We start from the raw sequence: 56413 nt of genomic DNA, 5'->3' as shown, positions 1-56413 counted from the left end.
ATGGCTTCAAGTTGTGCACGGGCCCTTTTCACGTCTATGGCGCGCGTTGCCCTGGCGGCATTCAAGCGAACCTGCACGTTGGGGTGCTCGTACAGCGCCATCAAATGATGACGCTGATCGCCTGGCCGGTCACGTAGCTCGATCTCGATAGCGATCTTTTCTCGATAGGGCTTGTTGAACTTTGCTGTCTCGTTGTCGAGCAGCGCTTCGTCTTGCGCTATGCCGATTGCCGCAAAACGATCGATGAGTTCTTTCACAGTCAAGGACGTCAATGATTGAGATCGGGTCATGGCTTCAGCACCCGGTGTTTTTCCAAGGCCCGTAACCTGTGCTTCTCACCACTCACCCATCAAGATAGGCGTAGGCCCCGGTCGCCGTGAAGGCGAGGCGGGGGTCGCCTTCGGCGCGCATTTCCACCCGCACATAGGCCATGCGCCGGCCGTTCGACAGGACGTCGACGCGGATCGCCACGGGGCCGGGCTTGAGCGGACGGATGAAATGCGTCGTCATGTCGACCGTCGTGCAGACGCGGAAGCGGCCATTGGCGGCGGCCAGCGCGGCGACCGCGCAGGTGTCGGCGGCGGACGCCGTCGCCTGGCCGCAGATGACGCCGCCCACATGGACCAGATCGCCATTGTCCGGCAGGCGGAAGTCGCCTCCGGCGGCATCGGCCGAAAGCACTTCAAGTCCGAGCGCCCTGATCCACGGCGCAAACACCGTCGCCAGCGTGTCGCGCGCCGCCTGGAGCGCTGATTCCTGCGAGATCGGTTCGGGCATTTCCTCTCCAGTCGACGATAAAAGCGTTACGAAATATTGTGTACTTGAAGGATTTTTGTTACATATTGCCATGGAGTGTCGAGCTCCACCGCGCCGGCACGCGAGCATGGAGGAAAAGCGATGTACAGCCAAGGGCTTATCGGCGCCAAGACCGATACGACGGAGGATGAGGCCTTCCTCGCCGCTATCCAGGCGCGCATCGACGCCGAGGAGAAGATCGAGCCCAACGATCCGATGCCGGAAGGCTATCGCCGCACGCTGATCCGCCAGATCGGCCAGCACGCCCATTCGGAAGTGGTCGGCATGCTGCCGGAAGGCAACTGGATCACGCGCGCGCCTTCGCTGCGCCGCAAGGCGGCCCTTCTTGCCAAGGTGCAGGACGAGGGCGGCCACGGGCTCTATCTTTATTCCGCCGCCGAGACGCTGGGCGTATCCCGCGAGGAGATGACGGAGGAGCTTCTTTCCGGGAAAGCGAAATACTCGTCCATCTTCAACTACCCGACGCTCAGCTGGGCCGATATCGGCGCCATCGGCTGGCTGGTGGACGGGGCGGCGATCATGAACCAGATCCCGCTCTGCCGCTGCTCCTACGGCCCCTATGCGCGGGCCATGATCCGCGTGTGCAAGGAGGAAAGCTTCCATCAGCGCCAGGGCTACGAGATCATGATGACGCTGGCGCGCGGCACGCCGGAGCAGAAGGAGATGGCGCAGGATGCGCTGAACCGCTGGTGGTGGCCGTCGCTGATGATGTTCGGCCCGCACGATGCCGACAGCCAGCATGGCGACCAGTCGATGAAATGGAAGATCAAGCGCTTCACCAATGACGAGCTGAGGCAGAAATTCGTCGACGCGACGGTGCCGCAGGGCGAATTCATCGGCCTGACCTTCCCTGATCCCGACCTGAAATGGAACGAGGAAAAGGGCGGTTACGATTTCGGCGCCATCGACTGGGACGAGTTCTGGCGCGTGGTCAAGGGACACGGGCCCATGAACCGCGAGCGGCTCGAAGCGCGGCAGAAGGCATGGGACGAGGGCGCCTGGGTGCGCGAGGCGGCGCTGGCGCATGCGCAAAAACGGACGGCGCGCCGCGAGGCGGCGAAACAGGCGGCGGAGTGAGAGACATGAGCAAGAACCAGATCCCCCTTTGGGAAGTTTTCATCCGCCCGCGCAACGGGCTGGCGCACAAGCATTGCGGTTCCGTGCACGCGGCGGACGAGGTGATGGCGCTGCAGGCCGCGCGCGACGTCTATACGCGCCGCGGCGAAGGCACCTCCATCTGGGTGGTGCCGTCGGCGGCGATCACCGCCTCGGATCCGGAGAACAAGGACGAGAATTTCGAGCCGGCTCTGTCAAAGGTCTACCGCCATCCGACATTTTACGAGATTCCGGACGAAGTGGGGCATATGTGATGGCCGATCGCGCGACGGTTTCCCGCGAGGCGCTGACCGCCTTCCTGCTGCGGCTCGCCGACGACCATCTGGTGCTCGGCCACAGGCTTTCGGAATGGTGCGGCTATGCGCCGATGCTCGAAGAAGACCTCGCCATGCCGAACATGGCGCTCGATCTCATCGGCCAGGCGCGGGCGCTCTACCAGTATGCCGGCGAAGTGGAGGGCAAGGGCCGCGACGAGGACCAGCTTGCATATCTGCGCCGCGAGCGCGACTACGTGAACTGCCTGATGGCCGAGCGGGCGAATGGCGACTTCGCGCACACCATGCTGCGCCAGCTCTATTTCGCAGCCTTCATGGAGCCGATGTGGCGCGGCATGCGCTCGTCCAGCGATGCGCAGCTTGCCGGCATCGCCGCCAAGGCGGAAAAGGAGGTGGCCTACCACATCCGCCATGCCGGCGAGTGGGTGGTGCGGCTCGGCGACGGCACGGAGGAGAGCGCGCGCCGCATGGTGGCGGCTGTCGAGGCGTTGGCGCCCCATGTGGACGAGCTGTTCGAGAGCGATGCGGTGACGACAGCGGTGGCGCAGGCCGGCATCGCGCCCGATCCGGCGACGCTGCGCGCCGCCTTCGATGCGGTCGTCGGCCCGGTTTTCGCGGAAGCCGGCCTTCAATGGGTGGAGACGCCGTTCGGCCGGACCGGCGGGCGCCAGGGCCGCCACAGCGAGGCGATGGGCTATCTCCTGGCCGAGCTGCAATACATGCAGCGCACCTATCCGGGGATGACGTGGTGATGGGCGAGACGGTGGTAATGGCCTCTTTCTCCCCGCCTGCGGGGAAAAGGCGCCGGCAGGGACAGATGGCCGCCCCGTTCGACGAGCCCGGGAGGCCAGAGGAGGGTATGAGCGCAGAGACCCGCCGGCAGCGCGCCTATCGCGCGGCAGCTTCCGTCGTCGACCCGGAAATTCCCGCCGTCACCATCGAGGATCTGGGCATCCTGCGTTCGGTCGAGATGGAGGGCGATACGGCAATCGCCAGGGTCACGCCCACCTATACGGGCTGCCCGGCGGTGCTCGCCATCGAACTGGCGGTGGAGGCGGCATTGCGCGAGGCGGGTTTTGAGGCACGCGTCGAGCGCGTGATCTCGCCGGCCTGGACGACCGACTGGATCACCGCTGAAGGCCGCGAGAAGCTGCGCGCCTACGGCATCGCGCCTCCGGCCAAGGCATCGAACTCGATCCGCGCGCTGTTCGGCGAGACCGACGTCGCGTGCCCGCGCTGCGGCTCGCGGCAAACCGCACGCATCTCCGAATTCGGCTCGACGGCCTGCAAGGCGCTCTATCGTTGCGCGGCCTGCCACGAGCCTTTCGACTATTTCAAATGCATCTGAGGTGACCATGGCTTCGCGTTTCCACGATCTGAAAGTGGCGTCGATCGAGCGGCAGACGCCGGATGCGGTGGCGATCGCCTTCGAGGTGCCGGCCGATCGCGCGGAGGAATTCGCCTTCACGCCGGGACAGTATCTGACGCTTGCCACGGAGATCGACGGCCAGGAGGCGCGGCGTTCCTATTCGATCTGCTCGGCACCCGGCGAGCCGCTTTTGCGGGTCGGGGTGAAGAAGGTTGCGGACGGGCGTTTCTCCACCTTCGTCAACGACGTTCTGTCGGTCGGCGACACCATTCGCGTCATGCCGCCGCAGGGCCGCTTCACGGCGCTGAAGGGCGAGCGGCATGACTATCTCCTGTTCGCTGCCGGCTCCGGCATCACGCCGATGCTGTCCATCGCCCGCACCGTGCTGGCGCATGAGAAGGACAGCACCATAACGCTGGTCTATGGCAACCGCTCGACCGAGACGATCATGTTCCTGGAGGAACTGAACGACCTCAAGGACCGCCATATGGGGCGTTTCACCCTGATCCACCTGCTTTCGCGTGAGGCGCAGGACGTGGATCTGTTCAACGGTCGCATCGATGCCGCGCGGGTGACGGCGCTTGCCGATGGCGGGCTCGTCGAGCCGACGGCGGCCGACGGTGTGTTCCTGTGCGGGCCGGGCGAGATGATCGACGAGGTCTCGCAGGCGCTGGAGCGCATGGGCGTGGCGCGTGACCGCATCCGTTTCGAGCGCTTCACGCCGTCCGGCGATGCGCCGGCGCCGCGCAAGGCTTCACCGGCCGCACGCGAGGCGGTCGAGAAGGGCGTGGCGATCGAGGTGGTGCTCGACGGCGTGCGGCGCAGCTTCGCCATGGGCGATGCCGACGGCACCGTGCTCGACGCCGCTCACAAGGCCGGCATCGAGCTGCCTTATTCCTGCGCCGGCGGCATGTGCTGCACGTGCCGCTGCCGTGTCGTCGAAGGGTCTTCTGAAATGGCCGTGAACTTCTCGCTCGAGCCCTGGGAAGTGGAAGCCGGCTTCACGCTCGCCTGCCAGACGCGGCCGACGGCGAACAAGCTGGTGCTGGACTTCGACGCGGCCTGACGGCGATGCATTGAAGGTAAGCCACCGGATCGGGCGGTTTGCCGCCGTGGTTCGACATGCTCACCATGATGCTTCGGTCTGCTGTGTGGATGATCTCATCGTGAAGCGCTGAGTTGCGCGCATTTCAAGCCGATGACGCAAGCCGGATGCCCACCGCCGGCCTTGTCGTGTCGGCCGCCGCGCTTACCTATTGGCGATGGACAAGCAATTCTCCTCCATGGCCCTGTGGATTGCGGTCGGCATCGGCGTCGGAGCCGCTCTCGGAACGGCTTTCGACAATCTGTCGGTCGGCATCGGCATCGGCATTGCGGTTGGTGCCGGAGTCGGCGCGACCGTTGGTGCGGGTCGGCGGTAGGCCTCCTCAGCGCTTCTCGCGTATTTCGGTCAGTGTCCGCGTGGGGGTGATCGCCTCGGGGTCGAGCCTGATCTCGATGATCGCCGGCTTGCCGCTGGCACGGGCGCGTTCGAAGGCGGGGGCGAAATCCGCCGTCGTTTCCACCGTTTCGCCGTGGCCGCCATAGGCGCGGGCGAGGGCGGCGAAGTCCGGGTTCCGGATGTCGGTGCCGGAGACGCGGCCGGGATACTCGCGCTCCTGGTGCATGCGGATCGTGCCGAAGATGCCGTTGTTGACCACGATGACGATGATCGGCAGGTTTTCCTGCACGGCGGTGGCGAATTCCTGGCCGTTCATCATGAAACAGCCGTCGCCGGCGAAAGCGATCACCTGGCGCTCGGGAAACAGCGCCTTGGCGGCGACGGCGGCCGGCGTGCCGTAGCCCATCGAGCCCGAGGTCGGCGCGCCCTGGGTGGCGAAGCGGCGGAAACGGTGAAAGCGGTGGATCCAGGTGGCGTAGTTGCCGGCACCGTTAGTGAGAATGGCATCGTCGGGAAGGACGGTTTCCAGATAGGCCATGATCGGCCCCATCTGGACGGCGCCGGGACCCGTCTCGGGAGGCGTCGACCAATCGAGATAGGCCTTGTGCAGCCGCTCGGTCTCGCCCGCCCAGGAGGCCGGGCCGGCGGGCAGCGCCGCGAAGGCTTCGGCGAAGGCGGAGGCCGAGGCGTTGATGGCGAGGTTCGGACGATAGACGCGGCCGAGCTCGCCGGCATCCGCGTGAACATGCACCAGCTTCTGGTCCGGATAGGGGCTCTTGATCAGCGTGTAGTCGGAAGAGGGCATCTCGCCGAAGCGGCCGCCGACGAGCAGGATGAGATCGGCCTTCTTGACGGCTTCGGCAAGCTTGGGGCTGGGGCCGATGCCGACGTCCCCCGCATAGCACGGGTGCAGATGGTCGAACAGCATCTGGCGGCGGAAGGAGCAGCCGACGGGCAGCGACCAGGCCTCGGCTGCCCTGGTGATGTTCGCCACCGCCGCCTCGTCCCAGCGTGTTCCGCCGAGGATGACGAAGGGGCGTTGCGCGGATCCGAGGAGGGCTGCCAGTTCTGCCATCTCGGCTGCGCCCGGCCGCGTCTCGACCGGGGTGTAAGGCTGCGGCGCCGGGGCCTCGACGACGCTGGTCAGCATGTCCTCGGGCAGGGCGATCACCACCGGGCCGGGCCGGCCGGAGGTGGCGACGGCGAAGGCGCGGGTGAGGATCTCGGGAATGCGGCTCGCATCCTCGATTTCCGTCGCCCATTTGGCGATGGGACCGTAGAAGGCGCGGTAGTCGATCTCCTGGAAAGCCTCGCGCTCACGGGCGTGGCTGGCGATCTGGCCGATGAACAGGATCATCGGAACCGAATCCTGCATGGCGATGTGGATGCCGGGGGAGGCGTTGGTTGCGCCCGGACCGCGGGTGACGAAGCAGACGCCGGGCCGCCCGGTGAGCCGGCCGTGGCAGTCGGCCATCATCGCAGCGCCGCCTTCCTGGCGGCAGACGAAGTTGCGGATCTTCGAATCGTGCAGCGCGTCGAGCACGGCGAGATAGCTTTCGCCGGGGACGCTGAAGATGCGATCGACGCCATTGGCCTCGAGACAGTCGACAATGAGCTGGCCGCCGGTTTTCATCACTCGTCTTCTCCGATTTCGCGCAGGATTTCCGCCGTGTGTTCGCCGAGCCGCGGGCTCGGCCGCTCATAGATAGGTGGCGTCGCCGACATCAGCATCGGCGCCCGCACCGAGGGCAGGGCATTGCCGTGCCCATCGTCGAGCGTCATCTGCATGCCGCGGGCGACGGTCTGCGGATCGGCGAACATCTCGCCGATGGTGTTGATGGGGCTCGCCGGCACCGCATTGGCGTCGCAGGCGGCAAGGAGCGGCGCCTTCTCCCAGCCGGCAAGGCAGTCGATCAGGATGCGGCGAAGGGTTGCGCGGTTTTCGACGCGCGCCGGGTTGGTGGAAAAGCGCTCGTCGCCCGGCAGTGCATCGAGCCCGACGATGGCGCAGAAGCGCTGGAACTGCCCGTCATTGCCGACGGCGAGGATGATGTGACCGTCCTTCACCGGCAGCACCTCATAGGGCGCGATGTTCATATGGGCGTTGCCCATCTGCACCGGAGATTTGCCCGAGACGAGATAGTTGAGGTTCTGGTTGCCGAGCACGGAGATCTGCGTGTCGAACAATGCCATGTCGATGTGCTGGCCCTCGCCGGTCGCTTCCGCATGGCGAAGCGCGGCCTGGATGGCGATGACGGCGTAAAGGCCGGTGAAGATGTCGCTGACGGCGACGCCGACCTTCTGCGGCTCGCTGTCCGGCGCGCCGGTGATCGACATCAGGCCAGCCATGCCCTGGATGATGAAATCGTAGCCGGCGCGTGGAGCGTAGGGCCCGGTCTGGCCGAAGCCGGTGATCGAGCAATAGACGAGGCGCGGATTGATCGCCTTCAGACTGTCATAGTCGAGGCCGTATTTCTTCAGCCCGCCAAGCTTGAAATTCTCGATCACCACGTCGGCGGTGGCGATCAGCTTGCGCAGCGTGTCGGCATCGGCGGGCTGGGAAAAGTCGAGCGCGATGGAGCGCTTGCCGCGGTTGCAAGAGTGATAGTAGGCGGCGGAAAGGTTTTCGCCGTCCGCGCCGGTGACGAAGGGCGGCCCCCATTTGCGGGTGTCGTCGCCGCCATTCGGATTCTCCACCTTGATGACGTCGGCGCCGAGATCGGCAAGCAATTGGCCCGCCCAGGGCCCGGCCAGGATGCGCGCCAATTCGATGACGCGAACGCCCTTCAGCGGTGGATTAGCCATGATCGACGCGGCCCTCCAAGAGAAACTCGGGCCATTGAGTAGCAAACGGGTCCTGCGCGGGCCAGATGCGCAGCGCGCATTATTTTGGCATCAATCGATGATTTTTTCGGCCCAGGCGGCAAAATCCCGCATCACCTCGCCGCGATTGATCTCGTTGAGGGATTCGTGCCGGTTTTCCTCGTAGATCCTTGTTTCCAGATTCGAAAAGCCGTTTCGGCGCAGCCGCTTCTCGAGGTCGAGGACGATGCTGCCGCGGCGCGTCGAGGGATCGCAGCCGCCGCCCACGAGATGGAAGGGAAGGTCCTTGCGCGCGGCGCGGTGAGCGGCGGCATCGGCGGCCATCAGGCTGAGATCGAAGAGGGCGGTCCACACGCCGACCGAGGCGTCGAAGCCGCACAACGGGTCGGCGACATATTTGTCCACCTCGGCGGGATCGCGCGACAGCCAGTCGAATGCCGTGCGGTGGCCGGCAACGGCGCGCGCCCAGGCCCCGAAGGTCAGCTTCGGCAGAAGGCGCGAGGGGACGTCCGAGCCGAGCCGGAAACGTTCCCAGGCGAGCACGGCTTTTCCGGCGAGCCCTTCGAGCCGGGTCGCCAGGGGTGCGTTCCAGACGGTCGCCCCGGCGATGCGGCCGGAATGCCTCAGCGCGAAGTTGAGGGCAATCATGCCGCCCATGGAATGGCCGAACACGATGACCGGCAGACCGGGATGCCGGACGGCGATGTGATCGTGAACGGCCGAGACGTCCGACAGGAGCGTGTCGGCACCCGCCTGGTGCCCGAAATGGCCGAGCGGCGCGCCGGGCGCCTTCGTGCGGCCGTGGCCGCGGTGATCGTGGGCGTAGGCATGAAAGCCACGCCCGGCAAGGAAATCGGCGAAACGCGCGTAGCGACCCGCATGCTCGGCAAGGCCGTGGTTGATCTGCACCACGGCGCGGGCGCCGCCGCCCGGCGCCCGGTGCAGCAGATGAAGATCGGCGCCCGTGGACGTCGAAAGCATCGAAGTGTCGTCGAATTCCACGCGGCCCTCCGTCGCGGCGAGATACCCGGACAGCTATTTCAGCCCGAACAGCTATTTCAGAATGACGCGCGCCGGGAAAGAAAATTTCCCGCATCGAACATATCGACACATGATGATGCTTGAATGGTTTGCCGGGTTTCGTGCTAGCTTTCCTGCCGGTGCCGGTCGGTACCTCATTTTCTGCACACGGATTCCGGGAGGGACGAGACATGTTCAAGCGCTTCGCACTGGCCTGCGCGGCAGCACTTTTTGCCGTTCTGTCGATCGCTCAAGCCGAAGAGAGCGACCGATACGGCGCCCAGAAGGTGGTTTATCACATCAACCAGGACGGCGGTCAGGAGAGCAAGTACTACAAGGGCGCGCTGCGCAACATCCAGAACCAGATCAACGCCGTGGGGCGCGACAAGATCGAGGTGAAGGTGGTGATGCACGGCAACGGCATCAACTTCCTGAAGGCTGCCAAGACCGACCAGACGCTGCAATCCGAGGTGACCAGCCTGAAGACGCAGAACGTGACGTTCCTCGTCTGCAACAACACGCTGCAGAGCCGGAAGATCGATTACGAGGCGGATCTGTTCGAGGTTTTCGAGGACGAGATCGTTCCCTCGGGCGTCGCCGAGGTCAGTTATCTGCAGCAGCAGGGCTACACCTACATGAAGCCCTGACGGCCGGCTGGCCGGGATCACGGACCGGCTTTCGAAAAGGCCGGTCCGGCGCATTGCCGCCCGCGCGCGTTTCGCCTACATAGCCCGCAACAACCGACACGACAGCGCGAGGTTTTTCGTGGCACGCCAATTTATTTATCACATGGCCGGCCTCAGCAAGGCGTATGGGGCCAAGAAGGTTCTGGAGAACGTTCACCTGTCCTTCTACCCCGATGCGAAGATCGGCATCCTGGGGCCGAACGGCGCCGGCAAGTCGACCGTGCTCAGGATCATGGCGGGCCTCGACAGGGAGTTCACCGGCGAGGCATGGCTCGCCGAGGGGGCAACCTGCGGGTACCTGCCGCAGGAACCGGAACTCGACCCGGCGCTCAACGTGATGGGCAACGTGATGGAGGGGGTGGCTGCCAAGAAGGCGATCCTCGACCGCTACAACGAGCTGATGATGAACTACTCCGACGAGACGGCGGAGGAGGCGTCCCAGCTTCAAGACCAGATCGACAGTCAGAACCTCTGGGACCTCGAAAGCCAGGTGGAAATGGCGATGGAAGCGCTGCGCTGCCCGCCGGGCGAGGCGACCATCGACAACCTGTCGGGCGGCGAGAAGCGTCGCGTGGCGCTGTGCCAGCTCCTGCTGCGTCAGCCGGATCTGCTGCTCCTCGACGAGCCGACCAACCATCTCGACGCCGAGACGACGGCATGGCTGGAAAAGCACCTGCGCGAATATCCGGGTGCGGTGCTGATCATCACCCACGACCGCTACTTCCTCGACAATGTGACGGGCTGGATCCTCGAGCTCGACCGCGGCCGCGGCATTCCCTATGAGGGCAATTACACCGCGTATCTGGAGGCCAAGGCCAAGCGCATGGCGCAGGAAGGCCGCGAGGAGGCCGCCCGCCAGAAGGCGCTGGCGCGCGAGCGCGAGTGGATCGCGGCGAGCCCGAAGGCGCGCCAGGCGAAATCGAAGGCGCGTATCCGCGCCTATGACGAACTGGTGCAGTCGGCCGACGAGCGGCGCCCGGGCGATGCGCAGATCATCATCCCCTCGGGCGAGCGGCTCGGCAATGTGGTGATCGAGGCGGACGGGCTCGAAAAGGGCTATGGCGACCGGCTCTTGATCGATGGTCTGGAGTTCAAGCTGCCGCCCGGCGGCATCGTCGGGGTGATCGGCCCGAACGGCGCCGGCAAGACGACGCTGTTCCGCATGATCACCGGCCAGGAAAAGCCCGACGGCGGCGAGATCCGCATCGGCGACACGGTGAAGCTGGCCTATGTCGACCAGAGCCGCGACGCGCTCAATCCCAACAAGACGGTGTGGGAGGAGATCTCCGGCGGCAACGACGTGATCAGGCTCGGCAAGCACGAGGTGAACAGCCGCGCCTACTGCTCGTCCTTCAACTTCAAGGGCGGCGACCAGCAGCAGAAGGTCGGCACGCTGTCGGGCGGCCAGCGCAACCGCGTGCACATGGCCAAGCTCCTGAAGGAGGGCGGCAACGTGCTGCTGCTCGACGAGCCGACCAACGATCTCGACACCGAGACGCTGGCGGCGCTCGAGGATGCGCTGGAAAATTTCGCCGGCTGCGCCGTCATCATCTCGCATGATCGTATGTTCCTCGACCGCCTTGCGACGCATATCCTGGCCTTCGAGGGCGACAGCCATGTGGAGTGGTTCGAGGGCAATTTCGAGGATTACGAGCAGGACAAGATCCGCCGCCTCGGGCCCGACAGCGTCAATCCGAAGCGTGTGACCTACAAGCGGCTGACGCGGTAGCGCGACGGCTGCGGCCCTGTTGGTAAACTCTTAGGGTGTTACGCTTAGTATCATCCCGTGAACGGCGGAGGCAGGCTGTCGGCTTGACTCTGCCTGCGCGCAGCGTAAACCCGCTGAAGAGCAAACACGGGCACGGCCATGTTACGGCGCACAGACGAGCGCGAGGCTTCTGATTTCGCAATGCACCATTCCAATGGAATGACGCGTGTCTGCGTCGGTGGCATCGGCGTGGAGATACCGGAAGCCTCGATTTCCAACGAGGAACTGGTCGAAAGTTTCAACAGCTGGGTTGATGTCGAGAACCCTAGGCGGGCGGCCAAAGGCCTGCCGCCCTTGGCGAAATCCGATGCGGCCTTCATCGAGAACGCCTCCGGCATCAAGCGCCGCCATGTCTATGAGCGGGAAGGGATACTCGATCCGAAGCGCATGGCGCCGAACATTCCCGCGCGTGCCGACGACGATCTCTCGGTCATGGCCGAGTTCGGCGTTGCTGCAGCGCGAAAGGCGCTCGACCATGCCGGCGTGGCGGCCAGGGACGTCGATCTGGTGATCTGTGCCTCGGCCCACCACCAGCGGCCTTATCCGGCAATCGCCATCGAGATCCAGAAGGCGCTCGGCACCAGCGGGGCGGGTTTCGACATGGGGCTCGGCTGCTCTTCGGCGCTGGCCGGCCTGCACGTGGCGACCAATCTGGTGCGGGCCGGCGCGCATCGCCGCGTTCTGGTGGTGACACCGGAACTGATCACCGCGCATCTCAACTTCCGCGACCGGCAGACGCATTTCATCTTCGGCGACGCGTCGGTGGGCGTCCTGATCGAGGCGCTGGGCGCCACGGAGGAGCGGCCGGGCCGGTTCGAGATCGTCGACACGCGGAGCTGGACGCAGTTCTCCAACAACATCCGCACCAATTTCGGCTTCGTCAGCCGGCTGGCACAGGACGATCCTTCCTACCTCGCCATGGAAGGCAATCTGATCAAGCAGAACGGCAACAAGGTCTTCAAGGACGTGACCGTTGCCGGGCACAAGTTCATCGTCGATTTCCTGGCAGAGCACGGCTATACGCCGCACACGGTGCGCCGCTTCTGGCTGCACCAGGCGAATGCCCGCATGAACGCCATGATCCTCAAGCTCGCCTTCGGCGGCGAGGTGGGGCACGACCGGGCGCCGACCGTGCTCGATCGGCTCGGCAACACGGCGGCAGCCGGCGCGATCATCGCGCTCAAGGAAAACCACGAGGACATGAAGGCCGGCGAGCACGGCCTGCTGTGCGCCTTCGGCGCCGGCTACTCCATCGGCGGCGCGCTGATGCGCATGATGTGAGCTTCGCTCACGGATAGCGGACAGGCGTCGTCCAGTCCGCATCCTCGTGCTTCTTCCAGTAGAGATCCTTCAGCCGCCTCGTCACCGCGCCGGGGCGGCCGTCGGCGATGGCCCGGCCATCGACCCTCGTCACCGGCATGATGCCGCCGGCGGTCGAGGTGATGAACACCTCGTCGGCCGCCTGCAGCGCTTGCCGCGTCAGCGGCGCCGCGTCGGCTGGCAGATCGAGCGCGGCGGCCAGATCGAACACCGTGCGCCGCGTGATGCCGGGCAGCACGCCGCTTGCCGGCGTGACGAGCCTGCCGGCCGTGACGGCGAAGACATTGAAGCCCGGCCCCTCGGCCACGTTGCCATCGGTGTCGAGCAGCAGGGCCGTCTCGGCGCCCCGGTCGTACGCCTGGTAGAGGCCCCGCACCAGATCGAGCCAATGGTAGTTCTTGATCGCAGGGTCGATGGAGGAGGGTGGAATGCGCACCGCGTCGCTGATCGCTACGTGCAGGCCGCGCTCCATCTGCTCGGTGTTGGCAACGGAGCCGTAAGGGACCGCGAAGGCCATGAACCGGTTCACCGCATCGCGCGGGTCGCGGCTGAAGGTGGGAGAGGCCCCGCGCGTGCACAGCATCTCCACATAAGCCGCACGGTGGCCGGAAAGCGCCACGCAATTGTGCAGGATCTCCGCCACCGCGGCGCGGTCGTGCGGGATCGACATGCGCAGCCTTTCCAGACCGCCGAAGAAGCGCTCCAGATGCAGGTCGAGACGGAAGAAGCGGCCGTTCCACACATGCACCGTGTCGTAGGTGGCATCGGAATGGAGGAAGCCCCAGTCGAGCACCGAGATCTTCGCCTCGGCCATCGGCACATACTGGCCGTCGAGAAAGGCGATGCCCTGCGGATAGCGGTGCGGGTCGCGATGGCGTTCCGATACTTCCGGAAGCGCCGGGTGCTGGATTTCCTGGTCCATGCTCTCCTCCTGCGACGTTACGCACCCTTTCCCACGGAAGTGTAGCAGCGGCGTGCCCGGGCGATAGAACCAGAAACGCCGCGCACGCTGCTACACCTCGCCGCCGATGTCGCCCTCCTCGGGATCGAGCAGGCGCGTGGCGCGCCAGCGGGTGAGCACGGCATTGATGTCGTCCACCACAAAATGGCGGGCCGCGTCGCGCTCGTAGCCCTCGCCGAGCAGCGCATCGTAGCCCGTGTGCTCGTGACGGATGTGCGTGACGGCGGCGAGCCAGACGGCGATGGCGGGCGGCAGCGTGCGCAGCTTGCGGTCGTCGGCGAGCCTGCGGATCGCTTCGGCGTCGGCAAAGGGCGCCCACGGCAGGAGCAGGGTCAATGCCTTGTCGACCGCGCGGCGCCGGGCGGTGGGAGCGCTCTTCATGCGGCCAACCCTCGCGTTCCCATCATGCAGTTTCCCGGCCACACTGGACCGCCTCCGCTTGCCAAGCAAGCCCAAACGATATAAACATATCTTTATATGTATCAGGAGGAGCGCATGCTGACGCGCCCGGCAATCCATCTCGACCAGATGGTCGACACATTGAAGGCGGCGGCCGAGACAAGCCGACTGCGCATCCTCATGCTCCTGTCTCAGGGCGATCTGACGGTGACCGACCTGACCGAGATCCTCAGCCAATCGCAGCCGCGCGTCTCGCGGCACCTGAAGCTGCTCCTGGAGGCGCAACTGATCGTCCGCTACCAGGAGGGATCCTGGGCCTATTTCCGGCTGTCGGACCAGGATGCGGCGCGCGAATTCGTCGACGGCGTGGTGGCGCGTCTCGATCGCGGCGACCCGGTGATCGACCGCGACCTGGAACGCCTTGCCGCGATCAAGCGGCGGCGCGAGGAGCGGGCGGCGGAGTATTTTTCGCGCAATGCGGCGAGCTGGGACGAGATCCGCTCGCTGCATGTGCCGGACAAGGCCGTCGAGGAGGGGTTGAGGAAGCTCGTCGGCGAGCGGCCCTTCCAGTCTATGGTGGACCTGGGGACCGGCACGGGCCGGCTTCTGGAGCTTTTCGCTCCGCTCTATCAGCGGGGCGTCGGGGTGGACCTGTCACGCGAGATGCTGGCCGTCGCACGCGCCAATCTCGACCGAGCGGGCATCGCCAACGCCCAGGTGCGGCTCGGCGACATCGGCGCGCCACCGGTCGAGCGCGACGCGCATGACCTGGTGACCATTCACCAGGTGCTGCACTATCTGGACAGGCCGGGCGTGGCGATCAACGAGGCGGCGAGACTCTTGCGGCCGGGCGGCAGGCTGGTGATCGTCGATTTCGCTCCGCACGCGCTCGAGTTCCTGCGCGACGAGCATGCGCATATGCGGCTCGGCATCGCCGACGGCCAGATCGCCGAATGGCTCGACGAGGCAGGGCTCGACCTCGTCGAAACCGTCGAATTCGCGCCGCGGGGAGATGCCGGGAAAGGCCTGACGGTCAAGCTCTGGCTCGCACAGGACCGGCGCATGCTGATTGCCGACGGCAAGGTGCCGGCGGATGCTCAAAAGGAGACGGCTTGATGCCGCAAACGCGTTTTTCCCGCCGGCCGGACACGGCCGGCAAGCTCCGTGTGTCGTTCGAGTTCTTTCCGCCCAAGACGGATGCGATGGAGGCGCGGCTCTGGGAAACGGTGACGAGGCTCGCACCGCTGGCGCCGTCCTTCGTGTCGGTGACCTACGGCGCCGGTGGCTCGACGCGTGAGCGCACCGCGCGCACGGTCAAGCGCATTCTCGCGGAAACCGCCCTCACGCCGGCGGCGCATATGACGTGCGTCGACGCGACGCGCGAGGACGTCGACCAGGTGATCGGCGAGTTCGTCGCCATGGGCGTGAAGCGTTTCGTGGCGCTGCGTGGCGATCCGAGCTCCGGCGTGGGCGATGCCTATCAGCCGTTTCCCGGCGGCTATGCCAACGGCGCGGAACTGGTCGGAGCGATGAGACGGCAGGGGGATTACGACATCTCCGTCTCGGCCTATCCGGAAAAGCATCCCGAGAGCCCCGATTTCGCGACCGACATCGACATGCTGAAGCGCAAGGTCGACAACGGGGCGACGCGCGCCATCACGCAGTTCTTCTTCGACAACGATCTCTACGAGCGTTACGTCGAGCGTGCCCGGCGGGCCGGCATCTACATCCCCATCGTGCCGGGCATCCTGCCGGTGCACAATTTCTCGCAGGTCGCCAATTTCGCCGGTCGCTGCGGTGCGCATGTACCGAGCTGGCTGGCCGAGCGGTTCGAGGGGCTGGAGAATGAGCCGCAGATCCATGCGCTGGTGGCGTCCGCCGTTGCCGCCGAGCAGGTGCTCGACCTGATCGAGCGCGGCGTCGACGATTTTCACTTCTACACGATGAACCGTGCGGACCTTGTCTTCGCCATCTGCCACATGATCGGCATCCGGGCCGGCGGCGAGGGCGGTGATCGAAGGCAGCCGGCTGCGGCGTGACGCAACGGGCCGCAGGTTTGCAGGACAACAAAAGGGCCGGATCTTCCGGCCCTTTTTCTTTTTCTAAGCAACAAATGGCGCGTAGCCGCCCGCCTCCCGGCGGCGCCTTACCGGCCTATGGCAGGACGCCCATGATGAGGGCGCCGATGAAAACGAATGCCGCACAAATCATCAGTGCATTGACAGGCCGTGTCAGTCCCATGGCAAAGCCTCCTCTGCTTATCAACGGGCGGATTCTAGAGAGACTGGCCGGCCGGCAGCAAGCGGATTTTATGCTGCGCTGCGGCACAAATGCGGAAAATCCGTCCGCTCCCCGGCTGTGGCTTTTGAATTTGCTGGGCAATCGCCCCGATTCACTTTGTGTTAACAAATTGGACGAAAGTCGTAGACCCTCCCCAAGACGCCGGAGAGCGGTCATCGCCTTGGGCGAAACAGCCGACCGTCGATGGTGATGAGGCCGACCGCGATCAGCGCCATGCCGGCGAATTCGAAGCTTTCCAGCCGTTCCTGAAGAAAAACCGCGCCGAGCAGAATGGCGCTGACAGGGACGACGAAGGTGACGAGGGAGGCGTTCGTCGCCCCGGCCGTCGCCAGCACGTGGAAGTAGATGAGATAGGCGAAGGTGGTGGAAAGGACGGCGAGCGAAACCGTCGCCGCCCAGACCTGGTCGCTGAAGGTAAAGAGCTCTCCCGTGCCGTAGAGGGCGAGCACCAGAGGGATCATGATGACGCTGGAGGCGGTGAGCTGCCCGGTGGCGACGACCGGTGACGGCAGGGTTCGGAAGCGCCGTGCATAGATGAAGGCGAGACCGTAGGAGAATGCCGCGCCGACCAGGGCGAATTTCGCCCAGATCGGCCCGCCAAGGCCGGCCAGGAGCCCGGGGCCGATCATCACCGCCGTGCCGGCGATGCCGAACAGGATGCCGACGATCTTCGGCAGGGTGAGCCTTTCGTCCGTCGTGAACAAATGGGCGAGGATCGCCGTCCAGAAGGGCGTCGTGGCGTTGAGCACGGAGGCGAGGCCTGCTCCGAGCTCCGTCTGGCCGAGAAAGATCAGCGAGAAGGGAATGACGTTGTTGAGGGTGGCAAGGGCGAGAAAGCCGCCCGCATGGGGCAGGGCCAGGCGGAAGGACGTGCCGTTGAACAGCAGCCACAATTGCAGAAAGGCCGCTGCGATCACCACCCGGTACATCACCAGCATGAGCGGCGGCATCTCGGCGACGGCGATGCGGGCGAAGAAGAAGGATCCGCCCCAGACGAGGCCGAGCAGCAGGACGAGTCCCCAGTTCTGCAAGGACATTTGCCGGACGGCTGGTCGCCTCTCGGTTTCGACAGTCATCTCATTCTCCGGATCATCGCGATCGCAATCAAAGAATTAGAACGGGATGCGGGCGGATAACCGCTTCACACTTTTCCTGATCCCGCTCTAGCCGCGCATAACGAGGCATAGGCGAGGGGCGGTCAATCGGCCACCCGAATCCGGCCCAGGAGCCAGGGTACGGGAAAAGTCGCCGTCGGCGTGTTTACAGGAAGCCCTGATTTCCTGCAGCATGCCTCCCGAACGCCATTGTGGTGATGCCGGTAGGTCCTGACCCCGGGCTCGACACGCAGCGCCCGCGTGAACGAATCGGAGATGCTGATGCAGGTTTTTGAAACCGCCCGAGATGTCGCCCTCGAGCTGCGGCCGGATCACCCTGTCTACTGCTTCAGGCCGGAGGTTCTGAAGGCCGATGCCCGCGGTTTCATGAAGGAATTTCCCGGCAAGACGGCCTATGCGGTGAAAACGAATGGCGAGCCGCTGGTGCTGAAGACCCTGGCGGAGGCGGGCGTCGAGGCGTTCGACGTGGCCTCGCCCGCCGAGTTCGCCGCCGTGCGGGCCGTCGCGCCGGGCGCCGAGATGCTCTACATGCACCCGGTCAAGGCACAGTCGGACATTCGCCTGGCGCTCGAGGGATACGGTATCCGCGTGATCGCCGTCGACCATGAGGACGAGGTTGCGAAGCTGATTCGCGTCGTGCGGGCGCTCGACGTCGATCCGGGCACGCTGACCGTCTTCGTGCGCATCCAGACCAAGGGCCATGCAGCCTACGAATTGTCGAAGAAGTTCGGCGCCGGGCCGGCACAGGCCGTGGAGCTTTTGCAGCGGCTCGACCGGCACGGCTACAAGGTCGGCATATGCTTCCATGTCGGCTCGCAGATCCAGGACCCCGACACCTATGAGCGGGCGCTCGCCTCGGCAGACTGGGTGCGCGGCCGGGCGGGTGTCGCGCTCGCCGGCCTCGACGTCGGCGGCGGCTTTCCGGCCGAGTATGGCCACGATCCGAACCGCAAGAAGCCGGAGATGCCGTCGCTCCAGGAGATCATGGCGCGTCTGCGGCAGGACATCGTCGAGTGGGGGTTCGATGAGATGCCCCTGGTGGCCGAGCCCGGCCGGGTGGTTGTGGCGCGGGCATTCTCGCTCATCGTGCGGGTGCTTCTGCGCAAGGGGCGCAGGCTCTACATCAATGACGGGATTTGGGCGTCGCTGTCCGATTCATGGACCGGCAAGATCACCCTGCCGGCGCGTTTCATACCCGATCCGGCGATCCGCAGCCGCAACGGCGATGCGCAGACCCTGGTGCCGTTCCGCGTCTGCGGGGCGACCTGCGATTCCGTCGACATCCTGTCGCGCCCGTTCTGGCTGCCGGAAACTGTGGATACCGGCGACTGGATCGAGATCGGCCACATCGGCGCCTATTCCATGGCGCTCAGAACCCGTTTCAACGGCTTTTACCCGGATACGTTCGTCGAGGTGAAAAGACCCTTCGACGCCGGGAAGGCGCCGGAGGGGTTCGCCAGCCTCGAGACGATGGCGGACTGACCGGAAACGGAAAGGATCACGGTTTTGGAAGCAGAGACGCATGCCGTTCCGTTGACCGAGATGGCGTTCGTCATCCTGGTGGCGATCGCGCTCGGGCTGGGGCTGATGCGCCTGAAGCAGCCGCCGCTGGTCGGGTTCATCCTGGCCGGCGTCGTGCTGGGCCCGACGGGTTTCGGACTGATCGGCAATTCGGACAGCGTGACGGCGCTCGCCGAGATGGGCGTCCTGATGCTCCTGTTCTTCATCGGCATGGAGCTGTCGCTGCGCGCCTTCGTCATGAGCCTGAGGCCCGCCGTTCTGGTGGCGCTCGGACAGCTTGCGGTGGCGCTCGCTATCGGCTTTACCATTGCGTGGACCGGCGGGGCGCGGCTTTCCGAAGGGTTGATCTTCGGCTTCATCGTCGGCTTGTCGAGCACGGTCGTGGCCATGAAGATGCTCGACGACATGGACGAACTGCGCGGCGAGGCGGGCCGGATCGCCATCGCCGTGCTGATCGCGCAGGACATCGCGGTCGTTCCGATGCTGATCATCGTCTCGGCGCTGGGCGGTTCCGAAACCGGCTTCGTCTCCGTGGCGGCCAAGGTGGCCTTGGCGGTGGGGTTTCTCGCCTGGCTGCTATGGTGGCTTGGCCGGCGCGGCAAGCTGCGGGCCCCATTCGCGGAACAGATCGGCGGCAATGTGGAAATCCTGGCGCTCGGCGCCATGGGCGCCTGCTTCGGGGCGGCCGCGTTCACGGGCGTTCTCGGCCTGTCGCCGGCCTACGGTGCCTTCGTCGCCGGCATTATCGTCGGCAATTCGACGCTGCGGGCGCGCATCATCCCCGTCATAGAGCCGATCCAGAGCGTGCTCGTGGTGGTGTTCTTCCTGTCGATCGGCCTGTTGTTCGATCTCTCCTACATCTGGAACAATTTCTGGATGGTGTCGGGGGCGGCGCTGGTGGTGATCGCCGCGAAGACGCTGCTCAACGTGTTCCTCCTGCGCATGACGGGGCATGGCCGCAACACGGCGCTGATCGGCGGCCTGTCGATGGCGCAGATCGGCGAGTTCTCGTTCGTGCTTGCCGCCGCCGGCCTGTCGGCCGGGGCGCTCGGCCAGGACAGCTACCGGCTGGCGATCGCCGTGACGGCGATCTCGCTTCTCGTCTCGCCGGCCTGGATGTCGGTGATGCACCGCATCGACGAGGTCGCGGCGAAAGGGTTTTCCTCGTACCGGCAGGCGCTCTCCGAGGCTTATGCGGATGAGATCGAGAATGTGGGCGAGGGCCTGTGGTGGGTGAGGGCGCGCTACCGGGCCGGACGCATGACCCTGCGCAAGTGGCGGGCGCGCCGGGCGCTGGAGAAGGCGGCAAAGGCAGCCGCGAGCCGCGCGGAGCAGGTCGCGGAAGACGCCGTGCCTGCCTCCGCGCAGAGCGAGCCGGCGGAGCCTCCCTCCCAAAAAGCGGGATAGCCTGCCGGCCCCGGGATCACAGGTTCGAGAACAAGGTCGGCGTCGGCCAGCCGTCGGCAGGGAAGCCGAGGCGGATCTGCTCCTGGCGCACCGCTTCCCTCGTGCCGGCCCCGAGAATGCCGTCGATCTTGCCGACGTCGTGGCCGCGTTCGGCCAGCTTCTGCTGAAGCTGCTTCATCACCTCCGGGGCAAGCCCTTGTTCGGGCGTGCGGACGTCATAGCGCGGCGCGCCGTCGAGGCGGGCGGCCAGATGCGCTGCCGTCAGCGTGTAGACCAGCGACTGGTTCCATTCCAGATAGACGTCGTAATTGTCGAAGGCGAGGAAGGCCGGGCCCCTGTAGCCCATGGGCAGGATGAGCCCCGCCTGAAGGCCGTCGTTCTCGAGCGGGCTGCCGTCGCGCCGGGTGACGCCCATCGCGGCCCATTCGGAGCGCGGCAGCCTGTTGACGCGACCGGTCTTCTCCCATGGCATCCGGTCCGGAATGCGCACCTCTTCCAGCCAGGGCTGTCCGGGCTTCCAGCCGAGCGATTGCAGGTTCTTCGCCGCCGTCAGGATGGCATCGCGGGCGCTGCCCTTCAGGTCGACCCGGCCGTCCCCGTCGCCGTCAACGCCCTTGGTGTAATAGTCGGAGGGCAGCATCTGCATCTGGCCGATCTCGCCGGCCCAGGCGCCGGTCACGTCGGCCGATACCCAGCCCTGGTCGATCAGGTGCAGGAGGGAGACGAGCTGCGGGCGGAAGATCTGCGGGCGGCGGCAATCATGGGCCAGGGTGGCGAGTGCATTGAGGGTGGAGAAATCGCCCTGAACGGCACCGAAATCGGTCTCGAGTGCCCAGAACGAGGCAATGACGGGCCCCGGCACGCCGAACTCGTTGTTGGCGCGGGCGAAGGTGTCGGCGTATTTGCGCAGGTTGGCGGCACCGTTCTTCAGCCGGTAGTCGTTGATCATCCGGCCGGAGAACTCCGCAAACGTCTGATTGAAGACGCCCTGCGCACGATCGCGCTGCAGCACAGCCTGGTCGATCCGCGCGCCGTCGAAGGCCGACAGGCCGCGTTCGCCGACGCCGTCTGCGGCCGCTTCCGCCTTCAGCGCCTGGCGCCAGGCATTGAAATCGCCGCCGCATTCCTGTGCCGCGGCTCCATTCGCAATTCCGAATGCGGCCAGGATGCCGAGCGCCATTGTCTTTGCGTGCATGAAACTCTCCTTGAATCCTTGCGACGGTGTCAGCGCGCGTGGGCCTGCAGCCAATTGCGCCAGGCGCTGGCGTTGCCGTTGAAGACGTTGATGTCGGCATTTCCCTCGATGCCGGGCACGACACCCGTGCCGGTGTACTGCCAGAACACCCAAGGATGATTGGAATATTTGTCATCCGGATGGCCGGCCACGGAGCGCAGCCAGAACGGATATCCCTTGAAACGCCGAAGGCCGTTGTCGTCGAAGAAGTCGATCGAGGTGTAGATGATGGGGCGCTTGCCGTAATGACGCTCGACCTCTTCGAGGAAGATCCGCATTTCCGAACGGACGGTCTCGGCCGGCGGCCGGATCTTGCAGGTCGGCGACTGGGGGTTCCACTCCATGTCGAGCACCGGCGGCAGGGCGATTGCCTCACGCGGCACGTTGCGGATGAACCACCGTGCCTGCTCGATCGCCGGGCGGCAGAAATAGTAGAAATGATAGGCACCGCGGGGAATGCCGGCGGCCTTCGCGGCACGCCAGTTTCGGGCGAAATAGTCGTCGACCCGGTCGCCGCCTTCGGTCGCCTTGATGAAGGCGAAGGAGATGCCGTTCCGGCTCACCTTGTGCCAGTCGATGTCGGCCTGGTACTTGGCGACGTCGGTGCCATGCACGGAGTAGTGCCAGGGTGCGCCGCCCTCCCACTCGTGCGGATCCGTGTCGGCGAAGCGCAGCCTCGTGGTCTGCGCCGCCGAAGCCGCGGAGGGACGCGCCGTCCCGGAGACGTCGGAGAAATCGTAGTCGACCGTCGAACAGCCGACAAGGAAAGCGAATAGACTGACGGCCAGCAATCGACGCATGATCAGCGACGGTCCCCCGAGATGCGAATCAGAAGAAACGATTTTGCTTAAGGAATAAGCCAACTTCGCGGCCTCGTCACTGTCACGCGGCGGCTTGCACGAAGCGGCAGCAGGAAAGAAGAGAGAGGGATGCGCAAGGTCTTTTCGCTTTTCAAATGGACGGCAGGTCTCCTGGTCGTGGCGCTGATTGCCGGCGCGGTCTGGCTCTACGCTGCGCCACCGGCCCTCATACGCCTCGGATCGAGCTACGCGGCGAAGATCATCTGCTCAAACGTGTTCATCGCGGGGCGAGACCCCGAAACGGTGCTGCGCAACGACGTGCAGGCGCCGGGCCATCCGCTCCTGAAGCTGATGCGGGTGCGGGTCGATGCGGCGGATGCGACGGTGCATACGGGGCTGTTCGGCGTCTTCGGCCAAGGGCTGGCGGTCTTCCGCGGTGGAACCGGCTGCGTTGCGGTGCCCGACGGCGATCTGACGGCGGCGATGGGAGCGCGGATCGACCTGCCGGAGCCGGCCCCGCGCGGCGCCGATCAATGGCCAGACGGGCTTGCCATCGATGCCGCCCGCTATCCCGAGGTGGCCGAGCTCCTTGCCGACGATGCCCTGACCGGCCCCGGCATGCGTGCGGTGATCGTCGTGCAGAACGGCCGCATCATCGGCGAGCGCTATGGCGCGGACGTGGCGCATTTCTCCCAGCCCCTGATCGGCTGGTCGATGACGAAGACGGTGACGGCGGTGCTTGTCGGCACCCTGGTGAAGGCCGGGCGGCTTTCCGTGGACGACGACCACCTGCTGACCGAATGGAGCGACGACGAGCGCGCCGGGATCACCATCGCCGATCTGCTCGGCATGCAGAGCGGGCTGCAGTTCAATGAGGATTACGGCGATGTGACGGATGTCACGCGCATGCTCTATCTGCAGCCGGACATGCCTGGCTTCGCGGCCGACAAGCCGCTGGTGGGGCCGGTGGGTGGCGTGTTCAGCTATTCGAGCGGCACCAGCATACTGCTGTCGCGCATCTGGCAGAACGCGTTCGACGAGCCCCGGGACGCGCTCGCCTGGCCGCATGAAGCCCTGTTCCAGCGCATCGGCATGAACAGCGCCGTCTTCGAGACGGACCCGCGGGGAACCTATGTCGGTTCCTCCAACCTTTATGCGTCGGCGCGCGATTGGGCGCGGTTCGGACAGCTCCTGCTGCAGGACGGCGTCTGGAAGGGCGAGCGCCTGCTGCCGGAGGGCTGGGTGCACTGGATGCGGACGCCGACCAGGGCCTCGAACGGCGAATACGGCCGGCATGTCTGGCTGCATGGCCCGCGCGCCAACACGCCGCGCGGCGTGCCCGAGGACGAGGGGTTCGACCTGCCTCCGGACGCCTTCTGGATGCTCGGGCACGACGGGCAGACCATCACCGTCATTCCCTCGCTGCGCATGGTGGTCGTGCGCATGGGGCTGACGCCGTCCTCGCTCGGATACAAGCCGCAGGCCCTGGTGGAGGCGTTGGCGAAGCTTCCCGGTCAGCTCGAATAGGACGAGCCGCCCGGCGGCAGGCGAATGACTGCGCTGACGGCGTAACCGTGAAAAAGCGAATCGAAACGCAGGCTTGCGCTGCGTTTCTGACATTCCGATTCCAGTGCCTCGCGCAGCATATCGCGCGGAGCGACATGGAAGGCCGCCAGCCAACGGCGCAGTCCGGTGCGGAACCAGCCCGGCAGGCGCTCCTGTCGTCCGAAATCGACGATGTGCAGCGAGCCGCCGGGGGCGACGCAGTCAAGGGCGGCGGCGATGGTCTCCCGCCAGGGCGGGATCATCGACAGGGAATAGGAGATGAAGACGCGGTCGAAGGTGCGGCGTCCGAACAGGGCATCGGCGTTGAAGGCGGACGCATCGGCCTCGGCGAGCCTGACGATGCCGCCGATGCGCTCGCGCTGCATGCGCCGGCGGGCCGTCGCCAGCATCTCGCGCGAGATGTCGAGACCGTGAAAGAGCGCGTGCGGGAAACGCTCGGCGGCCAGTGCGATGTTGCGCCCCGTGCCGCAGCCGAGCTCCAGGACGGCGCCGCCGCGCGGCACGTCGAGCCCGGCGATCAGGCCGTCGCGACCGAGCAGGTAGAATTTGCGGGTGAGATCGTAGATGTGGCGCTGGCGGCGATAGACGCCGTCCATCAGCCGGGCATGGCTGACCGTCTGCGAGGCCGCACCCATCAGGCGGCTTTCACGTAGAGGTGGAAACCGCCATAGATCGCCGAGCGGTCGTTGGCGCTCAGCTCGCGCGAGCGGATCTTCTCGTAGCGCCATTGCTTCAAAAGCCGATCGGCCACCCGGCCCGGCAGAAGCGACGGGGCGGCAGCCGTGCGGAAGATGACGCGGGCGCCGGGAGCGGCGGTGCGGGTGATCTCGCTCCACAACGCGTTGAGCTGATCGTCGTTCATCCAGTCCTGCGCGTCGAGCAGCACGTAGCGATCGACGCTCTGCGCCGGCTTTGCACGCAGCATGTCGACCAGATTGGCGTGATGCACCGTCACGCGATCGGCCGCGGCCCGGATGGTGGCGAAATGCCTGGCGTCGAGATAGGCGGGCAGGGCGGCCTCATCCGGCGAGGGATAGCGGCGGGCGAAAGCCTGCCAGGCGAAGTAGTTCTCCCTGAGCGGGAAATGACAGGCGAGCTTCTCGAGCCGGCTCGACAGCACCTCGGCCATCGTGCCGTTGCCGGAGGTGATCAGCGAATCGTACTGCGCCGGCGGGATGCCGAGGCCGAACAGCGACGCCTTGCGCGAGGTTGCCCAGCGCACCAGGCCGCGGTCGAAAAGCGGCCGCAGATGGTCGTCGAAGAAGACGCGCTGCTCGCGCATCGAGCGGGCCTTCATGATGTCGGCCGGGTTGACGCCATAAAAGCGCGCCACGGCGTGTCCGGTGGCGATGAACAGGCCGAGCAGGCCGGTCTTGTAGAAATTGCGGTTGAAGGCGGTGATGCGTCGCCGGCCGAGCAGGCCGGGCCGTTCCCAGTGCCTGCGCGACTTCCCGTCGAGTGCGGGGGCGATGAAGCGCTCATAGGCTGCGGCGTTGGCCGGGTCGCCGGCGGCGCCGAAGAAGCGCAGCAGGTCGGCATGCGAGGGAAGCGTCCTGAAGGCGGTCAGTTTCAGGCGGTTGAGGGCGACGTGCGCGGCGTTCAGATCCACCGCGTCGATCCTGGCCGGTTGGCGGGTGAGATAGGCGAGTACGTTGCAGCCGCCCGACGCGATGGTGACGATGCGGTGGCTCTCGTCGAGCTCCATCGCCGCCATGTCCACGGCAGGATCTTCCCAGATTTGCGGATAGACAAGGCCCGAGAACAGGAGGGTGAAGAGCCTTTCGGAAAGGCCCGCCCGCGAGGCCGCCCGGTTCTGGTAGACGGCCTTGCCGAGATGGCGGCGGGTGGAAAGGCCGGTGCCTGCCGAAAGATCTGTCATGGGTCTCTCCCCTCAATCTTTCCCATGAGGGGGGGTGACCCCTCAGTCTTTCCATGAGGGGCTAATGCGCTTCCATGACACGCGCGTGAACGCCCGATGACCGAGTGTGACGGGCTTGTTGAAGACGGTTTGCCGGTACCGACCACGCATCCTCCTCCCGGTGGTCGATCGATTGACCGCGTGGGAGAGAATACGTGGGCCGAAGCGGTCAGGCCTTGCCGAATCCGCCGGCGGTCGGCGTCGTGACGATCACCGCCTCGCCCGCCTTGACGACCGTCTGGTCGCATCCCCGCAGCGTTTCGAGACTGCCGTCGGCGCGGCGCACCTCGGTCCTGCCCATCTCTCCATCCCCTCCGCCTTCGACGCCGCGCGGCGGCAGGGTGCGGTGCGAGGAGAGAATGGCGCATTCCATTGTTTCAAGAAAACGGATGGTGCGCCGCGTGCCGTCGCCGGCGCTCCATTTGCCGTTGCCGCCGGAACCCGGGCGGATGTGGAAGTCTTCGAGCAGTACGGGAAAGCGCAGCTCGAGAATCTCCGGGTCGGTGAGGCGCGAATTGGTCATGTGGACATGGACGCCGGAGGCGCCGTCGAAGCCGCGTCCATCGTTCATGCGGCCCGCCGGGGAGCCGGAGCAGATGGTCTCGTAGTACTGATACTCGGCATTGCCGAACGTCAGATTGTTCATCGTGCCCTGGCTGTTGGCGATGGCCTTCATGGCGCCGAACAGAGCGTTGGTGACGTGCTGCGAGGTCTCGACGTTGCCGGCGACGACCGCTGCCGGGTAGGCGGGACGCAGCATGCAGCCTTCCGGGATGATGATGTTGACCGGGCGCAGGCAGCCCGCGTTCATCGGGATCGAGCCCTCGACCATGACACGGAACGCATAGAGCACTGCGGCGCGCGTGACGGGTTCTGGTGCATTGAAATTGTTCTTCATGACGGGCGAGGTGCCGGTGAAATCGACGGTCGCCTCGCGCTTTTCCCGGTCGACGGTGATCTTGACCTTGATCATCTGGCCGGTGTCCGTCGGATATTCGTATTGCGATGCGTCCGGCAGGCGCTCCAGAACGCGGCGCACGGCCTCGGCAGCGTTGTCCTGGACATGGCCCATATAGGCCTCGACCACGTCGAGGCCGAACTGGGCGATCATCTTCCTCAACTCCGCCACGCCCTTCTCGTTGGCGGCGATCTGCGCCTTCAGGTCGGCGATGTTCTGGTGCGGATTGCGGGCCGGATAGGGATGGTCGGTGAGCAGCCTGTGCAGCTCCGCCTCGCGGAATTTCCCGCGTTCGACCAGGTGGAAATTGTCGAACAGCACGCCTTCCTCGTCGACGGTCGTGGCAAGCGGCGTCATGGAGCCGGGCGCCGTGCCGCCGACGTCGGCATGATGGCCGCGCGAGGCGGTGTAGAAGAGGATCGTCTCGCCGGCCTCATCGAAGACGGGCGTCACGACCGTGATGTCGGGGAGGTGCGTGCCGCCATTGTAGGGGGCGTTGAGGGCAAACACGTCGCCGGGGCGGATGTTGCCGCGATTGAGACGGATGACGGTTTCCACCGACCGGTCCATCGAGCCCAGATGCACCGGCATGTGCGGAGCGTTGGCGACGAGCGCACCGTTGCGGTCGAAGACGGCACAGGAGAAGTCGAGCCGCTCCTTGATGTTCACCGAATAGGCCGTGTTCTGCAACGTCACGCCCATCTGCTCGGCGATGGACATGAAGAGGTTGTTGAAGACCTCCAGCATCACCGGGTCGGCCTCGGTGCCAAGGGCGGCCAGGCGCGCCTTCTTCTCGATGCGGCGCATCAGGACATGGTCGAGCGTCGTGATCTCGGCCTGCCAGCCGGGCTCGACCACGATGGTCTGGTTGGCCTCGATGATGAGGGCGGGGCCGGCGACGCGGTTGCCGGGGCTGAGCTCGGCGCGGCGGAAGATGCCGGCCTCATGCCAGGCACCGTCGCAGAAGATGCGGCGCGTCTCGCCGGGTTCGGGCCTGGCGTCGTCGGTTGCCTGCGAGGGCTCCTGCGGTTTTCCCTGGCTGGCGTCGAGGCCCTCGATGCTGACCGCTTCGACGACCATGGGCTTGTCGTCGTAGATGAAGCCGAATTGCGCCTTGTGGGCCGCTTCGAAGGCCGCCTTGGCGCTTTCCAGCGAACCATCGTCGAAGGCCACCGGCAGTGTGGTGTCGGTGCCGTCGTAGCGGATTTCGAGCTTGGTGCGCCAGGCGATGCGCTCGCCGGTGATGCCCTGATCGGCGAGCTCGCCGCGCACCTCTTCGCGCAGCGTCGCGGCCAGCGCTTCTATGGCGCCGAGCGAATCCTTCTCGAAAGGCTTCAGAAGCGCTTGCTGACGGGAGGCGAAGACGGTGGCAAGGCCAATGCCATAGGCCGACAAGAGGCCCGACATCGGATGGATCAGGACCGCTTCCATGCCCAGCGCATCGGCGACCAGGCAGGCATGCTGGCCGCCGGCGCCGCCGAAGCAGTTGAGCAGGTAGTTCGTCACGTCGTAGCCGCGCTGGACGGAGATCTTCTTCACCGCATTCGCCATGTTCTCGACGGCGATGGTGATGAAGCCTTCGGCGACGGCTTCGGGCGGACGCCCGTCGCCGATCGCGGCGGCGAGTTCGGCAAAGCGCTCGCGCACCGTGCCGACATCCAGCCTCTCGTCCTGGTTCGGGCCGAAGATCGCCGGGAAGAAGTCGGGTTGCAGCTTGCCGAGCATGACGTTGGCATCGGTGACCGCCAGCGGGCCGCCACGGCGATAGCAGGCGGGGCCGGGGTTGGCGCCGGCCGAATCCGGGCCGACCTTCAGGCGGTTGTCCTCGTAGTGCAGGACCGAGCCGCCGCCGGCGGCAACCGTGTGAATGCGCATCATCGGCGCGCGAATGCGCACGCCGGCGACCTCGGTGTCGAAGGCGCGCTCATACTCGCCGTCATAATGGGTGACATCGGTCGACGTGCCGCCCATGTCGAAGCCGATCACCTTGTCGAAGCCGGCGAGCCTTGCCGTCTCCACCATGCCGACGACGCCGCCGGCGGGGCCGGACAGGATGGCATCCTTGCCCTGGAACTTGTCGGCGGCGGTGAGGCCGCCCGACGACATCATGAATTTGAGAGCGGGACCCTGCCCACCGGCATCGACCCCGAGCTCGCCGGCGACGCGGCTTACATAGCGCGCCAGGATGGGGGACAGATAGGCGTCCACCACCGTGGTGTCGCCACGGCCGACGAGCTTGATCAGCGGCGAGGTCTCGTGGCTGACGGAAACCTGCGAGAAACCGGAGTCCCGGCAAAGGCTTGCTGCGGCTTTTTCATGCGCCGGATACTTCCAGGCGTGCATGAAGACGATGGCGACGGCATCGATGCCTTCGGCCCTGGCGGCGGCGATCTCGTCCTTCACGGCATCGAGGTCGAGCTCCGTCTCCAGCGTGCCGTCGACGCGCAGACGCTCGGGCACCTCGACGACGCGCTCATAGAGCTGCTCGGGAAGGATGATCTGCTTGGCGAAGATGTCGGGCCGTGCCTGGTAGGCGATCTTCAACGCGTCGCGGAAGCCCTTGGTGATGAGCAGGAGAACGCGGTCGCCCTTGCGCTCGAGCAGCGCGTTGGTGGCGACGGTCGTGCCCATCTTGACGTCGCCGATGCGGTTTGCGGGCATCGGCTCACCGGGTTTGACGCCGAGATGATCGCGGATGCCCTGGATGCCGGCATCGGCATAGGCTTCCGGATTTTCCGAAAGCAGCTTACGCGCATGGAGGCCGCCCTGGGGATCCCTGCCGATGACATCGGTGAAGGTGCCGCCGCGGTCGATCCAGAAATCCCATTTGCCAGCTGTCATCGCTCTTCCCTTCGCATTATCCTGCGTTCAGGAGAAACATGTCTCGGATAAAACGTCAATAATTTATTGACATATTATCTGAGTGTGCCAGTCTGCCAGCCTGGCGACGTGAAGAGAAAACCACCGTCGTTGCAACGCAATGGGAGAATCAACATGCACCAGCTTGCCAAGTTCGCCATCCTTGCTGCCGGGATCGGCTTTTCCACTGCTGCCGGCGCGCAGACGAAGTGGGACATGCCGGTTCCTTACGGCGACACCAATTTCCACACCCAGAACATCGTCCAGTTCGCCGACGACGTGAAGACCGCGACCGACGGCGGGCTCGAGATCACCGTTCATTCCAACGGTTCGCTGTTCAAGCATCCCGACATCAAGAACGCCGTGCGCCAGGGCCTGGCGCAGATCGGCGAGATCCTCGGCTCGCGCCTCTCCAACGAGAACCCGATCTACGAGGCCGATTCCATTCCGTTCCTCGCCACCAGCTACGACGATGCGCGCAAGCTCTATGACGCGTCGAAGGACGTGCTGGCGGCGAAGCTGGAAGAGCAGGGGCTGCAGCTGCTCTTCTCGGTGCCGTGGCCGCCCCAGGGAATTTACACGAAGAAGGAGGTCGCCGCGATCGACGATCTCAAGGGCCTGAAGATGCGCGCCTACAATGCGGCGACGGAACGGCTGGCGCAGCTTGCCGGCGCGCTGCCGACACAGGTGGAGGTGCCCGACCTGCCGACCGCCTTTGCGACCGGCCGCGTCGAGGCGATGGTCACCTCGCCGTCGACGGGTGCCAATTCCAAGGTCTGGGATTTCCTGTCGCATTATTCGGATGCCCAGGCCTGGCTGCCGCGCAACATGGTGTTCGTCAACAAGGCGGCGTTCGAGGCGCTGCCCGAGGATCAGCAGACGGCGGTTCTGGAAGCCGCAGCCACCGCCGAGACGCGCGGCTGGGAAGCTTCGGTCAAGGAGACCGAGGAGCAGACCCAGGTGTTGAAGGATAACGGCATCACCGTTACCGCGCCGAGCCAGGAGCTGAAGGACGGTCTGGCCGCGATCGGCAAGACCATGGCCGACGAGTGGGTCGCCAAGGCGGGCGACGAAGGCAAGGCCGTCCTCGACGCCTACAGGAACTGACCGCTTTGACCTGGCCGGGCGCCGCAGGCGGCCCGGCCTTCGACGCCCGCGAAGCCGCGGGCGGAGCGATCGTCGAAGCGGAGAAAAGACGATGCGGAAGTTTCTCGACTGGTTCTACGGCCTGGCCGAGTGGCTGGCCATGGCGGCTCTTTGCGCCATCGCCGTGCTTGTGTTCGCACAGGTCATGGGGCGCGTTACCGACGCCGCGCTCAGCCTGTTCGGCATGCCGCCCTACGGCTTTCTCGTGCCCTCGCTGGCGGAGATCGCCGGCTTCCTCCTGGTCGGGGCTTCGTTCCTGGCGCTGGCCGGATCGTTGCGCGGCGGCGTGCAGATCCGCGTGACGCTGGCGATCGGCCTCCTGCCTGAGCGGGTGCGGCGTTTCACCGAGATCGGCGTGCTGATGGTGGCGGCGGCCCTGTCCGGCTTCTTCTTCTACTATGCGGCAAAGCTGGCTGCCGACAGCCACCGCTTCAACGAGCTTTCCTACGGCATCATCGCCATCCCCTTGTGGATCCCGCAGGCCGTGATGGCGATCGGCATCGGCGCCTTCGCGATCGCGCTCCTCGACGATTTGGTGATGGCATTGCGCGGCGTTGCCCCGTCCTATGCCGGCTCCGAAGAGCAGGCAGTGGAGGAATTGTGATGGATCTGGCGACGATTTCCCTGATCCTCGGCCTCGTTCTGCTCGTCCTGTTGGCCTGCGGTCTGTGGGTCGCCCTGGCGCTGATGGTGGCGGGGCTGATGGCGATCTACCTGATGGTCTCGGTGCCGCCGGGCGCGGTGATGGCGACGACGGTCTGGGGCGCCATCAATTCGTGGGACCTGGCGGCCCTGCCCATGTTCATCTGGATGGGCGAGATCCTGTTCCGCACGCGGCTCGCCGAAGACATGTTCGCGGGGCTGGCCCCGTGGATGCGGCGGCTGCCGGGGCGTCTCCTGCACGTCAACATACTGGGCTGCGCGATCTTCGCCGCGGTTTCCGGCTCGTCCGCGGCGACCACCGCCACGATCGGCCGCATGTCGCTGCCGGAGCTCAGAAAGCGCGGCTATGACGAGCGCATGGCCATCGGCTCGCTGGCCGGTTCGGGGACGCTGGGTCTGCTGATTCCGCCCTCGATCATCCTGATCGTCTACGGCGCAGCAACGGAGCAGTCGATCGCCCGCCTGTTCATCGCCGGCATCATTCCGGGCGTCATGCTGGCGATCCTGTTCATGGGATACACGGTCATCTGGGCTCTGCTCAACCGCAACCGCATGCCGGAACCCGACCCCGGCATTCCCATCCTGTCGCGGATCTGGCAGACGCGGCGGCTGTTCCCGATCCTCGCGCTGATCATCGGCGTGATCGGCTCGATCTATGGCGGGTTTGCCTCGCCGACCGAGGCGGCGGTGGTGGGGGTGGTCCTGTCGCTCGCCCTGTCGTGGTTCACGGGAACGCTGTCGCGGCAGACCTTTGTGGAGGCCCTGCGCAACGCCTCGCGCACCTCTTGCATGATCGTTCTCATCCTGGCGGGGGCTTCGGTCCTGACGGTGGCGATGGGTTACACGGGAATCCCGCGGGCGCTGGCGCAATTCATCGCCGATCTCGGCCTTTCCCCCTATGCGCTGCTCGCGGCGCTGACGCTGTTCTTCGTCGTGCTCGGCTGCTTCCTCGACGGCATCTCCATCGTGGTGCTGACCGCCTCCGTCATCCTGCCGATGGTGGAGGCCGCGGGGCTCGACATCATCTGGTTCGGCATCTATCTGGTGCTGGTGGTGGAGATGAGCCAGATCACGCCGCCGGTGGGATTCAACCTGTTCGTGATCCAGGGGCTGACCGGCCACAACATCCTCAAGGTGGCCGGCATGACGCTGCCGTTTTTCCTGATGATGATCGTCGCGGTGGTGCTCATCGTGGCGTTCCCGCAACTGGCGCTCTGGCTGCCGCAAACAATGCTCGCGAGGTGATGATGTCGAACGTCGAACGGAAGATCGGACCTGTCGTATCGTCTGCGCATCTGGCGGCGGGCGCGATGCCGGCGCTCTCCGAGATCGAGTTCGCGATGACGGTGATGAACCATTCATTCGAGCGCTGGATGGTGCGCTGCATGGCGGCGGCCGGGGTGCCGGGGCTGCAGCCCACGGCGGTGCAGATCCTGCATGCGGCGACGCATCGCAATCGGGAGAAGACGCTGTCCGAACTGTGCATGATGTTCAACATCGAGGACGTGCACATCGTCTCCTACGCCATCAAGAAGCTGGCCGCCCTGGGGCTGGTGAAAACGGGCCGACGGGGCAAGGAGAAGACGGTGAGGGCGACGGCCGAGGGGGTCGCCGCCTGCCAGCGCTATCATGAGGTGCGCGAAGCGTTGCTGGTCGCCAGCACCAAGCGGCTGAAGCTGGACGAGGACGTGCTTTCCGGCATCGCCGCCGTGATGCGGTCGCTCTCCGGCCAGTACGACCAGGCTGCGAGGAGCGCGACCAGCCTTTGAGCGAAAGCCGGCCGCCGGCGGCTTCTGCGGCAATCCTCGATTGTAACCGGCAGTCACCCAACGTGACGAAACCCAGGTTCCATCTCTGCATTATCCCGCTGCTGGGCGCGCGCCGACGCGTCCAGAAGACGCGCATTTAATGGAGAATTTATCATGCAGAAGTTCTTGATTGCGTTCGTTTCCGGCTTGGGCCTTCTGGGGCTCGCTGCCTGCAGCGAAGGCGACAACACGACGACGCAGAGCGTCGAGCCGGGCCAGCAGGACACGGCGCCGCTGGAGGCCCCGTCGGCAGCGCCCGAGGGGACGCCGGACACCACGCAGCCGGATCAGGGCACCACGAGTCAGTGAGCGTCCAGATTTTCTGATCGGCCCACAACGGGTCCGAGCCGGGCGGAAGGAAAGCCTTCCGCCCGGCGACTCACATCAAGACGCCACCCGTCCATTCCGACACGCATTTCCGAAAAGCGATTCCGATTTTCGGACCGATGCGCTAGAACGTCGGCATGACGTTCTGGGACCGCATCACCGATTTCATAACCCGTGCTCCCGGCAGTGCCCTGTCGGCCATGGTGGAAGCCGTTCGAACCGTGTTCGAAGGCGATCCGCAATTGCGGCGCCGGGTCGCCTTCTCGATCGCCATCATCGCGCTGTCGGCGAAAATGGCCAAGGCGGACGGCGTGGTGACCCCCGACGAGGTGCAGGCCTTTCACGAGATCTTCGCGGTGCCGCGGGAGGAGATGGCCAACGTCTCGCGCCTCTATCGGCTGGCGCAGCAGGATGTCGCGGGCTTCGAGGCCTATGCGCGCCAGATGGCGGGCCTGTGCGGATATGGCGGGCCGAATTGCCTCGTGCTGGAGGATATTCTCGACGCCCTGTTCCACATCGCCAAGGCAGACGGGGTGATCCACGAACGGGAGAACGAGTTCCTGCAGCGTGTGGCGGAGATCTTCAGCATCGAGGAGGCGCATTTCGAGCAGATCCTGTCGCGGCATGCGATCACGGGGGACGGCGACCCCTATCTGGTGCTCGGTGTCGGGCGGGACGCGACCTTCGATGACGTCAAGAAGCGCTACCGCAAGCTGGTTCTGGACAACCATCCCGACCGGCTGATCGCGCGGGGCGTGCCGGAAGAGTTTCTGGCGATCGCCAACACGCGGATCGCGGCCATCAACGCGGCCTTCGAGCGCATCGAGAAGGCACGGGTCGGCGCGTGAGCGGAGCGGGCGGCTTCGCTGCGGATCATGCCGGCGCGGCGGTCTGCCCGTCCCCCAATTTCGGCGAACGGCGCGATGGCAGGCGGCCCGATGCGCTGGTCCTTCACTATACGGGCATGGAGACGGGCGAGGGGGCGCAGGCATGGCTGTGCAATCCCGAAAGCGAGGTTTCGTGCCATTATCTGGTGCATGAGGATGGCCGGGTCGTGCAGATGGTGCGCGAGGCGGACCGCGCCTGGCACGCAGGCAAGGGAAGCTGGGGCGGGCTGGACGACGTCAACTCGTTCTCGATCGGGATCGAGATCGCCAATGGCGGGCACTTTCTGGGCTTTCCGGATTATCCTGCGGTGCAGATCGAGGCGGTGATCGCCCTGGCCGCGGATATATGCCGCCGCCATGGGATCGCGCCGGAGCGGGTGCTTGCCCATTCGGACGTGGCGCCGGGACGCAAGATCGATCCCGGCGAGAAATTCCCGTGGGACGCGCTGGCGGCGGCGGGCGTCGGACACTTCGTGGAGCCGATGCCGCCGGTTGCCGGGCGCATTCTCGAGCCGAGCGAGGAGGGGGTGGCGGTGGTGGCGCTGCAGAGGATGCTGGCACGCTACGGTTACGGCATCGCGGCAACCGGCACCTACGACGCCATGACGGCCACTGTCGTGCGGGAATTCCAGAGGCATTTTCGCCCGCTTCTCGTCGACGGGTTGGCCGACGTCTCCACTTGCTCGACGCTGCGGGCGCTCCTCGACGCCCTGCCGCTCGATTCGCGAAGGCGATAACATTTGTCCGTCACGCAAGCGCTTTGTTTCGGATGTTCACAATTTTTGAATTGATACGCCATTTTTGTTTCCCCTTCGCCTGCGAAAGACCGATCCGCGTTGAGGTCGAGGGGTACTGCTTCCGGCTTCTTTGATGCCAAACAACAGCCGCGCGCATCGCTGCGGCGATAATTTTACGGGTCGAAATGAAAATCAGAAACTTACTCGCGGCAGCGCTCGTTGCCGGTGTCTCCACGTCTTTGTCTCACGCCGAGGAAACTCCAAACTACGCTGAGCAGATCGCCGTCTTCTCTGCCAAGAAGGCCTCCCAGAATGCTGGAAAGACTGGCGAGGAAGCGGGCGGCAGCCTCCTTCGCGACTTCATCCGCGGCGGCCGGGGCAGCCAGGCCGCGGAAACGGTCAAGATCGACCGGACGACCACCTCTTCCGTCACCACCAGCACCCGGAAGACCGTCAAGGCTTCCACGCGCAAGTCGGCCAAGACTTCCGCCAGCAAGTCGGCCAAGGGCGGCTCGTATCAGACGATCATCGCCCAATACGCCTCCGCCTACGGGGTGCCGGTGTCGCTCGCCCATGCGGTGGTGCGCATCGAGAGCAACTACCGTGCGAACGCACGCGGTTCGGCCGGTGAGGTGGGCCTGATGCAGATCAAGCCGTCCACGGCCCGCATGCTCGGCTATCGTGGCTCGGTCAAGGGGCTCTATCACCCCGAAACCAACATCAAATACGGCATGAAGTATCTTGCCCAGGCCCACAAGCTCGGTGGCGGCACCACCTGCGGCACGATCCTCAAATACAATGCCGGCCACGGCGCCAAGCGCATGAACCCGGTTTCGTCCGCCTATTGCGCGAAAGTGAAGCGGATTCTCGGGCGCTGAGCCCGGGATGCGAGGGTTTCGTGCGGAAACGTGTCTGTTTTGAGTTGCGTTTTGCCGCACGAAACCCTTTATACGCCATGCCAGCCGGTCGGACGGCCGCGCGAACGGGAGCCGAAAGGCTGTTCGTGAGGAAAGTCCGGGCTCCACGGAAGAACGGTGCCGGATAACATCCGGCGGGGGAGACCCCAGGGAAAGTGCCACAGAAAGCAGACCGCCCCGCCTGTCTTTCGGTTCGTCGCCCGCTCGGGAGAACCGAAATACTGGCGGGGCAAGGGTGAAAGGGTGGGGTAAGAGCCCACCGCGTCTCCGGTAACGGAGGCGGCACGGTAAACCCCACCGGGAGCAAGACCGAATAGGGACGGCGCGAGGGGCAACCCTCAGGGCTTTTTCCGGCCCGACCGTCCGGGTAGGTTGCTAGAGGCCGATGGCGACATCGGTCCCAGAGGAATGGCCGTCACGTTGCGCCGCCTGCGGGCGGTGCGGCCATACAGAACCCGGCTTACAGACCGGCTGGCGCTTTTCTTTTCAACGGGATGCGGTCGGTTTCGACGAAACCGATTCAAGCACCTACAGCGCCCCTTCGATCGCCCTCCAGAGATCCTCGGTCGGCTCGCAGCCGATCGACAGGCGCACGAAGCCGGGTGCTACCGCATCGCCCCAGCGGGCGCGACGCTCGGCCGAGCTGTGCACCCCGCCGAAGGAGGTGGCCGCCTCGATCAGCGGGCAGGAGGCGATGAACGCCTCGGCCGCCGCCTCGCTTTCGAGGGTGAGGCCGATCAGCGTGCCGAAGCGCAGCATCTGTTCCCCGGCCAGAGTGTGCGAGGGATCGGAGGCCAGCCCCGGATAGCGCAGCGCCCGCACGGCCGGATGGCCGGCGAGCCGCGCTGCGATGATCTCCGCCGAGTTGCACATGCGCTCGAAGCGCAGCTCCAGTGTCTGCAGGCCGCGCTGCACCAGCCATGCCTCGAACGGGCCGGGGATGGCGCCGGAGAGCTTTCGCCATTCGCGGATCGCCGCAACGATGTTGCTGTCGCGGCTGGCCACATGGCCGAAGAGGACGTCGGAGTGGCCGTTGGGCGCCTTGGTGTCGGCCGCCAGAACGATGTCCGCGCCGTGGTCGAGCGGTCGTTGGCCGAAGGGCGTCATCGTCGTGTTGTCGGCGACGACCAGTGCGCCGGCGGCATGCGCGGCCTGTGCCACGGCAGCGATGCTGCAGACATCGAGCCCGGGGTTGGACGGGGTTTCGACGAGCACGAGCCGATAACCCTCGAAGCCGCCATCGAGGAAGCCGGCCGTCGGACGGGTATCGTAGGCGATGCCGAGATTGCCGAGAAAGCGCTCCATCAGGACCCGCGGCGTGTAATAGCCGTCGGCGGGGAGAAGGATGCGATCGCCCGATTTGAGCAGAGACAGGAAAACGGCGGAAATCGCCGCCATGCCCGAAGGGAAGATGACCGCCTCGGCATCCTCCAGATGGGCGAAAAGGGCTTCGACGGCCTCCCAGGTCGGGTTGTCGTAGCGCCCGTACTGCCGCGCGCCGGCCGGATCTCCCGGCAGATGGAACATCGAGCTCAACACCAGCGGCGTGGTCAGCGGATCGCCCTTCGCAAGGCCGGGAGCGTGAAGATGCGCGAGGCTGGCGGCGCGTGATGGAGGCTGGTCGGGCATGGGCGTTCTCGACGGCTTTTCGGATATGGACCTGGGCGGGGCGGGTGGTCGCCCGCCTCTGCAGCATTCCTAACCCTTCGTTAGCCTTAATGCACGATAAAGAACGATGGCCTGAGGAATGCCGGATTTCGACGTCACTGGGGCCGTTGTGAGGCTTAATCCCGTTGACGCCCATATTGGCCCATGGTACCCCATAAAGCAAATCAGCGTTTCGTTGCAGTCGGAGTCCGGGTTCGGTCCGTGTCTTTCCTTTCCGAGGAAGCGGCCGGTGTTGTGAATTCGCCTTTGCAGGGGAGCGGGCAGGTGTTCGAGGAGCCGCATGCCGCGGCCATTGACGAGATGCAGAGGAGTGCCGGCCTTGCGGCCGTGACGCGTGATGGACCGGTTTCTGTCGAATGCAGTCAACAGGATCGATTCGAAGGGGCGGGTTTCCGTTCCGGCGCATTTCCGCTCCGTCGTCCAGAAGCGTGGCTTTACAGAACTCTATGCGTTGAGGGCGCTCGACATTCCGGCGATGGATGTGGGTGGGCTCGATCTGCTCGACCGCTACGAGGAGCGGATCGCGCAGGAGGATCCGTTTCTGCAGACGGCGGACGACATGTCGTTCTTCGTGCATGGCGACGGGGCTTTCCTGAAGCTCGATCAGGACGGGCGCATCACGGTCACCGAGTTCATTCGCGAGCACACGGGCATCACGACGGAAGTGGCTTTCGTCGGGCGTGGCCTGTTTTTCCAGATGTGGGAGCCGGCGCGCCTGCGTGCCCATGGGCAGGCGGTGCGCGAAAGGCTCCTGAAGCTTCGCCAGGCGGCCGGTTCCGGCCAGGCCGCCGGACGGTCGGAATGATGGCGGACCCCGGCGGCTCAGGCCAGACCGGTGGCGGACCGGTCCGCCACATTCCGGTTCTTCTCGATGAGGTTCTGGAGGCGCTGCGGCCGCTCGACGGCCGGCGCTTCGTGGACGGCACCTTCGGGGCCGGCGGCTACACGACGGCGCTGCTTAAGGCCGGGGCCTCGGTCGTCGCGATCGACCGCGATCCGACAGCCATCGAAGCCGGACAGGCGCTTGCCGCGCAATGGGGCGAGCGGCTGCGGCTGGTGGAGGATCGTTTTTCGAATCTCGACATGGTTGCCGGCGAGCCGGTCGACGGCGTGGTCCTCGACATCGGGGTCTCGTCGATGCAGATCGATCAGGCCGTGCGCGGCTTCTCGTTTCAGAAGGCCGGGCCGCTCGACATGCGGATGGAGGCGAAGGGCCCGACGGCCGCCGACGTGGTCAACACGATGAAGGCGGGCGACCTGACGCGCATCTTCGGCATACTGGGCGAGGAGCGCCAGGCCGGACGCATCGCCCGAGGCCTGGAAAAAATGCGCGCCGACCGGCCGTTCGAGACGACGCTCGATCTGGCGAATGCGGTGGAAAAGATCGTCGGTCGCCGGCCGCAGGAGAAGATCCATCCGGCGACGCGCGTCTTTCAGGCGCTGCGCATCTTCGTCAACGACGAATTGGGCGAACTGGCGCGGGCACTCTTCGCCGCCGAGCGGATCCTGAAGCCTGGCGGCCGCCTGGTGGTGGTGACGTTCCATTCGCTCGAGGACCGCATCGTCAAGCGCTTCCTGACCGAGCGCGCCGGCGGCCAGGGCGGCTCACGCCATCTGCCGGAAGTCACGGCCGCAGCCGCCACGTTCGAGAAGCCGGCCAAGTCGGTCGCTCCAACGAAGGAAGAGGCGGCGCGCAATCCGCGCGCCCGGTCGGCGCGGCTGCGGCTGGCGGTGCGCACCGGCGCACCGACCGGTGCGGTGGATTTCGAACTTGTCGGCCTGTCGCGGTTTCCGCGCCTGCCGGGTGCACAGGAAAGGTAAGGGCGAGCTCATGTTTCGAACCAGCGATATTGTCCTGATCACCGTCATGATGGCGGCAGCTGCCTTCACCTACAAGACGAAGCACGAGGCCGAGGCCAAGTATGAAGAGCTGCGCAGGATCGAGACGCAGACGCGGCTCGAGGCGGATTCGATCGATCTGTTGAAGGCCGACTGGAGCCTGCTCACGCAGCCCGCCAGGCTGCAGAGGCTGGCCGAAACCTATCAGGACGAGCTGGGGCTGAAGCCCGTCGGGGCGCCGCAGATCGCCGAGTTCAGCGATCTGCCGATCCGCCCGCTGACCATCGAGGGGATCGTCACCGACATGGCGAGCGCCGACGGCGCGCCGGACCGGACGACCACGGGAGCGGTGCGGCCATGACGCAGATGGGGGAACAGGTGGACGGATCGGATACCCTGGCGGTGCGGACGGGTGCGGCAACCATCGTTATGGACGGCGCGCGCAAGGCGCGCGGCGGGCGGGCCCAGAATCGCGTCATCATGGCGATGGCCGTGGTCTTCGGCGTCTATGCGGCGATCGGCGGACGGCTTGTCCAGCTCGCCATCCAGGACGAGCCCGAAGCGCGCGTTCCGGCAGCCCGCATCACCGCGTCGCGCCCGGATCTCGTCGACCGCAACGGAGAGGTGCTGGCGACCGACATCAAGACCGCCTCGCTGTTTGCCGAGCCGCGCCGCATCGTCGACATCGACGAGGCGATCGAGAAACTCTCGACGGTCCTGCCCGATCTCAACTACGAGCAGACCTACCGCCGCCTCGACAGCGATGCCGGCTTCGTCTGGCTGCGCCGGCAGCTGACGCCGCGCCAGCAGGCCGACATCCTGGCGCTCGGCGTTCCAGGCCTCGGCTTCCGCGCCGAGAAGCGTCGCTTCTATCCGGGCGGGCCGACAGCCTCGCACATCCTCGGCCTCGTCAACATCGACAACAAGGGCATCGCCGGCATCGAGAAGTTCGTCGACGATCAGGGTCTGGCGGATCTGCAGGCGACCGGACTGGCGGTCGAAGGGCATCTGGAACCGGTGCGCCTTTCCATCGATCTGCGCGTCCAGCATGTCATCCGCGACGAGCTGGCGCAGGCCATGGAGCGCTACAGGGCGGTCGCCGCCGGCGCGGTGATGGTAAACGCCCACACCGGCGAAATCCTGGGCATGGCGTCCCTGCCCGATTACGATCCGAACAACCCGGTCAACGCCCTCGACAAGGATCGGCTCAACCGCGCCTCGGCCGGCGTGTTCGAGATGGGGTCGACCTTCAAACTGTTCACCACGGCGATGGCGCTCGATTCGGGCCGCGTGAAGATCACCGACAGCTTCGACGCAACGCGGCCGATCCGCATCGGCGGCTTCACCATCAACGACTTCCATGGCAAGAGACGCGTGCTGAGCGTCCCGGAAATCTTCATCTATTCGTCGAACATCGGTACGGCGAAGATGGCGGATGCGGTGGGCATCGAGGGGCACCGCGCCTTCCTGAAGAAGGTCGGGCTGCTCGATCGGCTCAAGACCGAGCTGCCGGAGGTGGCGATGCCGACCGAGCCGAAGGAGTGGAAGAAGATCAACTCGATCACGATCGCCTACGGTCACGGCGTTGCGACAACGCCGCTGCAGACGGCGATGGCCGCCGTCGCGATGGTCAATGGCGGCAAGCTGTTTCCGCCGACCTTCCTGCCGCGCAGCCAGGCCGAGGCAGACGAGATCGCCGAGCAGGTCATCTCGCCGAAGACCAGCGCGCAGGTGCGCTATCTGTTCCGCCGCAACGTCGAGAAGGGAACGGGGGGGTCGGGCAGCCGCGCCGACGTCGAGGGCTACTTCGTGGGCGGCAAGACCGGTACGGCGGAAAAGGTGGTCAACGGCCGCTATTCGAACAGCTCCCGTTTCAACGCGTTCATCGGCGCTTTTCCGGCCGACAATCCCGATTACGTCGTTCTCGTCTTCATCGACGAGCCGAAGCCGGAGCGGGAGGGGATCGGCGCCACGGCGGGCCTCAACGCCGCTCCTATGGTGGGGAACATCATTCGCCGCACGGCCGCGCTTCTTGGCGTAAAGCCAGAATTCAGCCATGAAAGTGGTGCTTTGCTCGTTTCGCAACAGTGAGTCGGCATAGCGTTCAGGGGAGCGGTGGTCATTGAAAAATCTGGGTTCCGATGAAGTTCAGTGAATTTGCAGACATTCTCCCTCAACAGGGGCTCGTGCCTGCGAATGCGGAAATCTCCGGCATTTCATCGGATTCGCGGCGCATCGAAAAAGGCAATCTCTTCTTCGCGCTGGCCGGCACGCGCACCGACGGTTCGGCCTTCGCCGCCGATGCCGTGCGAGCGGGGGCCGTCGCCGTCGTCGCCCCGAAGGGGCATCTGAAGGAAAGTCCCGGCGCTCCGGTCCTTGAGGTCGAGGATGCCCGTCGGACGCTGGCCTTCGCGGCGGCGCGCTTCTATCGGCGCCAGCCCGGCACGATGGTCGCCGTCACCGGCACCAGCGGCAAGACCTCCGTCGCCGCCTTCACGCGCCAGATCTGGAAGCATGCGGGACTCAGCGCCGCCAGCATCGGAACCACCGGCGTCGTGGCGCCGGGACGCGACGAGTATGGCGAGCTGACAACCCCCGATCCGATCGCGCTGCATCGCCTGCTCGACGAGTTGGCGGGCGAGGGCGTGACGCATGCGTCGATGGAGGCGTCGAGCCACGGCCTCGACCAGCGCCGCCTGGACGCCGTCCGGCTCACCGCCGGCGGGTTCACCAATCTCGGCCGCGACCACATGGATTACCACCCGACGATGGAGGCGTATCACAGCGCCAAGCTGCGCCTGTTCGACACGCTTCTGCCGAAGGGCGCACCGGCGGTCATCTTCGCCGACGATCCCTGGTCGGAGCCGACGGAGAAGGCGGCCGCGGCCGCCGGCCTGAAGGTCCTGACCGTCGGCCGGCACGGCGGGTTCCTGACGCTGAAGCGCGTCGAGCACGAGCGGCACCGCCAGCGCGCCGAGGTGGACCTCGACGGGGAGATCTTCGAGATCGACCTGCCGCTCGCCGGAGACTTCCAGGTTGCCAACGCACTGGTGGCGGCGGGCCTGGCGATCAGCACCGGCACCCCGGCGGAGACGGCTTTCGCGGCGCTCGAGAAACTGAAAGGGGCGTCCGGCCGGCTGGAGCTCGTCGGCACGGCCGAGAACGGCGCGCAGGTCTATGTCGATTATGCGCACAAGCCGGACGGGCTGGACAATGTGCTTCAATCGGTGCGCCCGTTCACCACGGGGCGCGTCATCGTCGTGTTCGGGTGCGGCGGCGACCGGGACCGCGGCAAGCGGCCGATCATGGGCGCGATCGCCGCACGGCTCGCCGACGTCGTGATCGTCACCGACGACAATCCCCGTTCGGAAGAGCCGGCCTCGATCCGCGCGGCGATCATGGAAGCGGCGCCCGGCGCCACCGAGATCGGCGACCGGCACGAGGCGATCCGCGCCGCCGTGGCGATGCTGCGGGAAGGCGACACGCTGATCGTCGCAGGCAAGGGGCACGAGACTGGTCAGGAGATCGACGGCAAGAAGCATCATTTCTCCGACCACGAGGAAGTGCGCGCCGCGCTCGCGGAGCGCGGCGCATGAGCGCGTTGTGGACGTTCGAGGAGTTGGTGGAGGCCACCGGCGGTCGTCCGCTGGGCGCCGTGCGCGGGGCGATTTCGGGCATTTCCATCGACACGCGCTCGCTGCAGCCGGGCGATGCATTCTTCGCCATCCAGGGCGAGCGTTTCGACGGACATGACTTCGCCACCGCGGCGATGGCCGCCGGAGCTTCGCTGCTGGTGGTGTCGGAGGCAAAGCTGCCGGCGCTCGGGCGGCTTGCGGTGGCAAAGCTGGTGGTGCCCGATGTCCTGAAGGCGCTAGAGGATCTCGGCCGCGCGGCGCGGGCGCGCACCAAAGCCAAGGTCATCGGGGTGACCGGTTCGGTGGGCAAGACCTCGACCAAGGAGATGATGCGCCAGGCATTGTCGTCCGTCGGCACCGTCCATGCGGCCGACCGGTCCTTCAACAATCATTGGGGCGTGCCGCTGACGCTGGCGCGCATGCCGGCCGACTGTGATTATGCGGTGGTCGAGATCGGCATGAACCATCCGGGCGAGATCCGCCCGCTGGTGAAGATGGTGCGCCCGCACATCGCGGTCGTCACCCTGATCGCCGCCGCCCATCTCGGCTTCTTCAAATCCCTCGACGAGATCGCCCGCGCCAAGGCGGAGATCTTCGAGGGGGTGGTGAAGGGCGGTTCGGCGCTGATCAACCGCGACGACAAGCGCTGGAAGCTGCTGTCGACCCTCGCCGCGGAGGCCGGCGTGAAGACGGTCTGGGGCTTTGGCGAGAGCGCCCGCGCCGACGTCCGTCTCCTGCATGCCGAACTCGGTCCCCAATCCTCGACGCTCACCGTCAAGATCGCCGGCAAGGAGATCGAGGCGCGGCTCGGCGCGCCCGGGCGGCACATGGTGCAGAACGCGCTGGCGGTCCTGGGCGCGGCGCATCTTGCCGGCGCGGATGTCGCGCATGTGGCTCTCGCGCTCGGCTCGTTCCGCGCCGAGGCGGGACGGGGCCAGCGGCACCGTCTGAGGCTGGAGGGCGGCAGCTTCACGCTGATCGACGAGAGCTACAACGCCAATCCCGCCTCGATGGCGGCTGCCTTCGATCTGCTCGGCAAGGCTGAGCTCGGCGAGGGCGGACGGCGCATCGCGATCCTGGGCGACATGGCCGAACTCGGCAGCCATTCGGAAAAGCTGCATGCCGGTCTCGCCGATCTCGTCGCCAAGGCGGGTACGCAGCGCCTGTTTCTCGCCGGCAAGGAGATGAAGGCGCTTGCCGACGCATTGCCGGCGGATCTGCCGGTCGAGCATCGGGAGCGGGCGGACGATCTGCGCGGGATCGTCGTCGAAGCCGTTCGGCCGGGCGACGCCGTGATGATCAAATCGTCGAAAAGCATCGGGTTCAACAGGCTGGTCGACGCCTTTCTCAACACCTTTCCGAGCGCGGCGACGGGGGACTGAACCATGCTCATGATGCTCGCCGAACTCGCCGACGAAGTCTCGGTGTTCAATGTTTTCCGCTACATCACCTTCCGCACGGGAGCGGCGCTGATCACCTCGGCGCTGATCGTCTTCCTGTTCGGGCCGATGATCATCAACTCGCTGCGCGTGCGCCAGGGCAAGGGTCAGCCGATCCGGGCCGACGGGCCGCAGACCCATTTCAAGAAGGCCGGCACGCCGACGATGGGCGGCCTGATGATCCTGTCGGGCATCCTCGGCTCCTGCGCGCTGTGGGCCAATCTTTCGAGCGTCTATGTTTGGGTCGTCCTGATGGTGACGGTCGGCTTCGGAGCGATCGGCTTTTACGACGATTATCTGAAGGTCACCAAGCAGTCGCATCTGGGCTTTTCCGGCAAGCTGCGGCTGCTGATCGAATTCCTGATCGCCGGCCTTGCCGCCTGGCTGATCATGCGGGCCGGGCAGGAGCCCTTCTCGTCGTCGCTGACATTCCCCTTCTTCAAGGACCTGATCCTCAATCTCGGCATCTTCTTCATTCCCTTCGCCGCCTTCGTCGTGGTCGGGGCGGGCAATGCGGTGAACCTGACCGACGGGCTCGATGGGCTCGCCACGGTTCCGGTGATGGTGGCCGCGGCCTCCTTCGGCGTGATCGCCTATCTTTCGGGCAACGCGATCTTCGCCAACTACCTGCAGATTCACTTCGTGCCGGGCACCGGTGAACTGGCCGTCATCCTCGGTGCGGTGATCGGGGCGGGCCTCGGCTTCCTCTGGTTCAACGCGCCGCCGGCGGCCATCTTCATGGGCGACACCGGGTCGCTGGCGCTGGGCGGGCTGATCGGCTCGGTGGCGGTCGCCACCAAGCACGAGATCGTGCTGGCCATCATCGGCGGCCTGTTCGTCGTCGAGATCTTCTCCGTCATCATCCAGGTCGCCGTCTTCAAGATGACCGGCAAGCGGGTGTTCCTGATGGCGCCGATCCATCACCATTTCGAAAAGCTCGGCTGGACCGAAAGCCAGGTGGTGATCCGCTTCTGGATCATCGCCGTTCTGCTGGCCCTGATCGGGCTTTCGACGCTGAAGCTGCGGTAGGGCGGCACGCATGATCCCGGCCTCGGTTTTCAACGGAAAAGAGGTCGCCCTGTTCGGACTGGGCGGCTCCGGCATTGCGACGGCGCACGCCCTCGCTGCCGGCGGCGCCTCGGTCACAGCCTTCGACGACAATCCCGACAGCGTGGCGCGGGCCGAGAGCGAAGGCGTTCCAGTGCGCGATCTCCATGAGATCGACTGGCGGGGCGTGTCGGCCTTCGTGCTTGCGCCGGGCGTGCCGCTCACCCATCCGCACCCCCACTGGAGCGTCGATCTGGCGCGTGCGGTCGGGGTCGAGATCATCGGCGATATCGAGCTTTTCGCCCGTGAAAGGCGTGCGCGAGCGCCGGCGGCGCCTTTCGTGGCGATCACCGGCACCAACGGCAAGTCGACCACGACGGCGCTGATCGCCCACATCCTGGCGCATGCCGGGCGCGACACGCAGATGGGCGGCAACATCGGCCGCGCCGCGATGACGCTCGACCCGCCGCAACCCGACCGGCACTACGTGGTGGAGTGCTCCTCCTATCAGATCGACCTGGCGCCGACACTCGACCCGACCGTCGGCATCCTCCTCAACCTGTCGCCCGATCACATCGACCGGCATGGCACGATGGAGAATTATGCCGCCATCAAGGAGCATCTGGTGGCAAGGAGCGGCCTTGCCGTCATCGGCGTCGACGATGCGCACTGCCAGGCGATCGCCGACCGGCTGGATCGGGCCGGCGTCACCGTTCAGCGCCTCTCGGTCACCGGCCAGCTCGACGACGGCTTCTTCGCCGACGGCTCGCGGCTGATGCGCGCCGGCTCTGGCCGGGCGGAGCAGGTCGCCTCGCTCGAAGGCATCGGCTCGCTGCGGGGTGCGCACAACGCGCAGAATGCGCTTGCGGCGGTCGCGGCCTGCCTCGACATCGGCCTGACGCCGGGGGAGATCCAGTCCGGACTGGAGAGCTTTCCGGGCCTGGCGCACCGCATGGAGCAGGTGGCCCGCAAGGGGCGGGTGCTGTTCGTCAACGATTCCAAGGCGACCAACGCGGATGCCGCCGAGCGCGCCCTGTCGAGCTTCGAGCGCATCTACTGGATCGCCGGCGGCCTGCCCAAGGAAGGCGGCATCGAGCCGTTGCGGCGGTTCTTCCCGCGCATCGCCAAGGCCTATCTGGTGGGGGAGGCGGCGCCTGCCTTTGCGGCCACGATTGGGGAGGCGACGGCGTTCGAAATTTCGGGTACGATTGCCGCAGCCGTCGATCATGCCGCACGCGATGCGGCGGACGATCCCGCGCCGGAGGCCGTGGTTCTGTTATCTCCGGCTTGTGCGAGTTTCGATCAGTTCAGGAATTTCGAAGTGCGTGGCGATGCCTTCCGCGAGGCGGTGCGTTCGCTCGCCGGCACACAGATGATGGGGAGTAAGTGACATGGTGAGCCGGACCGACCGAAGCCCTGTCGCCAACTGGTGGTGGACCATCGACCGTTGGTTCCTCGCGGCCTTTCTGATGCTGATGGGGCTCGGCGTGGTCCTGTCCTTTGCCGCCAGCCCGACCGTCGCCGAACGCATCGGCCTGTCGAGCTTCCACTTCGTGACGCGGCAGATCATCTTCATGCTGCCGGCTGTCGCGGTGATGATCGGCATCTCCTTCCTGACGCCCCGGCAGGTGCGGCGCCTGGCGCTGGTCATGCTCGCCGGCGCGCTGGTGATGATGGTGGCGACGCTGTTCTTCGGCATGGAGGTGAAGGGATCCCGGCGCTGGCTGCACATTTTCGGCATCTCCGTGCAGCCTTCCGAATATCTGAAGCCGGCCTTCGTCGTGATCTGCGCCTGGCTGTTCCACGAACATGCCCGCCAGCCGGAAATCCCCGGCAATCTGTTCGCCATGCTGCTGCTCGGCCTGGTGGTGGCGCTGCTCGTTGCCCAGCCCGACCTCGGGCAGACCATGCTGGTTGTCATCACCTGGGGGGCGATGTTCTTCATCGCCGGCATGCCGTGGCTGTGGATCGTCTTGCTGGGTGCGCTCGGCGCTGGCGGCGCCTTCTTGGCCTACACCGTCTTCCCGCACGTCTCCGAGCGCATCGACCGCTTCCTCACCGGCGAGGGCGACACCTATCAGGTGGACATGAGCCTCGAAGCGCTGACACGCGGCGGCTGGTTCGGCCGCGGCCCGGGCGAAGGCACGGTGAAGCGCATCCTGCCCGACAGCCACACGGATTTCGTCTTCGCGGTGGCCGGCGAGGAGTTCGGCATTGTCCTGTGCTTCATCATCCTCGGCCTGTTCGCCTTCGTGGTGCTGCGCGGGCTCGGCAAGGCGCGCAAGGAGGAGGACGACTTCACGCGCTACGCCGTCAGCGGCCTCGTCATCCTGTTCGGCTTCCAGTCGATCATCAACATGGCGGTGAATGTGCGCCTGATGCCCGCCAAGGGCATGACGCTGCCCTTCATCTCCTATGGCGGTTCGTCGCTGATCGCCATGGCGATCTCGATGGGCTTCGTGCTGGCCCTGACGCGGCGCAAGCCCGAGAAGCGGCGGCCGATCGCCTATGCGGCGCCGGCCGGGCGCGAGGCGATCGCGGGCTGACATGGCGAAGGGGACGATCCTTCTTGCCGCCGGCGGGACCGGCGGGCACCTCTTTCCGGCGGAGGCGCTGGCGCACGAGCTGCGCGCACGCGGCTGGTCGGTTCATCTCATCACCGACGCGCGCGCCGCGCGCTTTGCGCAGAGCTTTCCGGCCGACGACATCCATATCGTCGAGGCCGCGACGTTCGGCTCGAAGAACCCGCTCGCACTCATGAAGAGCGGCTGGACGATCTGGCGCGGCGTGAAGCAGGCCTCGCGGGTGCTGCAGAAGCTGAAGCCGGCGGCGGTGATCGGTTTCGGCGGCTATCCGACCCTGCCGCCGCTGTTCGCCGCCACGCGGCGCGGCGTGCCTGCCCTGGTGCATGAGCAGAATGCCGTGATGGGACGCGCCAACAAGGCTCTGGCCGGACGCGTGCAGGCGATCGCCGGCGGATTCCTGAAACCCGTCGGGCCCAATGCCGACAAGATCGTGCCGGTGGGTAATCCCGTGCGTCAGGCTGTGGTCGATGCGGCCGCGTCGCCCTACAGCCCACCTGCCGAGGGCGGGCCTTACCGGTTGCTGGTCTTCGGCGGCAGCCAGGGCGCGCGCTACTTCTCCGACACCATGCCCGAGGTGCTGGTCCATGTGCCCGAACTGCTGCGGGCGCGGCTTGCGGTCACGCATCAGGCGCGTCCGGAAGACGAGGCGCGGGTGCGCGAGCGTTACGCGGAGCTTGGCGTGAAGGCCGAGGTGGCGCCGTTCTTCGGCGATCTGCCGGCTCGCATGGCGGCCTCGCATCTGGTTGTCAGCCGAGCCGGTGCCTCGACCGTCCTGGAACTGTCGGTGATCGGCCGGCCCTCCATTCTGGTGCCGCTGCCGCACGCGCTCGATGACGACCAGGGGCACAACGCGCAGATCCTGGTGGATGCGGGCGGTGCCCTGCTGCGCCGCCAGGCGGAGATCGAGGCGAGGGAACTAGCCGGCGAGCTTGCGGCTCTTCTCGGCGACGGCGCGCGGCTGTCTGCCATGGCGGCAGGCGCGAAAAGCATCGGACGGACGGACGCGACACGGTTGCTTGCCGACCTCTGCGAGGCTATTGCCTCGGGCACGCCCGTCGCAACGTATAAGGAAGGAACCCGCGCATGAAGATGCCGGAGACGATCGGTATAGTGCACTTCGTCGGCATCGGCGGCATCGGCATGAGCGGCATCGCCGAGGCGCTGCACACGCTCGGTTATCAGGTGCAGGGTTCCGATCAGTCGGAAAACGCCAATGTGGTGCGGCTGCGCGAAAGGGGCATTTCTGTCTTCGTCGGCCACGCCGCCGAGAATCTCGGCGAAGCGGAAGTGGTCGTCGTATCGACCGCCATCAAGAAGAACAATCCGGAACTGGCCGCCGCGCGCGAGCGTCATCTGCCGATCGTGCGGCGGGCGGAGATGCTGGCCGAGCTGATGCGGTTCCGCCAGGCCGTCGCCATCGGCGGCACGCACGGCAAGACGACGACCACCTCGATGGTGGCGGCCCTGTTTGATGCCGGCGGGTTCGATCCGACCGTGATCAACGGCGGCATCATCAATGCCTATGGCACCAATGCCCGCATGGGCGACGGCGACTGGATGGTGGTGGAGGCCGATGAGAGCGACGGCAGTTTTCTGAAGCTGCCGGCCGAAATCGCCGTCATCACCAACATCGATCCCGAGCATCTCGATCATTACGGCGATTTCGACCGGCTGCGCGAGGCGTTCCGGCAGTTCGTGGAGAACGTGCCGTTCTACGGCTTTGCCGTGATGTGCATCGATCACGCGGAGGTGCAGGCGCTGGTCGGACGCATCGACGATCGTCGCGTCATCACCTATGGCGAGAACCCGCAGGCCGATGTGCGTTTCCTCAACCATCGCATGGACGGGGCGGCGTCCGTCTTCGACGTGGCCTTCCATGACCGCAAGACCGGCAAGGTCGAGACGCTCGAGGGATTGCGCCTGCCGATGCCCGGACGGCATAACGTCTCCAACGCGACGGCGGCGATCGCCGTGGCGCACGAGCTCGGGATCGGTGCGGAAGCGATCCGCGCCGGGCTGTCCGGCTTCGGCGGCGTCAAGCGGCGCTTCACGCTGACCGGCACATGGAACGGCGTCAGCGTGTTCGACGATTACGGGCACCATCCGGTCGAGATCAAGGCCGTGCTGAAGGCCGCGCGCGAGGCCTGTGGAGGGCGCATCCTGGCGATCGCGCAGCCGCATCGCTATTCGCGCCTGCACGATCTGTTCGACGATTTCGCGGCCTGCTTCAACGATGCCGACAAGGTGCTCGTGGCGCCGGTCTATGCGGCGGGCGAGGATCCCATCGACGGCGTGTCGTCGGAGGCGCTGGTCTCGCGCATTCGCGCCGCCGGTCACCGCGACGTGCGCTTCATCGAGGGGCCGGATGCCGTGGCTCCGATCGTGCGCGACTGGGCGGGCGATGGCGATTTTGTCGTCTATCTCGGCGCTGGCAACATCACCCAGTGGGCCTATGCGCTGCCGGGCGAACTGGGAGCGGCCGGATGACGCCGGGCAAGGCTCTCCTCGACCGGCTCGGCGACCGGCTGGCCGGCCTGCGCGGGCGGCTGACGCCGGATGCGGGCATGGACAAGATCACCTGGTTCCGCGCCGGCGGGCCGGCGGACGTGCTCTTTCAGCCGGCCGACGAGGAAGACCTTGCAGCCTTCCTGAAGGCCGTTCCGGAGGATGTCCCGATCACCATGGTCGGCATCGGCTCCAACCTTCTCGTGCGGGACGGCGGCATTCGCGGTTTCGTGGTGCGGCTTTCGGCCAAGGGATTCGGGCAGGCCGAGGTGGTCGGGCGGACGCAGATCCGCGCGGGGGCGGCGATTCCCGACAAGCGGCTGGCGGCGGCGGCGCTCGAAGCCGGCATCGGCGGCTTCCATTTCTATCACGGCATTCCCGGCGGCCTCGGCGGCGCGCTGAGGATGAATGCCGGCGCCAACGGCGTCGAGACGCGCGAGCGCGTCGTGCAGGTGCGGGCCCTGGATCGCCGGGGCGAGCCGCACGTCCTGTCCAACGCGGACATGGGGTATGCCTACCGGCATTCGTCGGCGTCGAGGAACCTGATCTTCACCTCGGCGCTGATGGAGGGCTATGTCGAGGATCCGGCCAGTATCCAGGCCGAGATGGATGCGGTGCAGCATCATCGCGAGACGGTGCAGCCGATCCGCGAGAAGACCGGCGGATCGACCTTCAAGAACCCGCCGGGCACTTCGGCCTGGAAGGAAGTCGACAAGGCCGGCTGCCGTGGCCTGATGATCGGCGGCGCGCAGATGTCGCCGATGCACTGCAACTTCATGATCAACACCGGCACGGCCACCGGCTACGATCTCGAATTCCTGGGCGAGACGGTGCGCGCCCGCGTCCTGGAGCATTCCGGCATCCAGCTCGACTGGGAGATCAAGCGCATCGGGGAGTTCCGCGAAGGACATTCCGTCGATCCGTTTCTAGGACAGCTTCTCTGACGTTTCTGCCTTGTGGTGGCGTCGCCGGCGGATGTTCCCGTTCACAAACGGTAAAAATTTCAGAAAATTGAATCTTCGGGAATCTCAAGGTCTTGCCATGGAATCAAACCTCTGATTCTTTGGCCCTATAAGTAATCACTGATTTGAGTCGCGGCGTTCCGGTCGGGGGCTTTCCCATGCAAGGAGGTCTTGCTCGACCAATGCAGTATATTGCCCAGATTTCAGGGCAGCCGGAAAAGGGGGTCGCGGGAGGATGAAGAGGAAACACGTTGCCGTTCTGATGGGAGGGTTTTCCTCCGAGCGGCCGGTTAGTCTTTCTTCCGGCAAGGCCTGCGCCGATGCTCTCGAGATCGAGGGCTATACCGTCACACGCGTCGATGTCGGCCGTGATGTGGCGCGGGTATTGAGCGATCTCGATCCGGATGTCGCCTTCAACGCGCTGCACGGTCCGTTCGGCGAGGACGGGACCATTCAGGGGATTCTCGAATATCTCGCGATTCCCTACACGCATTCGGGTGTGCTGGCCTCGGCGTTGGCGATGAACAAGGAGCTGGCTAAGACGGTGGTGAGCGCCGTCGGCGTGCCGGTCGCCAATGCTCTGGTCATGAACCGCTTCGAGATCGTCGGAGAGCACCCGATGGCGCCGCCCTATGTGGTGAAGCCGGTCAACGAGGGGTCGAGCTTCGGCGTCGTCATCGTGCGTGAGGATCAATCGCATCCGCCGCAGATCGTCAGCTCGCCGGAGTGGAATTACGGCGAGCGGGTCATGGTCGAGCGCTATATTCCGGGGCGCGAGCTCACCTGCACCGTGATGGGCGACAGGGCGCTCGGCGTGGCCGAGATTCTGCCTGTCGGGCATTCCTTCTACGACTATGATTCAAAATACGCTCCGGGTGGGTCAAAACACGAATGCCCGGCAAATCTTTCACCAAATATTTACCAAAAAATAGAGACACTGGCGCTCAAGGCACACAAGGCGATCGGCTGCCGGGGCGTGTCCCGGTCCGACTTCCGTTTCGATGATCGCAAATCCCCGGATGGCGAGCTTGTCTGGTTGGAGGTGAACACGCAGCCCGGCATGACGCCGACGTCCCTCGTGCCGGAGATCGCCGCAGCGGCTGGGTATGGATTTGGTGAATTGTTGAGTTGGATCGTGGAGGACGCTTCGTGTTCTCGCTGACATCACGGCAGGACGGGATGGCGCGGCCTTATGGGCGGCGCGCAGGTGCGGGCGGCGATTTCGTGTTGCCGCGCTGGCTGCGCCGGCCGGCGCGCTTCATGCAGCGCGTCAACGCAGGCGAGGTCGAGGCCCCGCGCTACGCGGCCAGCCTGGCGACGGCGCTCCTGTTCGGCGCGACCGCGATCTACGGCACGATCGCCGGTGGTCATCTGTCGCAGGTGGTGCAGGGCGTGACCGCCCGCACGGGCTTTGCAATCGCGCAGGTGCATGTCGCCGGCAACCGCGAGACCTCCGAGATCGATGTGCTGCAGGAGATCGGCCTGGATGGCTGGACGGCGCTGATGGGTTTCGACGCCGAGGCGGCCCGCCAGCGCGTCGACAGCCTGCCCTGGGTCGAGAGCGTCGCGGTGCGAAAGATCTATCCCGGAACGCTCGAGGTCGAGATCGTCGAGAAGACGCCCTTTGCGATCTGGCAGGAGGGCAGCAAGCTCTCGCTGATCGAGCAGGACGGCTCGGTGATCGCGCCGCTGCGCGGCGGGCGCTATGCGTCGCTGCCGATGGTGATCGGCAGGGGCGCGCGCGAGGCCGGTCCGGCATTCATCGCCAAGGTCGTCGGGCATCGCGATATCGCCGAGCGGGTGCACGCCTACATTCGCGTCGGCGAACGGCGCTGGGATCTGCGCCTGAAGAACGGCGTGACGATCAAATTGCCGGAGCGCAACGAGGAATTGACGCTCGCCACGCTCTCGGCGCTCGACCGTCAGAGCGGCCTGCTCAATCGCGACATCACTTCGGTCGACATGCGCCTGCCCGACAGGCTGTCCGTCGGGCTGACGCCGGATGCGGCCGAGGCGCATGAGGCGGCGATGCGTGAGCGGCTCGGTTTGAAACGCAAGTCCGGGGCGCGCATATGACCTGGTTATCGGACACGAAAGACAGCGCGCGCCGCTCCGGCATCATCACGGTTCTGGACGTCGGGTCGAGCAAGATCTGCTGCATCATCGCCAAGCTCATGCCGAGCGAGGAGGGGCGCGCTCTGCGCCATCGCACGCACCGCGTGAAGGTGATCGGCATCGGCCATCAGCGCTCGCAGGGCGTGAAGTCGGGCGTCATCGTCGATCTCGACCACGCCGAGGAGGCGATCCGTCTGGCGGTGGACGCTGCCGAGCGGATGGCCGGGCTCACCGTCGATTCCCTGATCGTCAACGTTTCGGCGGGGCGGCTGAAGAGCGAGACCATTTCCGCTTCGATCGATCTCGGCGGGCATGAAGTGGCCCGTTCCGACATCAACCGGGTGCTGATGGTGGGTGCGCGGCAGGGGCTGGAGACGGAGCGCGAGGTGGTGCACTCGCTGGCCACTGGGTTCAGCCTCGATGCCGAACGCGGCATTCGCGATCCGCGCGGCATGGTCGGCGCACAGCTCGGTGTTGACATGCATATCCTGACCGCCGATGCGGCGCCGCTGCGCAATCTGGAGCTTTGCATCAACCGCTCGCATCTGTCCGTCGAGCGGATGGTGGCGACCCCTTATGCGAGCGGCCTTTCGGCCCTGGTGGACGACGAGGCCCAGATGGGCGCCGCCTGCATCGACATGGGCGGCGGCACGACGACGATCTCCGTGTTCGCCGAGGGCAAGTTCGTGCATGCGGATGCGCTGCCGATCGGCGGCAATCATGTGACGATGGATCTCGTGCGCGGCCTGTCGGCCAGGCTTGAGGATGCCGAGCGACTCAAGGTGATGCACGGCTCGGCGCTCCTGTCGTCGAGCGACGACCGCGACATCGTTTCGATCCACCCGATGGGGGCGGACCAGAACGAGCAGCCGATCCAGGTGCCGCGCACGGTGATGACGCGGATCATCCGCGCCCGCATCGAGGAGACCCTCGAAATGGCGCGCGACAAGCTGAACCGCTCGGGTTACGGCAGCCTGGTGGGGCGGCGCGTGGTGTTGACGGGCGGGGCCAGCCAGTTGGTGGGCCTGCCGGAGGCGGCGCGCAGGCTGTTCGGCCGCAACGTGCGTCTCGGCCGCCCGCTTGGCGTCGCCGGGCTGCCGGAAGCGGCCAAGGGCGCGGCCTTCTCCGCGACGGTCGGTCTGTTGATTTATCCGCAAGTGGCGGAGTTCGAGAACCGTGGCCGCAACGGCAAGAGCGGCATCTTCACCCGCGCGACCGGCACAGGCGGCCGGCTGCAGCGGGTCGGCCAATGGCTGAGAAGCAACTTCTAGCGGGGGATGCGCCCCAAAATGACGACCGCGGCGGCGAGGCGGCGGCAAAGGCGGAAAGGACGAGGACATGACTATCAATCTGCAGAAGCCGGACATCACCGAGCTGAAGCCACGGATCACCGTTTTCGGTGTCGGCGGCGGCGGTGGCAACGCGGTCAACAACATGATCAACGCCGGCCTGCGGGGGGTCGAGTTCGTGGTGGCGAACACCGATGCACAGGCCCTGACCCAGTCGAAGGCCGAGCGGCTGATCCAGCTCGGCGCGGCGGTGACCGAGGGGCTCGGCGCGGGATCCCAGCCGGAGGTTGGCCGGGCAGCCGCCGAGGAATGCATCGATGAGATCGTCGATCATCTGGCTTCCACGCATATGTGCTTCGTGACCGCCGGCATGGGCGGCGGCACCGGAACGGGAGCCGCGCCGGTGGTTGCCCGCGCGGCGCGCGAGAAAGGCATCCTCACCGTCGGCGTCGTCACCAAGCCGTTCCATTTCGAAGGCCAGCGGCGCATGAAGACCGCCGACGCCGGCATCGAGGAACTGCAGAAATGCGTCGACACGCTGATCGTCATTCCGAACCAGAACCTGTTCCGCATCGCCAATGACAAGACGACCTTCGCCGATGCCTTTGCGATGGCCGACCAGGTGCTCTATTCCGGCGTCGCTTGCATCACCGACCTGATGGTCAAGGAAGGTCTGATCAACCTCGACTTCGCCGACGTCCGCTCGGTGATGCGCGAGATGGGCAAGGCCATGATGGGCACGGGTGAAGCCTCGGGCGAGGGCCGTGCCATGGCGGCCGCGGAAGCGGCGATCGCCAATCCGCTGCTCGACGAGAGCTCGATGAAGGGCGCCAAGGGCCTGCTGATCTCGATCACGGGCGGCCGCGACCTGACGCTGTTCGAGGTGGACGAGGCGGCAACCCGCATTCGCGAAGAGGTCGATCCGGATGCCAACATCATCCTCGGCGCGACCTTCGACGAGGAGCTCGAAGGCGTTATCCGCGTGTCCGTGGTCGCCACCGGCATCGACAAGTCGGCTGCCGAGATTTCCGCGCCGGCGGCTGCCGTCCGCCCGGCGATCGCCGCAGCCCGTCCGGTCGAGGCTCAGCGCCCGGCCGCCGTCGAGAATCGCCCGCAGCCTGTCGCTGCCGATCCGGTCGCGGAAGCCATCCGCGAGGCAGAGCGCGCCGTG

The 56413-nt window shown here is 65.9% G+C and carries 52 protein-coding genes and 1 other RNA gene (1 of these 53 cut by a window edge); 39 read left to right on the top strand and 14 right to left on the bottom strand.

Annotated elements, in window-relative coordinates; all coding sequences use genetic code 11:
• Together NUU27_RS07885 and NUU27_RS07880 are read right to left on the bottom strand one after the other, a co-directional pair.
• On the bottom strand, positions 1-290 hold the 5' portion of the coding sequence (locus NUU27_RS07885; RefSeq protein ID WP_257761536.1) for a DUF2019 domain-containing protein. It extends 106 nt beyond the left edge of the window; 290 of the gene's 396 nt are visible here — the first part of the coding sequence; the start codon lies at positions 288-290; the stop codon falls past the left edge of the window.
• Between the two features lie 52 nt (positions 291-342).
• The gene (locus tag NUU27_RS07880; RefSeq protein ID WP_257761535.1) at positions 343-777 is read right to left on the bottom strand and encodes a PaaI family thioesterase; all 435 of its coding nucleotides are present in this window, start codon (positions 775-777) and stop codon (positions 343-345) included.
• A gap of 120 nt (positions 778-897) precedes the next feature.
• Here NUU27_RS07880 and paaA point away from each other — a divergent pair, with 120 nt between their 5' ends.
• The 6 genes from paaA (at position 898) to NUU27_RS07850 (ending at position 4997) form a co-directional block, all read left to right on the top strand.
• Complete coding sequence (paaA, locus tag NUU27_RS07875) at positions 898-1893, top strand: 1,2-phenylacetyl-CoA epoxidase subunit PaaA (RefSeq protein ID WP_257761534.1); 996 nt, start codon at positions 898-900, stop codon at positions 1891-1893.
• Between the two features lie 5 nt (positions 1894-1898).
• A complete protein-coding gene (gene paaB / locus NUU27_RS07870) occupies positions 1899-2186 on the top strand; it encodes a 1,2-phenylacetyl-CoA epoxidase subunit PaaB (RefSeq protein WP_257761533.1) in 288 nt (95 codons plus the stop codon).
• Positions 2186-2959, top strand: coding sequence for a 1,2-phenylacetyl-CoA epoxidase subunit PaaC (paaC, locus tag NUU27_RS07865; protein ID WP_257761532.1), 774 nt, complete (start codon positions 2186-2188; stop codon positions 2957-2959). The genes paaB and paaC overlap by 1 nt, the downstream gene beginning before the upstream one ends.
• Before the next feature lie 107 nt (positions 2960-3066).
• Positions 3067-3555, top strand: coding sequence for a 1,2-phenylacetyl-CoA epoxidase subunit PaaD (gene paaD / locus NUU27_RS07860; RefSeq protein ID WP_257761531.1), 489 nt, complete (start codon positions 3067-3069; stop codon positions 3553-3555).
• Positions 3556-3562: 7 nt separating this feature from the next.
• A complete protein-coding gene (gene paaE, locus NUU27_RS07855) occupies positions 3563-4642 on the top strand; it encodes a 1,2-phenylacetyl-CoA epoxidase subunit PaaE (RefSeq protein WP_257761530.1) in 1080 nt (359 codons plus the stop codon).
• 217 nt (positions 4643-4859) lie between these two features.
• Positions 4860-4997: a hypothetical protein gene (locus NUU27_RS07850; RefSeq protein WP_257761529.1), complete on the top strand. Its 138-nt coding sequence runs from the start codon at positions 4860-4862 to the stop codon at positions 4995-4997.
• 6 nt (positions 4998-5003) lie between these two features.
• On the opposite strand, the gene NUU27_RS07845 is transcribed toward NUU27_RS07850, so the two are convergent.
• From NUU27_RS07845 to NUU27_RS07835, 3 genes are all read right to left on the bottom strand, one after another.
• Complete coding sequence (locus NUU27_RS07845) at positions 5004-6650, bottom strand: thiamine pyrophosphate-binding protein (protein WP_257761548.1); 1647 nt, start codon at positions 6648-6650, stop codon at positions 5004-5006.
• Positions 6650-7822, bottom strand: a complete 1173-nt coding sequence (locus tag NUU27_RS07840) for a CaiB/BaiF CoA-transferase family protein (RefSeq protein WP_257761528.1) — start codon at positions 7820-7822, stop codon at positions 6650-6652. The genes NUU27_RS07845 and NUU27_RS07840 overlap by 1 nt, the downstream gene beginning before the upstream one ends.
• 90 nt (positions 7823-7912) lie before the next feature.
• Positions 7913-8842: an alpha/beta fold hydrolase gene (locus tag NUU27_RS07835; RefSeq protein WP_257761527.1), complete on the bottom strand. Its 930-nt coding sequence runs from the start codon at positions 8840-8842 to the stop codon at positions 7913-7915.
• A 209-nt stretch (positions 8843-9051) separates the two neighbouring features.
• Between NUU27_RS07835 and NUU27_RS07830 the strand changes: the two genes are divergently transcribed.
• From NUU27_RS07830 to NUU27_RS07820, 3 genes are all read left to right on the top strand, one after another.
• On the top strand, positions 9052-9507 hold the full coding sequence (locus NUU27_RS07830; RefSeq protein WP_257761526.1) for a DsrE family protein: 456 nt from the start codon (positions 9052-9054) through the stop codon (positions 9505-9507).
• Between the two features lie 118 nt (positions 9508-9625).
• Positions 9626-11275: an energy-dependent translational throttle protein EttA gene (gene ettA / locus NUU27_RS07825; RefSeq protein WP_257761525.1), complete on the top strand. Its 1650-nt coding sequence runs from the start codon at positions 9626-9628 to the stop codon at positions 11273-11275.
• Between the two features lie 198 nt (positions 11276-11473).
• Positions 11474-12595, top strand: coding sequence for a beta-ketoacyl-ACP synthase III (locus NUU27_RS07820; protein ID WP_257761547.1), 1122 nt, complete (start codon positions 11474-11476; stop codon positions 12593-12595).
• A gap of 7 nt (positions 12596-12602) precedes the next feature.
• Here the strand turns inward: NUU27_RS07820 and NUU27_RS07815 are convergent, their stop codons facing one another.
• Both NUU27_RS07815 and NUU27_RS07810 read right to left on the bottom strand, forming a co-directional pair.
• Positions 12603-13556, bottom strand: a complete 954-nt coding sequence (locus NUU27_RS07815) for an aminotransferase class IV (protein WP_257761524.1) — start codon at positions 13554-13556, stop codon at positions 12603-12605.
• A gap of 90 nt (positions 13557-13646) precedes the next feature.
• Positions 13647-13976 carry a DUF2293 domain-containing protein gene (locus NUU27_RS07810; RefSeq protein WP_257761523.1) on the bottom strand — a complete coding sequence of 110 codons (330 nt, stop codon included), beginning with the start codon at positions 13974-13976 and terminating at the stop codon, positions 13647-13649.
• Between the two features lie 114 nt (positions 13977-14090).
• On the opposite strand from NUU27_RS07810, the gene NUU27_RS07805 reads away from it, so the two are divergent.
• A complete protein-coding gene (locus tag NUU27_RS07805) occupies positions 14091-15110 on the top strand; it encodes a metalloregulator ArsR/SmtB family transcription factor (protein WP_257761522.1) in 1020 nt (339 codons plus the stop codon).
• Positions 15110-16033, top strand: coding sequence for a methylenetetrahydrofolate reductase [NAD(P)H] (gene metF, locus NUU27_RS07800; protein ID WP_257761521.1), 924 nt, complete (start codon positions 15110-15112; stop codon positions 16031-16033). Before NUU27_RS07805 ends, metF begins: the two co-directional genes overlap by 1 nt.
• 414 nt (positions 16034-16447) lie before the next feature.
• Here metF and NUU27_RS07795 read toward each other — a convergent pair whose 3' ends face one another.
• On the bottom strand, positions 16448-17371 hold the full coding sequence (locus NUU27_RS07795; protein ID WP_257761520.1) for a DMT family transporter: 924 nt from the start codon (positions 17369-17371) through the stop codon (positions 16448-16450).
• Positions 17372-17671: 300 nt separating this feature from the next.
• Here NUU27_RS07795 and NUU27_RS07790 point away from each other — a divergent pair, with 300 nt between their 5' ends.
• On the top strand, positions 17672-18892 hold the full coding sequence (locus NUU27_RS07790) for an alanine racemase (RefSeq protein ID WP_257761519.1): 1221 nt from the start codon (positions 17672-17674) through the stop codon (positions 18890-18892).
• 24 nt (positions 18893-18916) lie between these two features.
• Positions 18917-20338, top strand: coding sequence for a cation:proton antiporter (locus NUU27_RS07785; RefSeq protein WP_257761518.1), 1422 nt, complete (start codon positions 18917-18919; stop codon positions 20336-20338).
• Positions 20339-20354: 16 nt separating this feature from the next.
• Here NUU27_RS07785 and NUU27_RS07780 read toward each other — a convergent pair whose 3' ends face one another.
• Together NUU27_RS07780 and NUU27_RS07775 are read right to left on the bottom strand one after the other, a co-directional pair.
• On the bottom strand, positions 20355-21533 hold the full coding sequence (locus tag NUU27_RS07780) for a lytic murein transglycosylase (RefSeq protein WP_257761517.1): 1179 nt from the start codon (positions 21531-21533) through the stop codon (positions 20355-20357).
• 29 nt (positions 21534-21562) lie between these two features.
• Entirely contained in the window at positions 21563-22372 is an 810-nt protein-coding gene (locus tag NUU27_RS07775; protein WP_257761516.1) for a glycoside hydrolase family 25 protein, read from the bottom strand.
• Between the two features lie 129 nt (positions 22373-22501).
• Here NUU27_RS07775 and NUU27_RS07770 point away from each other — a divergent pair, with 129 nt between their 5' ends.
• Positions 22502-23899 carry a serine hydrolase gene (locus tag NUU27_RS07770; protein WP_257761515.1) on the top strand — a complete coding sequence of 466 codons (1398 nt, stop codon included), beginning with the start codon at positions 22502-22504 and terminating at the stop codon, positions 23897-23899.
• On the opposite strand, the gene NUU27_RS07765 is transcribed toward NUU27_RS07770, so the two are convergent.
• From NUU27_RS07765 to NUU27_RS07755, 3 genes are all read right to left on the bottom strand, one after another.
• Positions 23887-24573 carry a class I SAM-dependent methyltransferase gene (locus NUU27_RS07765; protein ID WP_257761514.1) on the bottom strand — a complete coding sequence of 229 codons (687 nt, stop codon included), beginning with the start codon at positions 24571-24573 and terminating at the stop codon, positions 23887-23889. The genes NUU27_RS07770 and NUU27_RS07765 overlap by 13 nt on opposite strands.
• Positions 24573-25817, bottom strand: a complete 1245-nt coding sequence (locus NUU27_RS07760) for a DUF3419 family protein (protein ID WP_257761513.1) — start codon at positions 25815-25817, stop codon at positions 24573-24575. Before NUU27_RS07760 ends, NUU27_RS07765 begins: the two co-directional genes overlap by 1 nt.
• Positions 25818-26025: 208 nt before the next feature.
• Complete coding sequence (locus tag NUU27_RS07755; RefSeq protein ID WP_257761512.1) at positions 26026-29655, bottom strand: hydantoinase B/oxoprolinase family protein; 3630 nt, start codon at positions 29653-29655, stop codon at positions 26026-26028.
• Between the two features lie 153 nt (positions 29656-29808).
• On the opposite strand from NUU27_RS07755, the gene NUU27_RS07750 reads away from it, so the two are divergent.
• The 9 genes from NUU27_RS07750 to rnpB all read left to right on the top strand — a co-directional run bounded on the left by NUU27_RS07750 (position 29809) and on the right by rnpB (position 36637).
• A complete protein-coding gene (locus tag NUU27_RS07750) occupies positions 29809-30780 on the top strand; it encodes a TRAP transporter substrate-binding protein (protein WP_257761511.1) in 972 nt (323 codons plus the stop codon).
• Between the two features lie 91 nt (positions 30781-30871).
• Entirely contained in the window at positions 30872-31423 is a 552-nt protein-coding gene (locus NUU27_RS07745) for a TRAP transporter small permease (RefSeq protein WP_257761510.1), read from the top strand.
• Positions 31423-32727, top strand: coding sequence for a TRAP transporter large permease (locus tag NUU27_RS07740; RefSeq protein ID WP_257761509.1), 1305 nt, complete (start codon positions 31423-31425; stop codon positions 32725-32727). The genes NUU27_RS07745 and NUU27_RS07740 overlap by 1 nt, the downstream gene beginning before the upstream one ends.
• 2 nt (positions 32728-32729) lie before the next feature.
• Positions 32730-33251, top strand: coding sequence for a winged helix DNA-binding protein (locus NUU27_RS07735; RefSeq protein WP_257761508.1), 522 nt, complete (start codon positions 32730-32732; stop codon positions 33249-33251).
• Between the two features lie 153 nt (positions 33252-33404).
• Entirely contained in the window at positions 33405-33599 is a 195-nt protein-coding gene (locus NUU27_RS07730) for a hypothetical protein (protein ID WP_257761507.1), read from the top strand.
• A gap of 155 nt (positions 33600-33754) precedes the next feature.
• Positions 33755-34465: a DnaJ family molecular chaperone gene (locus NUU27_RS07725; protein WP_257761506.1), complete on the top strand. Its 711-nt coding sequence runs from the start codon at positions 33755-33757 to the stop codon at positions 34463-34465.
• The gene (locus NUU27_RS07720) at positions 34462-35241 is read left to right on the top strand and encodes an N-acetylmuramoyl-L-alanine amidase (protein ID WP_257761505.1); all 780 of its coding nucleotides are present in this window, start codon (positions 34462-34464) and stop codon (positions 35239-35241) included. The genes NUU27_RS07725 and NUU27_RS07720 overlap by 4 nt, the downstream gene beginning before the upstream one ends.
• Before the next feature lie 185 nt (positions 35242-35426).
• Positions 35427-36119, top strand: a complete 693-nt coding sequence (locus NUU27_RS07715; RefSeq protein ID WP_257761504.1) for a lytic transglycosylase domain-containing protein — start codon at positions 35427-35429, stop codon at positions 36117-36119.
• An 80-nt stretch (positions 36120-36199) separates the two neighbouring features.
• An RNA gene (gene rnpB, locus NUU27_RS07710) (RNase P RNA component class A) lies at positions 36200-36637 on the top strand.
• 49 nt (positions 36638-36686) lie between these two features.
• On the opposite strand, the gene NUU27_RS07705 is transcribed toward rnpB, so the two are convergent.
• Entirely contained in the window at positions 36687-37787 is a 1101-nt protein-coding gene (locus tag NUU27_RS07705) for a cystathionine gamma-lyase (protein WP_257761503.1), read from the bottom strand.
• Between the two features lie 376 nt (positions 37788-38163).
• Between NUU27_RS07705 and mraZ the strand changes: the two genes are divergently transcribed.
• The 16 genes from mraZ to ftsZ all read left to right on the top strand — a co-directional run.
• A complete protein-coding gene (mraZ, locus tag NUU27_RS07700) occupies positions 38164-38631 on the top strand; it encodes a division/cell wall cluster transcriptional repressor MraZ (protein ID WP_257761502.1) in 468 nt (155 codons plus the stop codon).
• Positions 38628-39647, top strand: a complete 1020-nt coding sequence (rsmH, locus tag NUU27_RS07695; RefSeq protein ID WP_257761501.1) for a 16S rRNA (cytosine(1402)-N(4))-methyltransferase RsmH — start codon at positions 38628-38630, stop codon at positions 39645-39647. The genes mraZ and rsmH overlap by 4 nt, the downstream gene beginning before the upstream one ends.
• 10 nt (positions 39648-39657) lie before the next feature.
• A complete protein-coding gene (locus tag NUU27_RS07690) occupies positions 39658-40026 on the top strand; it encodes a hypothetical protein (RefSeq protein WP_257761500.1) in 369 nt (122 codons plus the stop codon).
• A gap of 5 nt (positions 40027-40031) precedes the next feature.
• A complete protein-coding gene (locus tag NUU27_RS07685) occupies positions 40032-41756 on the top strand; it encodes a penicillin-binding protein 2 (protein ID WP_257761546.1) in 1725 nt (574 codons plus the stop codon).
• Positions 41757-41806: 50 nt separating this feature from the next.
• Positions 41807-43261: a UDP-N-acetylmuramoyl-L-alanyl-D-glutamate--2,6-diaminopimelate ligase gene (locus tag NUU27_RS07680; protein ID WP_257761499.1), complete on the top strand. Its 1455-nt coding sequence runs from the start codon at positions 41807-41809 to the stop codon at positions 43259-43261.
• Positions 43258-44682: a UDP-N-acetylmuramoylalanyl-D-glutamyl-2,6-diaminopimelate--D-alanyl-D-alanine ligase gene (locus tag NUU27_RS07675; RefSeq protein ID WP_257761498.1), complete on the top strand. Its 1425-nt coding sequence runs from the start codon at positions 43258-43260 to the stop codon at positions 44680-44682. The genes NUU27_RS07680 and NUU27_RS07675 overlap by 4 nt, the downstream gene beginning before the upstream one ends.
• A gap of 3 nt (positions 44683-44685) precedes the next feature.
• Positions 44686-45768 (top strand): phospho-N-acetylmuramoyl-pentapeptide-transferase, encoded by a 1083-nt coding sequence (mraY, locus tag NUU27_RS07670; protein ID WP_257761497.1) that lies wholly within the window; start codon positions 44686-44688, stop codon positions 45766-45768.
• Between the two features lie 10 nt (positions 45769-45778).
• The gene (gene murD, locus NUU27_RS07665; protein WP_257761496.1) at positions 45779-47176 is read left to right on the top strand and encodes a UDP-N-acetylmuramoyl-L-alanine--D-glutamate ligase; all 1398 of its coding nucleotides are present in this window, start codon (positions 45779-45781) and stop codon (positions 47174-47176) included.
• Position 47177: 1 nt separating this feature from the next.
• Positions 47178-48332: a putative lipid II flippase FtsW gene (ftsW, locus tag NUU27_RS07660; protein ID WP_257761495.1), complete on the top strand. Its 1155-nt coding sequence runs from the start codon at positions 47178-47180 to the stop codon at positions 48330-48332.
• A 1-nt stretch (position 48333) separates the two neighbouring features.
• Entirely contained in the window at positions 48334-49458 is a 1125-nt protein-coding gene (gene murG / locus NUU27_RS07655; protein ID WP_257761494.1) for an undecaprenyldiphospho-muramoylpentapeptide beta-N-acetylglucosaminyltransferase, read from the top strand.
• Entirely contained in the window at positions 49455-50858 is a 1404-nt protein-coding gene (gene murC, locus NUU27_RS07650) for a UDP-N-acetylmuramate--L-alanine ligase (protein ID WP_257761493.1), read from the top strand. The genes murG and murC overlap by 4 nt, the downstream gene beginning before the upstream one ends.
• Positions 50855-51820, top strand: a complete 966-nt coding sequence (gene murB, locus NUU27_RS07645; RefSeq protein WP_257761492.1) for a UDP-N-acetylmuramate dehydrogenase — start codon at positions 50855-50857, stop codon at positions 51818-51820. The genes murC and murB overlap by 4 nt, the downstream gene beginning before the upstream one ends.
• Before the next feature lie 253 nt (positions 51821-52073).
• Positions 52074-53000, top strand: a complete 927-nt coding sequence (locus tag NUU27_RS07640) for a D-alanine--D-alanine ligase (RefSeq protein WP_257761491.1) — start codon at positions 52074-52076, stop codon at positions 52998-53000.
• Entirely contained in the window at positions 52988-53914 is a 927-nt protein-coding gene (locus NUU27_RS07635; protein WP_257761490.1) for a cell division protein FtsQ/DivIB, read from the top strand. Before NUU27_RS07640 ends, NUU27_RS07635 begins: the two co-directional genes overlap by 13 nt.
• Positions 53911-55224 carry a cell division protein FtsA gene (ftsA, locus tag NUU27_RS07630; protein WP_257761489.1) on the top strand — a complete coding sequence of 438 codons (1314 nt, stop codon included), beginning with the start codon at positions 53911-53913 and terminating at the stop codon, positions 55222-55224. The genes NUU27_RS07635 and ftsA overlap by 4 nt, the downstream gene beginning before the upstream one ends.
• Positions 55225-55291: 67 nt before the next feature.
• Positions 55292-56413, top strand: a 1122-nt coding sequence (gene ftsZ, locus NUU27_RS07625; RefSeq protein WP_257761488.1) for a cell division protein FtsZ, incomplete at its 3' end; no start/stop codon positions are given.

It is taken from the genome of Nitratireductor sp. ZSWI3, assembly GCF_024655565.1.
Lineage (GTDB): Bacteria > Pseudomonadota > Alphaproteobacteria > Rhizobiales > Rhizobiaceae > Nitratireductor.
This window is presented reverse-complemented; position numbering and strand designations above follow the sequence as displayed.

Excerpts from the sequence above, each read along its gene's own strand:
- NUU27_RS07880 (WP_257761535.1), bottom strand. The coding sequence starts at position 777 with ATGCCCGAACCGATCTCGCAGGAATCAGCGCTCCAGGCGGCGCGCGAC.
- paaA (WP_257761534.1), top strand. The coding sequence starts at position 898 with ATGTACAGCCAAGGGCTTATCGGCGCCAAGACCGATACGACGGAGGAT.
- paaB (WP_257761533.1), top strand. The coding sequence starts at position 1,899 with ATGAGCAAGAACCAGATCCCCCTTTGGGAAGTTTTCATCCGCCCGCGC.
- paaC (WP_257761532.1), top strand. The coding sequence starts at position 2,186 with ATGGCCGATCGCGCGACGGTTTCCCGCGAGGCGCTGACCGCCTTCCTG.
- paaD (WP_257761531.1), top strand. The coding sequence starts at position 3,067 with ATGAGCGCAGAGACCCGCCGGCAGCGCGCCTATCGCGCGGCAGCTTCC.
- paaE (WP_257761530.1), top strand. The coding sequence starts at position 3,563 with ATGGCTTCGCGTTTCCACGATCTGAAAGTGGCGTCGATCGAGCGGCAG.
- NUU27_RS07850 (WP_257761529.1), top strand. The coding sequence starts at position 4,860 with ATGGCCCTGTGGATTGCGGTCGGCATCGGCGTCGGAGCCGCTCTCGGA.
- NUU27_RS07845 (WP_257761548.1), bottom strand. The coding sequence starts at position 6,650 with ATGAAAACCGGCGGCCAGCTCATTGTCGACTGTCTCGAGGCCAATGGC.
- NUU27_RS07840 (WP_257761528.1), bottom strand. The coding sequence starts at position 7,822 with ATGGCTAATCCACCGCTGAAGGGCGTTCGCGTCATCGAATTGGCGCGC.
- NUU27_RS07830 (WP_257761526.1), top strand. The coding sequence starts at position 9,052 with ATGTTCAAGCGCTTCGCACTGGCCTGCGCGGCAGCACTTTTTGCCGTT.
- NUU27_RS07820 (WP_257761547.1), top strand. The coding sequence starts at position 11,474 with ATGACGCGTGTCTGCGTCGGTGGCATCGGCGTGGAGATACCGGAAGCC.
- NUU27_RS07815 (WP_257761524.1), bottom strand. The coding sequence starts at position 13,556 with ATGGACCAGGAAATCCAGCACCCGGCGCTTCCGGAAGTATCGGAACGC.
- NUU27_RS07810 (WP_257761523.1), bottom strand. The coding sequence starts at position 13,976 with ATGAAGAGCGCTCCCACCGCCCGGCGCCGCGCGGTCGACAAGGCATTG.
- NUU27_RS07805 (WP_257761522.1), top strand. The coding sequence starts at position 14,091 with ATGCTGACGCGCCCGGCAATCCATCTCGACCAGATGGTCGACACATTG.
- metF (WP_257761521.1), top strand. The coding sequence starts at position 15,110 with ATGCCGCAAACGCGTTTTTCCCGCCGGCCGGACACGGCCGGCAAGCTC.
- NUU27_RS07795 (WP_257761520.1), bottom strand. The coding sequence starts at position 17,371 with ATGACTGTCGAAACCGAGAGGCGACCAGCCGTCCGGCAAATGTCCTTG.
- NUU27_RS07790 (WP_257761519.1), top strand. The coding sequence starts at position 17,672 with ATGCAGGTTTTTGAAACCGCCCGAGATGTCGCCCTCGAGCTGCGGCCG.
- NUU27_RS07780 (WP_257761517.1), bottom strand. The coding sequence starts at position 21,533 with ATGCACGCAAAGACAATGGCGCTCGGCATCCTGGCCGCATTCGGAATT.
- NUU27_RS07775 (WP_257761516.1), bottom strand. The coding sequence starts at position 22,372 with ATGCGTCGATTGCTGGCCGTCAGTCTATTCGCTTTCCTTGTCGGCTGT.
- NUU27_RS07770 (WP_257761515.1), top strand. The coding sequence starts at position 22,502 with ATGCGCAAGGTCTTTTCGCTTTTCAAATGGACGGCAGGTCTCCTGGTC.
- NUU27_RS07765 (WP_257761514.1), bottom strand. The coding sequence starts at position 24,573 with ATGGGTGCGGCCTCGCAGACGGTCAGCCATGCCCGGCTGATGGACGGC.
- NUU27_RS07760 (WP_257761513.1), bottom strand. The coding sequence starts at position 25,817 with ATGACAGATCTTTCGGCAGGCACCGGCCTTTCCACCCGCCGCCATCTC.
- NUU27_RS07755 (WP_257761512.1), bottom strand. The coding sequence starts at position 29,655 with ATGACAGCTGGCAAATGGGATTTCTGGATCGACCGCGGCGGCACCTTC.
- NUU27_RS07750 (WP_257761511.1), top strand. The coding sequence starts at position 29,809 with ATGCACCAGCTTGCCAAGTTCGCCATCCTTGCTGCCGGGATCGGCTTT.
- NUU27_RS07745 (WP_257761510.1), top strand. The coding sequence starts at position 30,872 with ATGCGGAAGTTTCTCGACTGGTTCTACGGCCTGGCCGAGTGGCTGGCC.
- NUU27_RS07740 (WP_257761509.1), top strand. The coding sequence starts at position 31,423 with ATGGATCTGGCGACGATTTCCCTGATCCTCGGCCTCGTTCTGCTCGTC.
- NUU27_RS07735 (WP_257761508.1), top strand. The coding sequence starts at position 32,730 with ATGTCGAACGTCGAACGGAAGATCGGACCTGTCGTATCGTCTGCGCAT.
- NUU27_RS07730 (WP_257761507.1), top strand. The coding sequence starts at position 33,405 with ATGCAGAAGTTCTTGATTGCGTTCGTTTCCGGCTTGGGCCTTCTGGGG.
- NUU27_RS07725 (WP_257761506.1), top strand. The coding sequence starts at position 33,755 with ATGACGTTCTGGGACCGCATCACCGATTTCATAACCCGTGCTCCCGGC.
- NUU27_RS07715 (WP_257761504.1), top strand. The coding sequence starts at position 35,427 with ATGAAAATCAGAAACTTACTCGCGGCAGCGCTCGTTGCCGGTGTCTCC.
- NUU27_RS07705 (WP_257761503.1), bottom strand. The coding sequence starts at position 37,787 with ATGCCCGACCAGCCTCCATCACGCGCCGCCAGCCTCGCGCATCTTCAC.
- mraZ (WP_257761502.1), top strand. The coding sequence starts at position 38,164 with ATGGACCGGTTTCTGTCGAATGCAGTCAACAGGATCGATTCGAAGGGG.
- rsmH (WP_257761501.1), top strand. The coding sequence starts at position 38,628 with ATGATGGCGGACCCCGGCGGCTCAGGCCAGACCGGTGGCGGACCGGTC.
- NUU27_RS07690 (WP_257761500.1), top strand. The coding sequence starts at position 39,658 with ATGTTTCGAACCAGCGATATTGTCCTGATCACCGTCATGATGGCGGCA.
- NUU27_RS07685 (WP_257761546.1), top strand. The coding sequence starts at position 40,032 with ATGGGGGAACAGGTGGACGGATCGGATACCCTGGCGGTGCGGACGGGT.
- NUU27_RS07680 (WP_257761499.1), top strand. The coding sequence starts at position 41,807 with ATGAAGTTCAGTGAATTTGCAGACATTCTCCCTCAACAGGGGCTCGTG.
- NUU27_RS07675 (WP_257761498.1), top strand. The coding sequence starts at position 43,258 with ATGAGCGCGTTGTGGACGTTCGAGGAGTTGGTGGAGGCCACCGGCGGT.
- mraY (WP_257761497.1), top strand. The coding sequence starts at position 44,686 with ATGCTCATGATGCTCGCCGAACTCGCCGACGAAGTCTCGGTGTTCAAT.
- murD (WP_257761496.1), top strand. The coding sequence starts at position 45,779 with ATGATCCCGGCCTCGGTTTTCAACGGAAAAGAGGTCGCCCTGTTCGGA.
- ftsW (WP_257761495.1), top strand. The coding sequence starts at position 47,178 with ATGGTGAGCCGGACCGACCGAAGCCCTGTCGCCAACTGGTGGTGGACC.
- murG (WP_257761494.1), top strand. The coding sequence starts at position 48,334 with ATGGCGAAGGGGACGATCCTTCTTGCCGCCGGCGGGACCGGCGGGCAC.
- murC (WP_257761493.1), top strand. The coding sequence starts at position 49,455 with ATGAAGATGCCGGAGACGATCGGTATAGTGCACTTCGTCGGCATCGGC.
- murB (WP_257761492.1), top strand. The coding sequence starts at position 50,855 with ATGACGCCGGGCAAGGCTCTCCTCGACCGGCTCGGCGACCGGCTGGCC.
- NUU27_RS07640 (WP_257761491.1), top strand. The coding sequence starts at position 52,074 with ATGAAGAGGAAACACGTTGCCGTTCTGATGGGAGGGTTTTCCTCCGAG.
- ftsA (WP_257761489.1), top strand. The coding sequence starts at position 53,911 with ATGACCTGGTTATCGGACACGAAAGACAGCGCGCGCCGCTCCGGCATC.